This is a genomic window from Gemmobacter lutimaris (genome assembly GCF_003570715.1).
In the GTDB taxonomy this organism is placed as follows: domain Bacteria; phylum Pseudomonadota; class Alphaproteobacteria; order Rhodobacterales; family Rhodobacteraceae; genus Gemmobacter; species Gemmobacter lutimaris.
Genome location: NZ_QXXQ01000004.1, coordinates 281,817 through 336,669, shown reverse-complemented (window position 1 = coordinate 336,669; position 54,853 = coordinate 281,817). Strand labels below are relative to the sequence as shown.

The following is a 54,853-nucleotide window of genomic DNA, read 5'->3' as shown; positions in this document are numbered from 1 at the left end:
CATCACGCCCGACAGGAAATCGTTCACCCGCAGCGCCAGCGCAACCATGTCATCCAGATCCTGCTGGTTGGCCCAGCCGAAGGCGACGATATGTTCCTCGGCCACCATGGGCGAACCGAGCTTTTCGTCCTTGTAGTAATATTCGACGATCGGACGCGGCAGGGCGGTGCCTTCCGGGATGCCAAGGCGCTGCGAAATCTCGCCTGCCGCGAAATTGCGCACCACCACATCCACCGGTAGGATTTCCGCCATGCGGACCAGTTGCTCGCGCATGTTGAGGCGGCGCATGAAATGCGTGGGCACGCCGATGGCATTCAGCCCCGCCATGAAAAACTCGGACAGACGGTTGTTCAGGACGCCCTTGCCCTCCAGACCCTTGCCATCCGTTCCCTGGTTCGGCGCCTGTTCGGATTGCGCGGCATCGTCCTTGAAATACTGGATCAGGGTGCCCGGCTCCGGCCCTTCGTAAAGGATCTTCGCCTTGCCTTCGTAGACCTTCTTCCGACGTGCCATGAACTTTCCCGAATCGCGCTGGGGCGGAAGGTTCCGCACCCCCGCCCATCTGCGCGCGTCATAGTGGAAGTGCCGCGCCGCCGCAAGGTTTAGCGCCATCGCGCCACCTCCGCGCCTCTCGGCCCTTGCGGCAGGGGCCACGGGCGGGCATATGGAAAGCAACCGGAACCATTTTATTTCAGGGGGCCTTGCCATGACCACCTTCGACGACCGCGAACAGGCATTCGAAGCCAAATTCGCCCATGACGCCGACATGCAGTTCAGGGCCGAGGCCCGTCGTAACAAGCTGGCCGGTCTCTGGGCCGCCGAGCTTCTGGGCAAGTCGGGCGACGAGGCTGCCGAATATGCGATGACCGTGGTCGCCGCCGATTTCGAGGAAGCGGGTTCCGAGGATGTGGTGCGCAAGCTGGCGGCCGATCTGGGGGACCGTGCCAGCGCCGATGCGATCCGCGCCAAGCTGGCCGAGCTGCTGCCGGTCGCCAAGGCGCAACTGATGTCGGAACAGTAATTCCCTTACCGATTTCCCGGCTGCCCGGCCTTCGGGCAGCCTACCCTTGCGAGGCGACATGACCGACGCACTTTCCCGCCTACTGGCATCGCGCGACTGGCTGATGGCCGATGGCGCCACCGGAACCAACCTGTTCAACATGGGGCTTTCGTCCGGCGACGCGCCCGAATTGTGGAACACAGACCAGCCCGACAACATCCGCGCACTTTATCGCGGCGCGGTGGAGGCCGGGTCCGACATTTTCCTGACCAATACTTTCGGCGGCAATGCAAGCCGGTTGAAGCTGCACGGCGCGCAGGGCCGCGTGCGCGAGTTGAACCGCGTGGGCGCCGCGCTTGGACGTGAAATCGCCGATGCCTCGGGGCGCACCGTTGTCGTGGCAGGGTCGGTCGGGCCGACGGGTGAGATCATGGCGCCTATGGGCAGCCTGACGCATGAACTGGCGGTGGAAATCTTCCATGAACAGGCCGAGGGCCTGAAGGAAGGCGGTGCCGATGTGCTTTGGGTCGAAACCATCTCGGCCCCTGAGGAATACAAGGCGGCGGCCGAGGCGGCGGCCCGTGCCAATATGCCCTGGTGCGGCACCATGAGCTTTGACACGGCAGGCCGAACCATGATGGGCGTGACCTCGGCCGATCTGGCGACGCTGGTGGAAAAGCTGCCGAATCCGCCGATCGCCTTCGGTGCCAATTGCGGCGTGGGCGCCTCCGATCTGATGCGCACCGTTCTGGGTTTCTTCGCCCAGGGCACCGAACGCCCCGTCATCGCCAAAGGCAATGCCGGTATCCCGAAATACAAGGACGGCGCCATCGTCTATGACGGTACGCCCGAACTGATGGCCGAATATGCCGTGCTGGCCCGCGATGCCGGCGTGCGCATCATCGGCGGCTGCTGCGGCACCATGCCCGAACACCTGCGCGCCATGCGTGCCGCGCTGGAAAGCCGCCCCAAGGGCCCGCGCCCCACGCTGGACGACATCTCGTCGCGGCTGGGTGGCTTCTCCTCGGCATCGGATGGCACGGGCGAGGATGCGGGCAGCGCGCGCCGCGAACGGCGCGGACGGCGTGGCTGACCGGAACCGGCCAGACCGGGGCACGACCCTGTGGCAAAAGGCCGAGGGCGCGGCGGTTTTCCTCTGCGCCCTTTGGCTCTACTTCACAGGGCCACAGCCCCTGCCCATGGTCGCGCTGCTTCCGGTGTTCCTTGCACCCGACCTGAGCTTCTTCGCCTATCTGGCGGGGCCGCGCGTCGGGGCTTTCGGTTACAACCTCGTGCATCATTACGGCTGTGGCGCGCTTCTGCTGGCCTTGGGGGGCTGGTTTCAGATTGCCCTGCTGTCGGGACTTGGCCTGCTGTGGCTGGCGCATGTCGGCTTTGACCGGATGCTGGGCTACGGGCTGAAGGAAACGCGGGGCTTCGGCTTTACCCATCTTGGACGTATTGGCCAGAAGCGCCCGGCTCAGAACAATGTCAACTGATCCCCGGCACGCGGCGGCGGGCGGAACAGGTCGCGGCGCAGCGGCGGTTGCGGCACGGTCAGCCCCAATCTTGTGACCGCCTTGTCAAAGCGTTGCGCCACAAGGTCAGACCAGATCCCCTCTCCCCGCATCCGGCGCCCCCATTGCGCATCGTAAAGCTTGCCGCCGTGCAATTCGCGGATGCGCGCCAGCACCTTTTCGGCACGGCCCGGCACCCGGGCGCGCAACCAGTCCTCTACAAGCGGCGCCACTTCCAGCGGCAGGCGCAGCATGATCCAGCTGGCCGCAACTGCCCCGGCATCGCGGGCGGCTGACAGGATCGCCTCAAGCTCGGGGTCGGTCAGGCCGGGGATGACGGGCGCCACCATCACCCGCACCGGCACGCCCGCCGCGCTGAGCCGGCGGATCGCCTCCAGCCGACGCGCAGGCGCGGGCGCGCGCGGCTCCATCGCGCGGGCAAGCCGGGCGTCCAGCGTGGTGACAGTGATTCCGACCCGCGCCAGCCCAAGCGCCGCCATCGGCGCCAGCAGATCCAGATCACGTTCGACCAGCATGCCACGCGTGGTGATCGCCAGCGGGTGCTGCCAGTCATGCATCACCTGCACCACCTTGCGCGTGACCCGATACGCCTTTTCTACCGGCTGATAGGGGTCGGTATTGGTGCCAAGCGCCAGCGGAGCCACCTCATACCCCTTCCGCCCGATCTCGCGTTCCAGCACCGCGCCAATACCGGGGCGCGCGATCAGCCGGGTTTCGAAATCCAGCCCCGGCGACAGGTTCAGATAGGCATGGGTCGGGCGGGCGTAACAATAGATGCAACCGTGCTCGCAGCCGCGATAGGGATTCACGCTGCGGTCGAAAGGAAGGTCAGGCGATTTGTTCCAGGTTAGGGCCGAACGCGGGCGTTCCACCCGCACCTCGGTTTCCAGCAGCCGCTCCTCTTCGGCGATGTCCCAGCCGTCATGTTCCGCCACGCGGCGCTCCGGCTCGAACCGGCCGGATTCATTGGCCAGAGCCCCGCGCGCGCGCAGCCGCAGTTCCGGCCGGAGGGTGCTGTCTTTTTCCACCATCCGCGCATTAGAACATAAAGTGAACAAATCACAAGCCCCGGCATCGGGATTCTGCCCGCGATTCGGGTCTCTGTCGTCTTTGTTCGGCCCGATGTCGCAAAGCGAAAAGTCCCCGCGTCGCTTCCGTCGCATTGAAGCGATAACACTTTCCGCAGGAGCGCGCCGATGGCCGACGAAGACGATATCATCCTGTCCGAACTGAATGACGAAGAGCTTGTCCTTCAGATGCATGACGACCTCTATGACGGTCTGAAGGAAGAGATCGAAGAGGGCGTGAACATCCTGCTGGAACGCGGCTGGGCCCCCTATGACGTGCTGACCAAGGCGCTCGTCGCTGGCATGACCATTGTCGGCGCCGACTTCCGTGACGGCATCCTGTTCGTTCCCGAAGTGCTTCTGGCAGCCAACGCCATGAAGGCGGGTATGGCGATCCTCAAGCCGCTCTTGGCCGAAACCGGCGCGCCGCGCATGGGCAAGATGGTTATCGGCACCGTGAAGGGCGACATCCACGACATCGGCAAGAACCTTGTCGGCATGATGATGGAAGGCGCCGGGTTCGAGGTGCTGGATCTGGGCATCAACAACTCGGTCGAGAAATACCTTGAGGCGCTGGAAGCAGAACAGCCCGACATCCTCGGCATGTCGGCCCTGCTGACCACCACCATGCCCTACATGAAAGTCGTGATCGACACGATGAAAGAAAAGGGCATGCGCGAGGATTACATCGTTCTGGTCGGTGGCGCGCCGCTGAACGAGGAATTCGGCAAGGCCATCGGTGCCGACGCCTATTGCCGCGACGCGGCCGTGGCGGTGGAAACCGCAAAGACCATGGTTGCGCGCAAGCACAACACGCTCTGATCCCGCAGGAACTGCGGATCAAGGCCCCGGCGTGCGAACGTCCGGGGCCTTTGTCTTTCGGGGCCTCCGCCCCATATCTCTGTCAGAGCCCTGGAGCCCGCGATGACCGACACGCTGCCCGACGACAACACCCTGACCGAGGCCGGGCTTGCCCCCGAGGCCCGCACGGGCCGTGTGCTGCTGATCGCCTGTGGCGCACTGGCGCATGAGGTGCTTGCGGTGAAACGCGCGGGCGGCTGGGATCATCTGGACCTGCAATGCCTGCCCGCCAATCTGCATCTCTGGCCCGACCGCATCCCGGCGGCCGTTGAGGCCGCCGTGGCCGAGGCAAGGCACACCTATCAGCAGGTTTTCATCCTTTACGCCGATTGCGGCACCGGCGGGCTTTTGCAGCAGAAATGCCGCGATTTGCGCGTCGAGATGCTGGAAGGCCCGCATTGCTATTCCTTCTTCGAAGGCAATGACCGTTTCGCCGAAATCGCGGAAACCGAGATCACTGCCTTCTACCTGACCGATTTCCTTGTCCGGCAGTTCGATGCCTTCGTCTGGCGCCCGATGGGCTTCGACAAACACCCCGAGCTGATCCAGATGATGTTCGGCAACTACGACAAGCTGGTTTATCAGGCGCAGACCGATGATCCGGTTCTGGATGCCAAGGCGCAGGCGGCGGCGGAACGGCTGGGTCTGGCCTATGAACGGCGCTTCACCGGATACGGCGATCTGGCCGTGGAAATCGAGCGGATTGCCGCGCGCTGAGGTGGCGCCCCCTTCCCCTGCCGCAAGCCCGCGCCTAAGGTCGCCGCCATGAGTGACGCGCATTCCGAACTATCCGCCCTGATGGGGCCCCGCTACAGCCGCAGCGCCGCAGACCGCGACGCCCATGCGCAAAGCGAAACCCATGTCAGCGCCGGGCCGCCCGAGGGCGTGGCCTGGCCCGAAACCACCGAGGAGGTGGCGGCGATCCTGCGCATTTGCCACGCCCACCGCCTTCCCGTGGTGGGCTGGGGCGCGGGCACTTCGCTGGAGGGGCATGCGCTGGCGCTGCACGGCGGTATCAGCGTCGATTTCACCCGCATGACCCGCATCGTCGAATTGCGCCCCGAGGATATGCTGGTGCGCGTGCAACCCGGCATCACGCGCGAGGATCTGAACCGCGAACTCCGCGCGACGGGACTGTTCTTCCCGGTCGATCCCGGCGCCAATGCGACGCTGGGCGGCATGGCGGCCACCCGCGCCTCGGGCACGACGGCGGTGCGCTATGGCACGATGCGGCAGGCCGTGCTGGGGCTTGAGGCAGTCCTAGCCGATGGCACCGTCATCCGCACCGGCAGCGCCGCGCCGAAATCCAGCGCGGGTTATGATCTGACTGCGCTGCTGGTCGGGTCAGAGGGCACGCTGGCGCTGATCACCGAACTGACCCTGCGCCTGCATGGCCAGCCCGAGGCCGTCTCTGCCGCCGTCTGCGGCTTTGCCGATATGGCAGGCGCCGTCGATTGCGTGATCGAAACGATCCAGAGCGGCATTCCCATGGCGCGGATCGAGTTTCTGGATACCACCGCTGTCGCCGCCTGCAATGCCCATGCCGGGCAGGATCTGCCCGCGATGCCGCATCTGATGGTGGAATTTCACGGTTCTGCCGCAGGTGTCGCCGAACAGGCGCAACGCTTTGGCGAGATCGCGGCCAGCCAAGGCTCTGCCGGTTTCCGCTGGGCGGAAAAAACCGAAGATCGCAATGCTCTGTGGAAGATGCGGCACAATGCCTATCCGGCCTGCCTTGCCTCGCGCCCCGGCGCCACCGCCATTGTCACCGATGTCTGCGTGCCGATTTCACGTCTGGCCGAGGCCGTGGAGGACACCCGCGCCGACATCGCGGCCAGCGGCCTGCCCGGCCCGATCCTCGGCCATGTCGGCGACGGCAACTTCCACGCCATCCTGCTGATCGACCCGGCTTCGGCCGGGGAGCGCGCAACTGCCAAGGCGCTGGCCGCCCGCATGGCGGAACGCGCGCTGCGGCTGGGCGGCACGATCACCGGCGAACACGGGATCGGGATGGGCAAGCTTGATTACATGCCTGCCGAACACGGGCCTGCATGGGCGGTCATGGGTGCCGTGAAACGCGCGCTCGATCCGCTGAACCTGATGAACCCCGGAAAGCTGGTGCCGCCGCATGACCCCGTCTGAAACGACCACCGCCGATGATTTCACGCGCGCCTTCGCCCGCGCATGGACGGCACAGGATGCCAAGGCACTGGCCGATCTGATGGCCGAGGATGGCGATCTGGTCAGCCTGACCGGCCGCTGGGCCGAGGGCCGCAAGGACATCGCCGCGACCTTTGCCGCTGAATTTGCCGGAACGCTGGCCCGCGCCCGTCTGGTGACGGGGCGGGCAAAGCTGCGGCAACTGGGGCCGCAGGTCGCCGTTCTGCATCAACGCTTCGTTCTGTCCGGCCTGATCGACCCGCAGGGCGCTGATCTGGGCCGCGTCGGTGTCGTTCTTGTGGCGACACTGATGATCACCCCGCAAGGCTGGCGGGCCGCCGCGCTGCAATTCTGCGCGGCGGAAGGCTGATCAGTAGTAGTAAGCGAAATTGCGGCGGAACTTGCCCGCGTCGATTTCGTGCTGCCGATATTCCAGATCGTAGCGATCGCGCGCGCCTTCCAGATAGGCCATCTCCAGCTCCTCGGTGCTGGGGATACGGAAAGACCGCAGGAAGCGGGACATCTTGTTCATCATGGCAAAACCCTCTTGATGGTTCAGCCTCCCTGACCCCAAGATAGGTCAGCACACCTGACAGAACAATTGCAAACGGCGCCCTGCCGCCCTGCACTTGCTGCAACGCAGCATCACCCGTCGAGCAGCGCCATCGCCGCCGCCCGCGCGGCATCCGACACAGTATCGCCCGCCAGCATGCGGCCAATTTCCTCGACCCGCGCTTCGGCGCCCAAGGGGGTCACGGTTGAAAGCGTCATGTCCCCCTCGACCCGCTTTTCCACCCGCCAGTGATGTGCCCCCAAAGCCGCCACCTGCGGGCTGTGGGTGACGACCAGAACCTGCGCCCCATCGGCCAGCGCCTTCAGCCGCCGCCCCACCGCATCCGCGGTTGCGCCACCAACACCCCTGTCGATCTCATCAAAAATCAGCGTCATGCCGGGCGTATCGCCAGTCAGGCAGACCTTCAGCGCCAGCAAGAAGCGGCTGAGTTCGCCCCCGCTGGCGATCCGGTTCAGCGGGCCGGCGGGCGCACCGGGGTTGGTGGCGACGGTGAAAGCCACCGCATCCTGCCCCTCCGGCCCCGCTTCGCCCGGCGCCACCTCGGTCACAAAGACTGCGCGTTCCATCTTCAACGGCGCGAGTTCCGCCGCCATGGCGGCATCCAGCCGCCCCGCCGCTGCCTTGCGCACCTCGGTCAGCCGCGCGGCCTCGGCCCGATAGGCATTTTCTGCAAGCGTCACCTCGCGCGTCAGCCGCGCCACGGTTTCGGCTCCGCCATCCAGCGCCGCCAGACGATTGCGCAGGGTGATGGCATGGGTGCCCAGATCGTCGGGCAGCACGCCATGCTTGCGCGCCAGCGCCCGAATGGCGAACAGCCGTTCCTCGATCACCTCAAGCTCAGCCGGGTTGACGTTAAGCCCGGTCAGGCAGCGTTCCACGCCCTGTTGCGCCTCGGCCAACTCGTGCAGCGCCCGGTTCAATGCCGCCAAGGGTGCCTCCAGCGCGCCTTCGGCCTGATCGGCAGCCCCTTCCAGACGGCGCAGCGCATCGAACAACAGGCCCTCGGCGCCCTGATCGGACAGCGCGTCATGCGCGCGGGCAACATCGGCGCGGATCTTTTCAGCCGCCTGCATGGAACGGCGGCGCACATCCAGTGTGGCTTCCTCGCCCGGTTCCGGATCAAGCTTGTCCAGTTCCGCCACTGCGTGCCGCAGGAAATCTTCTTCCGCCTGTACAGCGGCAAGGGCCGCCTGCGCCTCTTCCAGCCGCTTGCGCGCGCGCCCCAGCGCGCCCCACGCCGCACGGGCAGGTGCCAGATCCAGGCCGACGAATGCATCCAGCATCTGCCGGTGCCCGCGGGGGTTCAGCAGGCCCCGGTCATCATGCTGGCCATGCAGTTCCACCAGCGTATCCGACAGCGCCCGCAGCACCTCGCCCGACACACGGCGGTCATTGACCCAGGCTGTCTTGCGGCCATCGGCATGGTTCACACGACGGAAGATCAACTCCTCCTCGACCTCGATGCCATATTCCTCCAGCACCGCATGGGCCGGATGGCCCGGCGCCAGATCGAAAACCGCCGTCACCTCGCCCTTTTCGGCACCTGCGCGCACCAGCTCGGCCCGGCCGCGCCAGCCCAGCACAAAACCCAGACTGTCCAGCAGGATCGACTTGCCCGCGCCGGTTTCGCCGGTCAGAACGTTCAGGCCCGGCTGGAACGCCAGCGCGAGCCTGTCAATGATAAGCATGTCGCGGATGTCGAGCGAGCGGAGCATCGTCAGTTCCAAAGAAAGGCCCGAACCGGAAGAGGGGTGGGCCCCCTCCCCTTACAGCCACTCGCCCCTGATCATCTGGCGATAGACCTTGGCCAGCCAGCTGTTACCCTTGACCTTCGGCTCCAGCCCCCGCTTGGTCAGCAGCTTGTAGCTGTCTTCATAGAACGGGCTGGACTGGTAGTTGTGACCCAGAATTGCACCGGCCGTCTGCGCCTCGTCATTCAGGCCCAGACCCAGATAGGCCTCGACCAGACGATGCAGCGCCTCGGCGGTGTGGGTGGTGGTCTGGAAATCCTGCACCACCACACGGAAACGGTTGATCGCGGCGGTATAATGGCGCTGCTTGAGGTAGTAGCGGCCGATTTCCATTTCCTTCGCCGCCAGATGGTCGAAGGCCAGATCGAATTTGAGCATTGCCGAACGGGCATATTCGCTGTCGGGATACTGTTCGATCACGTCGCGCAGCGCCTGAAGCGCCTGGAAGGTCAGGCCCTGATCGCGGCCAACCTCGTCGATCTGGTCGTAATAGCTGAGCGCCATGAGGTATTTGGCATAAGCCGCATCCTCGTCACCCGGATAGAAATCGAGGAACCGCTGCGCCGCCTGCCGCGCCTCTTCGTAGTCGCGGTTCTTGTGATAGGTGAAGGCCTGCATGATCAGCGCGCGGCGGGCCCAGTCGGAATAGGGGTAAAGCCGCTCCACCTCGGTGAAATAGTGGATCGCGCTTTTGGGGTTGCGTTCGCCTTCCAGCGTCAGCTCGCCCTTCTTGTAGATCTGCTCGGCGCTGAGCGTATCAAGCGGCACTTCCTTGCTGGCAGCACCACCGCCCCCGCCGCAACCGGCAAGCATACCTACCAGAAGCAGGCCGCCCAGAACAGCCGCGCCCGATTTTCCGCCCGTCATCTCTTGCACATCTGCCTCGTCACTTCCGGGCCTTGCGGGTAAAAGTCCCGCGCGGCTTGGTCCCTGACGGCGGCACCGCCAAGGCTGTTCGGCTTGTCCTAGCATGAAAAACGGGAGAGGCAAAACGCCTTTCTTGCCACCAGCCCGCGGCATCCACCCGGCGTCAGTGATGCACGGGCAGGTCGCCCGGATGCACACCCATACCGGGCAGTTTGCAACCCGTGACGGTGCCGCAATCCACCACCATCCACGCCGCAGGATCGGAAAACAGCGTGCGCAGCAGGCGGTTGGTCATCGCATGGCCGGCGCGAATGCCGGTGTAGCGGCCCAGAATCGGGCCACCGGCCAAAGCCAGATCGCCCAGCGCATCCAGCATCTTGTGGCGCACGGGCTCATCCGCATGGCGCAGCCCGCCAGGGCTGAGCACCTGACCGTTTTCAAACACCACGGCGTTTTCCAGCGTGCCGCCCAGTGCGAGCCCATTGGCGCGCATCCGGTCCACATCGGCCTGAAGGCAGAAGGTGCGGCTGTCACACAGTTCCCGAACGAAGGCGCCGTTGGCCATGTTCAGCGTCTTGGTCTGACGACCAATCGCAGCTTCGGCAAAGTCGATGCGAAAGTCGATTTCCAGCATGTCAGAGGGTTCAAGCCGCGCGACAGCCTCACCCTCGCGCACCTCGACCGACTTCAGCACGCGGATGGCGCGCACCGGCGCTGCTTGTTCGATCAGGCCGACCTCCAGAAAGCGTTCAACAAAGGGCACGGCGGACCCGTCAAGGATCGGCACTTCCGGCCCGTCAATCTCGATCACAGCATTGTGGATGGCACAGCCTGCCAGCGCGGCCATGATATGTTCGATGGTCGAAACGCTGCTTCCTGCTGCATTGGCGACCAGCGTGCAAAGCTTGGAGGGCACCACCGCATCCCAGCGCGCCGGAATATCGGCCTCGGCGGCGGGCAGGTCGGCGCGGCGGAACAGGATGCCCGAATCCGCCGGGGCCGGATGCACGATCATGCGCACCGGATGGCCGGAATGCAGGCCGAGCCCTTCGAAGACAGCGGCGGATTTCAACGTGTTCTGCACGTCAGCGGACCTTCGATTGTTCCCCTCGCGGTCCCTGCCATGACTGGCGCAAAACCGCTCAGTTTAGGTAATTCCGATGGGGTCAGACCTCAACTCACACATTGTGACGAGATGTAACACTGGATGAAACACAGCGGGACAATCCGCCGACACAGGTATAACAGCATGTTTTTACATACAAAAAGGCCCGCTTCCGCGGGCCCCTTCCGAAATAATGTGACCTGCTTTCCTTAGGTCAGTTCGCTTGCCGACGCAGGAAAGCCGGGATCTCGATCCGCTCCTGATCCGCCGAAAGTTCCTGCTCGTCGTCATAGGCCTGCACCTGCGGCTGCTGACGCGGCACAGGGCGTTCGGCCGCCGGTTCCGCCGCATGGCCCGCCATGCGGTTGATCAGCGAACCGATCCCGAAGCGCGGTTTTTCCTGCGCGCGGGCGGGCGCAGCCGGGGCTTGCGGCGCGGCAGCCGGGCGCTGGGCGGCGGGCGGGGCCTTGCTGACAGCGGCTTGCAGACGGGCCAGCGCCTCGGGCGAGGGTTGACCGGCAGCACGCGGGCGCGGGGCGACGAAATTGCCCGCATCGGCATCATGTGCCGAGAAGGTGCGAGCCTGCGGCGCCGGTTGTTGCGCGGCGGGCTGCGGACGATAGGCCGGGGGCGGCATGTCATCCACGGCCTCATCCTCATGCATCGGTTCGAAGCCCGCAGCGGGAGTGTCGAACAGCGCGGCCTGTTGCGGCTGCGGGGCCGGGGCAACCGGCGCGGCCGCCTGCTGCGCGGGCACCACCTGCACCGTCACGGCCGGGCGCGGCTCGGCTGCGCGCACTTCCACACGCGGCTCGGGCTTTTGCTCGGGCGCGGGGGCGAAGCTGGGCGCGGCACTGCCCATCGGGCGGCGCGTCGGGGTTTCGGCACGGTTCGAGGCCGAGGCGTCGATGCCGGTCGCCACGACCGACACGCGGATCGCGCCTTCCATTTCCGGGTCGAGGGTGGAACCGACGATGATATTGGCGTCGGGGTCCACCTTTTCACGGATGATGTTCGCGGCCTCGTCCAGTTCGAACAGGGTCAGATCATAGCCGCCGGTAATGTTGATCAGCACCCCCTTGGCGCCGTTCAGGCTGATTTCATCCAGCAACGGGTTGGCAATCGCCTTCTCGGCGGCCTGCACGGCGCGATCTTCGCCCGTGGCCTCACCCGTGCCCATCATCGCCTTGCCCATCTCGTCCATCACAGCGCGCACGTCCGCGAAGTCGAGGTTGATGAGACCCGGCCGCACCATCAGATCGGTCACGCCCTTTACGCCCTGATACAGCACGTCGTCCGCCATGGCGAAGGCTTCGGTAAAGGTGGTGCGTTCATTGGCCAGACGGAACAGGTTCTGGTTCGGAATGATGATCAACGTATCGACCACCTTCTGAAGCGCCTCGATCCCTTCTTCGGCCTGCTTCATCCGCTTGTTGCCCTCGAACTGGAAGGGCTTGGTCACGACGCCGACGGTCAGCACACCCAGCTCACGCGCGGCCTGCGCGATGATCGGCGCGGCGCCGGTGCCGGTGCCGCCGCCCATCCCGGCAGTGATGAAACACATATGGACCCCGGCAAGGTGATCGACGATCGCCTCGATGGTTTCTTCGGCGGCCGCGGCACCGACCGTGGGACGCGCCCCCGCGCCCAGACCTTCGGTCACGCGCGGCCCCATCTGGATGCGGGCCCCGGCGCGCGACTGTTGCAGCGCCTGCGCATCGGTATTGGCGACGACGAACTCCACACCCTCGAGGTTTTTCTCGATCATGTTATCGACGGCGTTGCCGCCTGCCCCGCCCACACCGAACACGGTGATGCGCGGCTTCAACTCTTCACTCTGGGAGGTCATCATCAGATTCAGTGCCATTGCAAATCCGCCTGCTTGTCTTGGGGCCGCCGTTTTCTCGTTCTCGATCAGGATTTTGCCTGTGCCTGTCCCGCACGCCGGAATCCTGAATTATCCGCAATTCTATCCACAGTGGCTTGCGCCGTCACCTGAAAAACACACAAAGCCCACAAAATATGGGGGATATGGCCCGCATTTCAGCGGGATTTCGCCGTGACCGCAACTTGTTGCGGGTTACCAGTTGTCGCGGAACCATTTGATGGCCCTCTTGAACGACCGCGCCGGATAGCGCTCGGCCGGAATGTCGAAATCCCACCATTCATCCTGCGGATGCGTGGCAAAGAGGCACAGCCCCACCGCGGACGAGAATGCCGGGCCGGTGACAGCCTGCGGCAACCCCTGGATTCGCAGCGGACGTCCGAGGCGGACGCGCTGCCCCAGGATGCGGGCGGCCAGCCCGTCCAGGCCGGGGATCTGGCTCGCGCCGCCGGTCAGCACGATCTGCTGGCTGGGCAGATGCTCGAACCCGGCCGCATCCAGCCGCACCCGCGCCTCTTCCAGAATTTCCTCGACGCGCGGACGGATGATACCGATCAGCTCGGTCCGGCTGACCTGACGGCGATCCTTTTCCCAGTCACCGCTGTCGCCGCCGATCTCGATCATCTCGCGGTCATCCATGCTGGTGGCATGCACGCCGCCGTGCTTGGTCTTGATCCGCTCGGCCACGGTCATCGGCACCTGAAGGCCCTTGGCGATGTCGGAAGTGATATGATCGCCGCCCATACGGACGGAATCCGCATATATCATGTGCTTCTTGATGAAAATGGACAGGCCGGTCGAGCCGCCCCCCATGTCGATGCAGGCCGCGCCCAGTTCCTGCTCGTCCTCGACGAGGCTGGAGATGCCCGAGACATAGGCCGACGATGCGATCCCCGCGACCTCAAGATCGCAGCGGTTGATGCAGTAGAACAGGTTCTGCACCACGCTTGCCTCGACCGACAGAAGATGCATGTCGCAGGCCAGACGGTTGCCGATCTGCCCGCGCGGATCGCCCATGCCGGTGCGATGGTCCAGCGCGAAATTCACAGGCTGGGCATGCAGCACCTCGCGCCCCTGCCCGATGTCGGGCATGTCGCAGGCGGCCAGCGCACGCGCCACGTCATGTTCGGTCACGACCGAGTCCGCAAGCTCGATGTCCCCGGCAAGGCCATAGCTGCGCGGCTCGGCCCCCGAGAAACAGGCAATGACGTGATCAACCCGCACATTGGCCATCTTCTGCGCCGCCTGCACCGCGGTGCGGATGGCGCGTTCTGTTTCGTTCATCGCGTGGATTTCGCCAAAGCGCACCCCGCGTGACCGGGTGGTCGCGGCGCCAATGATGCGGAACTGCGATTGCCCGGCCATGGACCCCACGCCATCGGTGTCGCGCCGCCGCTCCGGCCCGTCGAAGCGCAGGACCAGACAGGCGATCTTGCTTGACCCGATGTCAAGAATGGCGACGACGCCCCGCTGCATGGCGGCGCGGCGCATGTTCCGCATGGCACGTTGCGAATGATAGAGATCGGTCACAGGGCGTTCTCCACGGTCTCAAGCCCTTTGGCGCGGCGCAGGCTCCGCAGGGCGTCGGATGAAAGGCGAATGGTGGGGCGGGCCTGATTGCGCAGGTCCACGGCGATGATGTCACGGCCAAGCAGATCCTCGGCCTTGTCGAGCGCCAGAAGCCGTTCCAGCGCCCGCACCGGATTGTCGGCGGGCAGAAGGATGCGCTGGTCACGATCCAGCACCAGATCCCAGCGGCGCTCTCCGATCCGAACAAGACCGCGCAGGCGTGGCAGCACAGGTTTGGCAGCGGCCACGATGGCCAGCGCCTCGGAGGCGGCCTTGTCAGCCCCAAACCCGGTGACCACCGGCAGGTCAGGGCGGTCGGCCCGTTCCAGCACCTGCGCGACACGACGGCCGGTGGCATCAAGCAGGTCAAGCTCGGCTTCCTTGCGCCAGATCAGGGCGGGCTGGCGTTCGGTGATCCGCACCGACAACACCCCGCCCGACCCAACCTTGACTTCGGCCTGATCCACCGCGTCCAGGGTGCGGATGCGGGTCGCTGCCGCCTCAAGGTCGATGGAAAAGCGCGACACCGGCAGCTTCACATCCAGCATGTCACGGATGGCGGCATCGAGCGACGGCGAGGCGCCGGTAACCTGCAAGACCGACACGCGGAATTCCGGGCGGTTTTCGATGGCCTCACGCCATTCGCCGACCTGGGCGACGATGGCATTGCGCCGCGCCTCGGGGCCGAAGGCGATGGCGCCGACGGCTGCCACGCAAAGCACCGGCACCCCGACCCGCATCAAGACACGGAAAGCCGGTGTCAACCACAGGCGCTGCATCCGGTAGGCCATGCGTGTCGGCGCCGGATCGCGGCGCGGCGGTGGCGCGGTATGGGGCTGCGGCGCATAGCCCGGCTGCGCGGCGCGCGACATGGCAGGATAGCGGCGGTCGGCGGTCAGCGGTCGCATGACGCATCCTCCACAATCCAGCGGCAGAGCTCCGGGAAGCTGATGCCGTGGAAGGCCGCCTGCTCGGGCGCGAGCGAGGTGGGCGTCATCCCCGGCTGAGTATTGGTTTCCAGAAGGATCAGCCCGGCCAGCCCCCGACTTTCATCCCAACGGAAATCCGACCGGCTGAGCCCCCGACAGCCCAGCGCCCGATGCGCGCGCAGGGCATAATCCAGACAGGCCGCCTCGATCTCGGCAGGCACATTGGCCGGAATCTCGTGCCGTGACCCGCCCGCCTTGTATTTGGCGTCATAGTCATACCAGCCCGAGGTGATGATGTCGGTCACCGCCAGCGCCCGATCACCCATCACGGCACAGGTAAACTCTCGGCCCGGCACATAGGTTTCAACCATGACCCGCTCGGGCATATTGTCAGAAAGCTGTGGCGGGCCATTGGCGGCCTCATGCACCAGATAGACCCCGACCGAAGAGCCTTCGTTATAGGGCTTCACCACATAGGGCGGCTGCATGACATGGCGCGCGCGCACCTCGTCACGGTCGGCAAGCAGGCTTTCAGCCACAGGCAAACCGGCAGCGCGGAAGGTTTCCTTCGAGCGCTCCTTGTCCATCGCCAGCGCCGAGGCCAGCACACCGGAATGCGTGTAGGGGATGCGCAGCCATTCAAGCAGGCCCTGAACGCAGCCATCCTCACCCCAGCGGCCATGCAGGGCGTTGAACACGACATCAGGAGAAATTTCATGCAGGTGCGCGGCCAGATCGGGGCCGGCATCGACCTCGATCACCTCATATCCGGCTACCCGCAAAGCGTTGGCGCATTCACGCCCAGACGACAAGGAAACTTCCCGCTCTGCGGAAAGGCCACCCATCAACACCGCTACACGGGAGCACGTCCTGCCCGACTTGCCCGCCATTTACTGCCTCTTCAGGGTCTTCGCCCCGATATTCTTCGTTATTTTGCCGTCGGTTCGCCGACGCGCATGATTTCCCACTCTAGCGTGATCCCGCTGTTTTGGAAAACCCTTTTTCGCACTTCCTCGCCCAGATTTTCCAGATCGGCGGCTGTCGCCCCCCCGGCGTTGATCAGGAAGTTGGAATGCATCTCACTCATCTGCGCACCGCCGATGCGGGCGCCGCGCATCCCCGCATCGTCGATCACCTTCCAGGCTTTCAGCTCGTGCGTGTCATCCGCCGCGCCGGTAGAGCTGCGCCCCAGCGGGTTGCGAAAGGTGGAACCGGCGCTGCGGTCCTTGGTGGGCTGGCTCGCGTCGCGCTTGGCCAACTGATCCTCCATCCGCGCCGCCAGCGCGGCAGGATCGCCCGCAGGCGCGTAGAAGGTGGCGCCGATCACCACGGCGCCTTCCGGCAGATCGGATTGACGATAGCGCAGGTTCAGCGCGGCGGCGGGCAGGGTTTCAATCTGCCCCGACCGCGTGACAATGCGGATCTCCTCCAGAAAATCCGCGACGTAATGGCCGTAGCAGCCCGCGTTCATCCGCACTGCCCCGCCGATCGAACCGGGAATGGTGCGCAGGAAAGTCAGGTCGCACCCGGCCTCGGCGGCTTTCCGCGCAACATGGGCGTCCAGCGCGGCGGCCCCCGCCGTGACGCGCCCGCCCTCGACCGTGATAGCATTGAAACCGCGCCCGAGGCGGATCACCACCGCCCGGATACCGCCATCACGGACGATGAGGTTCGACCCCACCCCCATCGGGAACACCGGCACCTCGGGCGGCAAAGCGGCCAGAAATCCGGCCAGATCGGCCTCGTCGGCAGGCTGGAACAGCCAGTCGGCCGGGCCGCCGACGCGCAGCCAGGTCAGATCAGAAAGCGGACGGTCCGGCGTCAGCGCGCCGCGCGGGGTGGGAAGCGTGGTCATAGCTCTCTGGTAGCCGCCCGCCCTGCCCCGCGCAAGCCGTGGCTACAGGCTCATGCTGCCCACGCTGGCACCGCCGCAGACATAAAGCGTCTGGCCGGTGACGAAGCTCGCGCCCGGATCGCAGAAGAACAGGAAGGCGTTGCTGACATCCTCGACCGTGCCCAGCCGCCCGACCGGGATACGTTTCGCCAGTTCCGCCTCGCGTTCGCTGCCCTTGGGCACGATGCCCCAGAAGTTGTCGGTCTGGATCGGTCCGGGCGCCACCACATTGACGGTGATGCCATGCGGCGCCAGTTCCAGCGCCCAGGTCCGCGCCATGCCGATCATCCCCGCCTTGCTGGCGGAATAGGCGGTGCGGGTCGGCACGCCCAGCGCCGCGCGCGAGCCGTTGAACAGGATGCGCCCGAAGCGCCGCGCCTTCATCGCGGGCAGGGCCGCCTGCACCAGCGACAGCGCCGCGCCAAGGTGCAGCTGCGCAAGGCCGGTGATGTCGGCGGGCTGCGCATCCTCCACCAGCTTCGGCCAGACCAGCCCGGCGTTGTGGATGACATGTGTCACCTCATGCCGGGCGGCGATGGCGGCGGCGGCCTCGGTCACAGCCGCGCTGTCCAGCAGATCAACCGACATATTCTCCAGCCGGTCATGGCTGAATTCGGCCGGGCCGCGCGACAGGTTGATCACCCGGTAGCCGCGCGCCAGCAGACGCCCGGCCAGATCGGCGCCGATGCCCTTGCTTGCGCCGGTGATGACGGCGGTGAAATCCGCGCTCATGGCAGCAACTGGATATTGCCGAAGGCGGCATCGCAATTGAGGATGTCGACCCGTTTGTTGGCGATGCGCAACCGCCCGTCGATCAGCGCCAGATCATGCTGCGCGGTCAGCGCCAGAAGCATCTGTTCATCCAGCCGTGTCTCGACATAGTGCATCTGCGTCGTGGTGCGGATGCGCCCGGCCTCAAGGTCGATCTCGTCCACCCAGGGACGCTGCAACACATGATGACAGCGGCTTTTCGGTTTCTGGCTGAAGGTGCGCGCGCCGTTCAGACGCTCCACCCGGACCTTGAGCATGAAGATATCCTCATACATCAGCGAGGTCACATTCAGCGGATCGGTCTGCTTGTAGTCGAGTGGCATCCAGTAATGTCCGTCCTTCAGCCAAAGCGCCAGCCAGTCGTCATAGCGCCCCTCGTCCAGCATCCGCGCCTCGTCATAAAGGAAGTCGATGATGTCGTCCTTCGTCACGCTCATTCCGCGGCCTCCCGTGCCGGCATGTCATGGGTCATGAACTTCACCCAGGCATGGAACTGGTTGCGCATCTGCTTTTCCGTGGTGCCGTTCAGCACGCTTTCCTGTTCGAAATCCTCGTCCGGGTCGTAAAGGCGCTGGATGTTCACCCATTCCATGCCATCGGCCTGCAAGCCTTCCTGCGCACGCTCATACATCTCCAGATCGTCATGGCCGACGATCGAGGTGGGGGCGTTGATCATGCGGTTATACATGGCGGTGCGCGCGGTCAGTTCCTCGGGTGCATCGACCAGCCGGTAGATATAGCTTTCCACCAGCGTCTTGTCGGCGGCCAGCGGGATGAACACGCGCAGCTGCTGGATCGGGCCCTTGATCATGATGTTCGGGAAATAGACCGTGTTGTGCCGGTTCTCGCCCAGAATGGCGCGGGCCTTTTCCTCGCCATGGGTGACCGACAGCTTGTCCAGATAGCCCGGAATTTCGGTGTAGTTCGAATGGATCGAATGATGCACGCCGGTATGGCCATGGCCATTGGGCCAGGTGCGGATGCCCATGTTTTCAAAGAACTCGTAAGGCGAGGTGAAGGGGGCGATGATTTCCATCGCAGGGGGCAGCGGCGTGCCCTCGGGCATGTCGAGTTCCTTCCACAACCGCACCGCCGTCCCCGCCGAGCTTTCATGCGCGACCATCGGGTGACAGGTATCGGTCTGGTTCTCGACCAGCATCTTCCAGTTGCACTTGTGCATGTAGCGGAGCGGCGGCCCCGCCACCTCCAGCCGCTGTGCGGGCGAGCGGTCCACCATATTGTCGATGGAGGACAGCGAGCCGCCGAAGAACTCCTCGAAGGAAATCCCCTCCTCCGCCAGACGGCAGAAGATGAAGCCCCGGTAGTTCATCACCGCGCCCACGGATTTCATGCCATGGCCGGCGTCGGTCTGTTCGAACCCGGTGTTTTCGTAGCCCTTCTTCAGCGGGATCGCCAGAAGACAGCCATCGGTCTTGAACGACCAAGCGTGATAGGGGCAGCGGAAGAACTTGCCGGTATTGCCGGTGCGGTCGATCACCAGCTTGGTGCCCTTGTGCGGGCAGCGGTTGTAAAGAACGTAGATCTCGCCATCCGTATGCCGCACCTGAATGACCGGCTGATCGCCGACCATGGTCGTGAAGTAGTCGCCCTTGTTCGGGGTCTGGCTATCATGCCCCACGAAGATCCAGGCATTGGCAAAGAGATGCTTCATCTCCAGCCGGTAGACTTCGGGGTCGATATAGACGTCGCGATGCACCTGATGCCCCTGCACCAGAGCCGCGACCGCCGCCTTGTCGCCGGTATAACGTGTCATGGCTTCCTCCCTCAGAGATCGAGCACCAGCCGCGGCGATTTCGCCCGGCTGACGCAGATTTGCATGAGCTTCCCGGCCGCGCGCTCGGCCTCGGACAGCACCACGTCGCGGTGATCGGGTTCGCCCGAGATCACGCCGCACTGACAGATGCCGCAATCGCCGCGCTGGCAGTCGTAGACCAGATCGACGCCGCCTTCCTCCAGCACCTCGACGATGCTGCGGCCCGGCGGGATGGTGAAGGTCTGGCCGGTGGAGGCAAGCTCCACCTCGAAGGCGGTATCGTCCGCCTCGGCCTGCGGGGCGTCGAACAGTTCGAAATGCACGCGGGCAGCGGGGATGCCCGCCGCCTCGGCCTTCTGGCGCAGCGCGTCCAGCATCCCCCGCGGTCCGCAGGCATAGATGTGCCGGTCGCCCAACGCGGCAAGCAGCGCGTCCAGATCCAGCGCCGTCGCCGAATCGTCATCGCAATGCAGGCTGAAGGCAGGGCCGAAGGTTTCCGCCAGCGCCGACGCATAAGCCATCAGCCCGGCGCTGCGCCCGGCGTAATGGAACTCGAACGGTGTGCCCGCCGCCTTCAGCGCGGTGGCCATGGAAATCATTGGCGTGACGCCGATGCCCCCGGCCAGCAATACGGCAGATGCCCCGGCCACCAGAGGGAAATCGCATTTCGGCAGGCTGAGCATGACCTCGGCCCCCTCTGCCAGCCCGTGCATGAAGCGCGAACCGCCCTTGCCCTCGGGTTCCAGTTGCACCGCGATGCGATACTCCGTCGGGGCCTCCGGCACGGGGGACAGTGAGATCAGCGAATAGGCCCGGCTGTCACCATCGGGCAGCGAGACGCGGACATGGGCCCCCGGCTCCCACCCCGGCAGCGGACGCGCCGCGATGCCGGTCAGGCGAAACTCGCGGATGCGATCGGTGAGGGGCTGAATCCCCGTGATTCTGGCTTTGATGCTGTGCACGTTTCGTCCTCCCTGTCATAAAACATGAAATTTCATGTAAATTTCGTCAAGCCTTTTTTTGCCCCCTGCACCGCAGCGCCGATGCCCCGCGCATTGACAACCCCCCCTGCCCCTGCGTTCTCCTGTGCCACCGGAGGACACGATGACTGACAGCCCGCTTGCCCAGCCCCCTGCACCGGAAAACGGTGACACCTTCGTTTCGGGCTATCTGCTGTATCTGCTGGCCGCCGCCAGCGAGGCCGCCAGCGCGCAATTCCATGCGCGTGTGCGCGAAGAAGGTCTGCGCGTGCCCGAATGGCGGGTGCTGGCCTGCCTGCATGACCGCGACGGCGCCATGGTCACGCGACTGGCGCAGTTCGCGCTGATCGAGCAATCCCGGCTCACCAAGATCATCGCGCAGATGGAAGACCGCGGCATCGTCACCCGGCGGGGCGACCCCGAGGATCGCCGCCGCACGCGGGTTTATCTGACGCCCGAGGGTCGCGCGCTGGCCGAGGCTCTGGTGGCCGAAGCCCGGCGGCACGAGGCCGACCTGCTGAATATCCTTGCCGGAAGCGATGGCGCGCGAATCAAGCAGGCCCTGCGCGCCCTGATCGACCGCCTTGCCCCTGCCGAATCCCTTGATGCCTGACCCCGGCCCAATCCCATGGCCGGGCAAGAAAATGTCGCCAGCCCCGTCTGTCCGCGAAAAATCAGTTCACAAGTGACCGATTCTGTGGATACATGAAATTGCATATAATGGACCCGCCGGAGGAGGAGCCGTCGGGCCGCACAACAGGGAGACCACCGTGACCAGGATTGCACGCCTTCTTGCCAGCGCCGCCGTTGTCGTCTGCACAGCCGCCGCCGCCCATGCCGCCGAGACGCTGACCATCTCCAGCTGGCTGCCACCGACCCACCCGATCAACACCGGCATGCTTGAAGGGCTGGTGAAGATGATGGAAGAGGCCACCGATGGCCAGGTCACCGGCGAGATCAAGCTGGGCCTCGCGCCGCCGCCTGCCCAGATGGATCTGGTGATGGACGGCGCCGCCGACATGACCATCATCTTCCACGGCTACCAGCCGGGCCGCTTCATCGGCACCCAGCTTATTGAACTGCCGGGCTATCCGGGCAATGCCGAGGCTGCCTCGGTCGCTTACTGGCATGTGCAGAAGGCGTTCCTTGACAAGCTCGACGAACATCGCGGCGTCAAGCTTGTCGCGCTGACGACCCATGGTCCGGGCCAGATCCACTCCAGCAAGGAAATCAACACGCTGGCCGATCTGAGCGGGTTGAAAACCCGTCTTGGCGGTGGTGTGTCCGCCGAAGTCGGCGCCGAGCTGGGCCTCGTCGGCATTCAGGTGCCCGCGCCCAAGGTCTATGAAACGCTCGCCTCCGGCGCCGCCGATGCCGTTGCGATCAACATGGGCGAACGCACCAGCTTCAAGCTGAACGAAGTGGCGAAGAACGTCTATGAAATGCCCGGCGGCTTCTATCGCGGGTCGTTCGCGGTGCTGATGAGCCAGGAACGCTTCGACAGCCTGCCCGAGGATGTGCAGAAGGCGCTGGACGAAAAGGTGTTCGGTGAAACCGCCAGCCGCATGATGGGCGCCGTCTGGGATCAAAGCGACGCCGACGCCCGTGCCGCGACCGAAGCCGCGGCGGACAACAAGATCGTCACCGCCAGCGCGGAAGATCAGGCCGCCTTCGCCGAAATGGCCGCACGGGTGCGCGAAAAGGTTCTGGCGCAGATCAGCGCCGCAGGCATCGACGCACAGGCAGCCTACGATATGGTCATGACAGAGATGACCGCCGCCGCCGGCAACTGACGCGACCCAAGGGCGCGCCAGACCGGCGCGCCCCACGCCTGCGGGAGCCCTTGATGATACCCCTGATCCGCCTCATGCGGCGCCTTTCGGTGCTGCCCCTGATCCTTGCTTCGGTCACGCTTTTCGCGCTTATGGTGCTGACCTTCTGTGACGTGGTGCTGCGCTCCGCCTTCAGCGCGCCGATCGAGGCCGCCACCGAACTGACCCGCATCGCCATCGCCATCATCGTCTTTGCCTCGCTGCCCGTGCTTTCGGGGCGCGGCGGGCATATCGCGGTGGACCTGCTGGACCCGATCTTCGCCCGCCTGCATCTGGAGCGTCTGCGCGACGGCATTGTCACCACCCTGTCGGGCGTGATGTTGCTCTGGCCCGCATGGCGCATCGTCGATCTGGCCGAACGCGCCCGCAGCTATGGCGACGTGACCGAATACCTCGCCATTCCCGTTTCCACCGTCACATGGTTCATCGCCCTCATGACCTTCCTCACCGCTGCCGTGCTGATTGCGCGCGGCCTGATGATCTGGCTGGCCCCGCGCCTGCTGTGGGAGGGCGGGCATGACTGACTCTCTCATCGGTTTTGCCGCCGTTCTGGTGCTGGTGCTGCTGCGCATGCCCATCGCCTTTGCCATGGGGCTGGTCGGCCTTGTCGGCTATACGCTGGAAACCAGCTTTCGCGGCGCCATCTCAATGGCCGCGCGACTGGTGATCGACACCAGCCAGGATTATGGCCTTTCGGTCGTGCCGCTGTTCATCCTGATGGGGCTGTTCGTCAACAAGGGCGGCATCAGCCGCGAGCTTTATCAGGTGTCGAACGCCTTTCTGGGCCATTTCCGGGGTGGCCTTGCCATGGCGACCATCGTCGCCTGCGGCGGCTTTGCCGCGATCTGCGGCTCGTCGCTGGCCACGGCTGCCACCATGTCGAAGGTCGCCATGCCCGAGATGCGGAAATTCGGCTATGCTGACAGCCTGTCCACCGCCTCCATCGCCGCAGGCGGGACGCTGGGCATCCTGATCCCGCCCTCGGTCATCCTCGTGATCTACGGGCTGCTGACTGAAACCTCCATCGGGCAGTTGTTCATCGCAGGGATCATCCCCGGCGCGCTGGGCATCCTGTTCTATCTGGCCGCCGTCTATATCTCGGTCCTGCGCAACCCGGCTGCCGGTCCGGCAGGCCCGCGCGCGACCTGGGGCCAGCGACTGGCGGCGCTGCGCGGCGTCTGGTCGGTGTTGCTCTTGTTCGGGCTGGTGATCGGCGGGCTTTACGGCGCGCTGGATGTCTGGCCGATCCACCTGACCTTCTCGCCAACCGAAGCGGCAGGCATGGGCGCGATGGGCGCCTTCCTGATCGCGCTGGCGCGCGGCGGGCTGACCTTGGCTGACATCCGCGAGGTGCTGGAGGAAACCGCGCTGACCACCGCCTCGCTGTTTGCGGTGTTGATCGGGGCGTGGATCTTCTCGAACTTCGTCAATATCGCCGGGTTGCCCGAGGCGCTGGCCAATGGCGTGATCGAGATGGGACTTTCGCCCTGGCTGGTGATGGCCCTGATCGTGCTGATCTATGTGGCACTGGGCTGCGTGTTCGAAAGCCTGTCGATGCTTCTGCTGACGGTGCCGATCTTCTTTCCGCTGGTCACCGGCATGGGCTTCAACCCGGTGTGGTTCGGCATCATCGTGGTGGTGGTGACGGAAATCAGCCTGATCACCCCTCCGGTCGGGCTGAATGTGTTCATCCTGAAAGGTGTGGTCGGCAACGTCTCCACCGCGACGATCTTCCGCGGGGTGACGCCCTTCTGGATGATGGACATCCTGCGCCTGCTCTTGCTGCTGCTGATCCCGGGCCTGACGCTGTTCCTGCCCTCGCAGATGCTGCCGTGACCGGGCTGCCGCCCCTGCCCCATCGAACGGCGCGGCTTTCGCTGCGCCGTTTCGTCCCCGAGGATTTCGCGGCCTATGCCGATTGCCACCGCAGGGCCGAGGTCTACCGCCACCTCTACACCGCCCCGCCCGAGGGCGAGGCGCTGGCCCAGCAATTCGCCCGCGCCTGCGATCCGCGGTTCGAAGACGAGGGCGATGCCTTCCGGCTGGCCGTCTGCCGCCAGACGGACGGGGCTCTGCTGGGCGAGGTGGTGCTGAAATATGCCAGCCGCACCGCGCGTCAGGGTGAACTTGGCTATATCTTTCACCCGGATTACGCCGGACAGGGCTACGCGACCGAGGCCGCGCAGGCCATGCTGGCACTCGGCTTCGGTCCCTGCGGCCTGCACCGGATCTTTGCCCGCATCGCCAGCCGCAACGAAGCCTCCTGGCGCCTTGCCGACCGGCTGGGCCTGCGCCGCGAGGCGCATCTGGTGGAGAACGACTTCTTCGAAGGGGTCTGGGGCGACGAGTTCATCTATGCCCTGCTGGGGCGGGAGTGGCGCGACCGGGGCTGAGCGCTGCCCCGCACCGGGACAGCGCCTGAGGCTCAAAACTTGCTTATCGAATTGCCGCCATCCGCCAGCATTGCAGTGCCGGTCACAAAAGACGCCTTGTCAGACAGCAGGAACAGCGCCGCATTGGCGATTTCCGCAGGTTCCGCCATCCGCTTCAGCGCATGCAAACCCCGCACGACATCATGGAACCCGGCATCTTCCCCGGCCATGGAGGTCATGGTGCCACCGGGCAGCAGGGCGTTAACGCGGATCTTCTCGGCCCCGTGCTCTGCCGCCAGAACCTGCGTCATGCCGATCAGCCCGGCTTTCGCTGCCGCATAGGCCGCCATCCCCGGCAACCCGACCGTGTGTCCGACAAAGGACGAGGTAAAGACGAGGGAGCCGCCGCCACGCCGCCGCAGCGCCGGGATCTGCGCCCTGGCCGCATGAAAGCCGCTGGTCAGATTGACCGCGATCACCTTGTGCCAGTTTTCCTCCGTCATGTCGGGGACCGGCCCCAGCTCTCCGGTCATGCCGGCATTGTTGAACGCGCCGTCAAGCCCGCCGAACCGGGCTTCCGCCAGCGCCACCAGATCGGCGGCATAGGCACCGCTTTCGACATTCCCGGCCAGAAAAGCGGCCTTGCCGCCTTTCCCCGCAATCTCGGCCGCAAGATCGGCCAGCAGGTCGCCGCGCCGCGCGCCCAGAACCAGCCCTGCCCCTTCAGCAGCGAAAATCCGCGCCGCAGCCGCCCCGATACCGCTGCTTGCGCCGGTGACAATAATGGTCTTTCCTTCCAGTAGCATTCCCGTCTTCCTTTCCTGAAGCTTGGGAATGACTAGGAAAACGGCGGCTGCCAGCCGACCCGCTTCTTGCGCAAAGCCCGGCTGGAACGCTGACAGGAGCGCGGCTTCTGGTGCGGGTGGCGGGGCTCGAACCCGCACGGGATACCCCTGGCGATTTTAAGTCGCCTGTGTCTACCATTCCACCACACCCGCACTGGTCTTGGAAATGACATGCCGCCGCCGCGCGGTAAAGGGCGCATCCTGCCCCACGGCAGGCTTTCCGCCCTGTCCTGCTGCGATGCGGCAAGGGGTCGATTGACTTAGGCCGTTGCAATCGCCACAACTTGACGCCGGAGAGTTTGCGGGGAGAGACGCATGGACAAGACATATGCGAGTGCCGGGGCGGCGCTGGAAGGGTTGCTGTTCGACGGCATGACGATGGCGGCGGGGGGCTTCGGCCTCTGTGGCATCCCCGAACTGCTGATCGACGCGATCAAGGCGGCGGGGACCAAAGACATCACCATCGCCTCGAACAACTGTGGCGTGGATGATTTCGGTCTGGGCGTGCTGCTCAAGACCCGGCAGATCAAGAAGATGATCTCGTCCTATGTCGGCGAGAATGCCGAATTCATGCGCCAGTATCTGTCGGGCGAACTGGAGCTGGAATTCAACCCGCAAGGCACCCTGGCCGAACGGATGCGGGCGGGCGGCGCGGGTATCCCCGGCTTCTACACCGCCACCGGCGTCGGCACGGTGATCGCGGAAGGCAAGGATGTGAAGGTCTTCAACGGCCGCGAATACATCCTTGAAACCGGCATCGTGGCAGATGTGTCCATCGTGAAGGCGTGGAAGGCCGATCCCTCGGGCAACCTGATCTTCCGCAAGACCGCGCGCAATTTCAACGTGCCCGCCGCCACCTGCGGCAAGGTCTGCGTGGCGGAGGTCGAGGAAATCGTGCCGCTGGGCAGCCTTGACCCCGATCACATCCACCTGCCGGGCATCTATGTCCACCGCATCGTGCAGGGCCAGCACGAGAAGCGCATCGAACAGCGCACCACCCGCAAGAAGGAGCAAGCCTGATGCCCTGGGATCGCAATCAGATGGCGGCACGCGCCGCGCAGGAGCTTCAGGACGGCTGGTATGTGAACCTCGGCATCGGCATTCCGACGCTGGTGTCGAACTACATCCCCGAAGGCGTCAACGTCACGCTGCAATCGGAAAACGGCATGCTGGGCATGGGCCCCTTCCCCTATGAGGGCGAAGAGGATGCCGACCTGATCAACGCCGGCAAGCAGACCATCACCGAACTGCCGCAGACCGCCTATTTCGACAGCGCGACCTCGTTTGCCATGATCCGGGGCGGCAAGATCGCCATGGCGATCCTTGGCGCGATGGAAGTGGCGGAAAACGGCGATCTGGCGAACTGGATGATCCCCGGCAAGCTGGTGAAGGGGATGGGCGGCGCCATGGACCTCGTGGCAGGCGTCGGCCGCGTGGTGGTTGTGATGGACCATACCTCCAAGCATGGTGAATCGAAGGTGCTGAAAGCCTGCACCCTGCCCTTGACCGGCAAGGCGGTGGTGGATCGTATCATCACCAATCTGGGCGTTCTGGACGTGGTGCCGGGCGGCCTGAAGATCGTTGAACTGGCCGATGGCGTGACCGAGGCTGAAATGCGCGCCGCGACCGAGGCGACTCTGGTCGGTTGATCCGAAAGACAACACAGCCGCCCCGCAGAACGTGGGGCGGCAAACCAAGATGTGAGGATGGTATGAGCGATTTCGAGATTACACGCGAAACCTCGGGTTCGAAGGGTCGCTATGTCATCCGGCAGGGTGGTGAAGAGGCCGAACTGACCTATTCCATCACCTCGCCCCAGCTTGTCATCGCCGATCACACTGGCGTTCCCGACAGTTTTCGAGGCACCGGCGCCGGGCTGGCGCTGGTGCTGCGTCTGGTCGCGGATGCGCGGGCTGAAGGGTTCAAGGTCATGCCGCTTTGTCCCTTCGTGAATGCGCAGCGCAAGCGCCATCCCGAATGGGCGGATGTCTTCGCGGTCTAGCCGCCCGCCGCGATCACCTTGAACACGCAGGGGTCGGAAAACAGCTCCGGCGGGGTCAGGCACAGGCCCTGCGCCACCTGCCAGGCGGCCAGCACTTTCGGCACATAATCCCGCGTTTCGGCATAGGGCGGGATGCCGCCATTGGCCTCTACCGCGCCCTCACCCGCATTATAGGCCGCCAGCACCATCAGCGGATCGCGGTCGAACCGCTTCATCAGCCAGTCAAGATAGGCGACCCCGCCCTTGATGTTCTGCGCGGGCACCTTGGAATCTGTCACGCCAAAGCGTTCGGCCGTAGCGGGGATCAGTTGCATCAACCCCTGCGCCCCTGCGGAACTGACCGCATCCGGGCGTCCCGCGCTTTCGATCCCGATGACCGCCAGCGCCAGCGCAGGCGAAACCTCGGTGCCGATCGTGGCCTTCAGGATCTCGGTGCCATAGGCAGAAGCGATATTCTGCATCGCTTGCAACCGCGGCGCGGTGACGGCCTTGCCCCCCGGCCCCTGTGACAGCGCGGCCAGCGCCTGCGGGAAACGCCCCTTCATCGCCGCGCGATCCACCGGCACCTGATCCCAGAACCATGCGTAGGAAGAGGCGGGTTTCGCAACCGGATCGGCCAGTGGCGCCGCAGGCGGCGTGTCGGCTACCGATTGCGCCTCTTTCTTGCGGTCCACCTTGGGAGAGGCGGCCAGTCGGCGCGCCTGTTCCTCGGGGTCGATCTGCACGGTGATGCGCTTGCCGACCCCGGCAGCGGGCGCCTTGATTCGACGGAACGTGAAATCCTCGAATGCCGGAGGCGTCTGGGCACCCGCCGGATGCCAGTAAAAGGGCAGAATCGCCCCTGTCAGAATCGTCGCCAATACTGCCCGCCTCATGCGGCTGCCTGCCCGTTTTCCGGTTTCTAGCCCCCCTACTTTCGCAGAAACCCGTGAATCGCTCCAGCGAGGGCGGAATCCCCCCCACGGATCGTGGCAGTTTTGCCTCATTCCCGCCCAACTCTGCCCCGCAAGCCGGACCCAGCCGAAAGAAACGAAAAATATTCAAAAGATATTTTGAACAATTTCAATATCTTGAAAACTTTCTTCAGGTTTTATTCAGATTTCCCGAGTGGTCAAATTGCCTCCCAACTCCCGCCACCTTCAGGGGGCTATATACACCCATGCCGCAACGAAGCGGATCGGAACAGAGGCCGATCAGAAGCAAGGGCGGCGCGTAGTGAGCAACACCTGAACCAAGGGACCAAGACCATGAAACTGCTGAACATCTTCAAATCCTTCAAAAACGACGAATCGGGCGCCGTGACCGTTGACTGGGTCGTGCTGACCGCCGCCATCGTGGGCCTGGGCCTCGTCGTGATGGAAACCATCTCGCCCTCGCTCGACGCGACCGCGGCGAACATCGCCGACAAGCTGGACGAAGCCGCCGCTTACTGATCCGAGCGTCTTCGGACAGTTCGAGACTGCATGGGCTGCGGCTTGGTCACAAGCCGCAGCCTGTTTCATTGTGCGGCACAGCTGTTGTGCACGGTAACCCGATACGAGTATCGACATGGAAAAGATCACCCGTTTCCTGAGGGCCGAAGATGCGGCCATCACTGTTGACTGGATCGTGCTGGCAACGGCCGTCATCGTGATGACGATGGGCGTTTTCCTGATCGTAACCGAATTGCTTTACGAACAGGCTGCCGAAGGCATTGGTGACAAGGTGCTTGAGGCACAGAGCTAGGCGCCACGACAGCTACCCGCCCTTTGGGGCAAAGAATGGGAGACGAACGAGAATGCGCATGATTTTTGCCGGTGTTCTGGTGCTCGGGCTGGCTCTCGCCGGGTTCGCGGTCTATATGGCCCAGAACTTCATCGGACATACTCAGGCCCAGCTTGCGAAAGAACGCGAGATGCGGGCGAAAACCGGGCCTCTGGTCGAGGTCTATGTCGTCAACAAGCCCGTCAACTATGGCGATGCGCTGACACGCGACGATGTGCAACTGATCTACTGGCCGCAAAGCGCGTTGCCCGAAGGCATCTTCAAGGCCAGCGAACCGCTGTTCCCCGAAGGCGAGACCCGTCCCCGCTTCGTGCTGCGCCAGATGGAGAAATTCGAGCCCGTGCTGGCCGTCAAGATCACCGAACCGGGCGAGGTTGCGGGGCTGACCGGCATGCTGGCGCAGGGTGAACGCGCCTTTACCATCAAATTCGACGATGCGTCGGGCGCCTCGCGCTATCTGCAACCGGGTAACCGGGTCGATGTCTACTGGACCGGCTCCAGCAGCATGGGCGGCGAGGTGACCCAGATGATCGAAACATCGCTGGCAATCATCGCGGTGGACCGCCCGCCGGCCAAGAATGCGAAGGGCGCCAGCAGCGGAACCGATTTTGCCGCCCCCAAGGCAATGACCGTCGCCGCGACCCCGCAGCAGGTTGCGCGTCTGGCGCAGGGCCAGGCCACCGGCCAGCTTTCCGTGTCGCTGGTTGCCAAGACCGACGACAACACGCCGATCGCGGGCCCGATCGAGGTCAACAGCGATCAGCTTCTGGGCATCCAGAGAGAGGCCGCCGCCCCCGAGGTCGAGAAAAAGGTCTGCACGATCAAGACCCGCAAGGGCGCCGACGTGCTGGAAATTCCGATCCCTTGCACCAACTGAACCTGCAGGATACCCGCACGGCAGCACAAGAAATCGTGCTGCCGTCTGCGTTTAGGGCTATTCATGGTAGATTGTTGCAGGTTATCCACAGCAACATTGCCGCACAAGCGTTTGATTCTTGCAATAAAATGACGCTTGCGGCATCTTGAATGCGAATAAAGGGCGAAAAGACCCGGTTCCCGAGGCGTGATCCGAAAGGCAGGTCACATGCAATTGAGCAAGTTTATCGTGGCGGTGCTGGCAGGATTTTGCCTCGCCGCCGCCGGAGCGAGTACCGCAGAGGCCCAGAACCTGCGCGTCATGTCGGGCAGCGCCTCGGCACCGCTGAATGTCCCCATGAACCGCGCGGTGGTGGTGGAAAGCGACACCGCCTTTACGGATGTGTCGATCGCCAACCCCGGCATCGCCGACATTTCTACCCTGTCGGACAGATCCATCTATGTGCTGGGCAAGGCGCCCGGCCGCACAACGCTGACCATGCTGTCCGGCGACGGCAAGCTGATTTCCAACGTCGAGGTGCAGGTTGCCCCCGATGTGGCAGAATTCAAGGAACGCCTGCGCCAGATCCTGCCGGGCGAGAATATCGAGGTCCGCACCGCCAATGACGGCATTGTGCTGTCGGGCACCGTCTCCTCCACCGCCAAGCTCGACCGTGCGCTGGATCTGGCCGAACGCTATGCACCGGAACGGGTGTCGAACCTGATGTCGGTGGGCGGGGCACAGCAGGTGATGCTGAAGGTCCGCTTTGCCGAAATGCAGCGCTCGGTCGCCAAGAACCTGTCCTCGTCGCTGGCCATCGCGGGCGGGTCGAAGGTTGGTGTCTCGGGCAAGACCGGCACATGGCTGAACGACGGAAACTCGATCAACAGCAGTGACATCACTGTGCGCGAAAGCGCCAATTCGGGGCTGGCACTGGGCTTTTCCGCCGGCTCCCTGCAGTTCGCGGTGCTGCTGGAGGCGCTGGAATCCAAGGGTGTCGTGCGCACGCTGGCCGAGCCGAACCTGACCGCCCTTTCGGGGCAGGAAGCCAAGTTCCTTGCGGGCGGCGAATATCCCATTCCGGTGGTGTCGAAAGACGGTATCGCCGTGCAATACAAGCCCTTCGGTGTGGAGATGAACTTCACCCCCGTCGTGGTGGACGGCGACAACATCAACCTGACGATCAACGCCGCCGTGTCCTCGATCGACAGCACGGTGACGGTGGAAAACGAAGGCTTCAGCGTCAATGCGTTCCGGCGCCGCGAAACCTCGACCACGGTCGAGATGCGCGACGGTGAAAGCTTTGCCATCGCGGGGCTTTTGCAAGACGACTTCCGCGACCTGAACGGCCAGGTTCCGTGGCTGGGCGACATCCCGATCATCGGCGCGCTGTTCCGCAGCGCCGAATATCAGCGCCAGCAATCGGAACTGGTAATTATCGTCACCCCGCATCTGGTGACGCCGACCCGCGGCGAGGCGCTGGCCTTGCCGACAGACCGGGTCCGCATTCCGACCGAGAAGGAACTGTTCCTGTTCGGCAAGGTTGCAGGCGCCAAGGGCCCGGCTGGCGAAGTGGCACGGCAGGACTTCAACAGCCCCTACGGCTATGTGATGGAGTAAGCGATGCGGGGGCACATGCGGATCATTCTTTCGGCAGCATCGCTGCTTGCACTGGCAGCCTGCGGCGACATGAACAAGGAACTGGGCGCCGAGGTCGATAGCGGCCATTTCGGTGAAGCCACGATGAACAACTCGCTGATCCAGTCGGGCGCCGCCGACTACCGGATCCAGCTGGGGCAGCGCTTCGCCCGCGAAGTGCCTTCGACCATCACCTTCCCGTTCAACTCGGCTGCACTGACACCCGAGGCGCGTGGCATTCTGGACCATCAGGCCAACTGGATGAGCCAGTTCCCCGAACTGCGCTTCTCGGTCTACGGTCATACCGATCTGGTCGGCTCGAACGCCTATAACAAGGCGCTTGGCAAGAAACGCGCGCAGGCGGTGGTGGCCTATCTGGGCAGCCGCGGCATTGCGCGCGCGCGGCTCGAAGCGCTGGTTTCCTACGGCGAAACCCGTCCCGTGGTGATGACGCAAAGCCCGGAGGAACAGAACCGCCGCACCGTGACCGAGGTGGCGGGCTTCATCCAGAAGGGCAAACCCGTGCCGATCAACGGCAAATATGCCGCCGTGATCATGCGCGAATATATCGAACTGGGCAAACGCCGGCACCCGCCGAATACCGAGGTGCAACCAATCCTGGTGCCGGGCGGCACCGGCGGCGGCGGCTGATCCCGGCAAGACGACAGATCACAGGCCCTTCGGGGCCTGTTTTCATTTCCGGCCCCTGCCCGCCTCTGGCCAGTTTCGCCCGGCCAAATGCCCCGGATTGACGGCTTTTCGGCCAAAATGTCGCCAATATTGACCCGCAGTTTCAGGGCAATCGAACCAATGGCGTGGTCCATTCCACGCCCCGGTGACGACAAGGGGATTCGGATAGGGCATTGCCCCTCCCTGTCGGCATTGGCCAAGGAAGGATAGAGGCAATGACGAGTGTGGCAAATCTTCAGCCCGATCCTGCGCCCGTGCTGGCGTGCACGATCTCGCGCGATGTTCAGAATTTCGAACTGCTCATCGACGATATGGAGCAGGAGCTTGGTGAGAACTGGGGTGACCTGTCCTTCGAGGACGCCGCGATTTTCCTTGAACAGCCCGATGCGGCGACGCTGCAATTCGTTGCCGTGGCGGTGGATGACAAGGACGAGGCCGATCTGACGCGGATCACCGAGATCATCCGCACCGCCAAGGGCCGAGGAATCCGCGTGGTGCTGATCGCCGATCAGGTCAGCCCCGTCGCCCTGCATCAGCTTCTGCGTCTCGGGGCCGATGACTTCGTGCCCTATCCGCTGCCGGAAGGCGCATTGCACGAAGCGATCGAGCGCATCCGGCAGCCCGCCCCTTCCCCGACCCCTGCCGCCGCCGCGCAACCGGCCGAGCCGGAAGAACCGCACCAGACCCCCAGCTTCAAGGCCAAGGGCGACCGCGATGCGGTGCTGCTGCCGGTGCATGGTCTGGCAGGCGGCACCGGCGCCTCGACCTTCGCCGCAAACCTTGCCTGGGAACTTGCCACCATCGACAAGCAGAACCCGCCGCGTGTCTGCCTGCTGGATCTGGATCTGCAATTCGGCGCCGTGGCGACCTATCTGGATCTGCCGCGCCGCGAGGCGGTGTTCGAGATCCTTCAGGACACCGAACATGCCGACAGCGATTCCTTCCTTCAGGCCATGATCACCTTCAACGACCGCCTGCATGTGTTCACCGCCCCGGCGGACATGCTGCCGCTCGACATCATCGGACCGGATGATGTGGCGCGGCTGCTGGACATGGCGATGGCGAATTTCGATTTCGTGATCGTCGATATGCCCAAGACCATCGTGGCCTGGACCGAAACGGTCCTGTCGCGCGCCCATGTCTATTTCGGGCTGATGGAACTGGACCTGCGTTCTGCCCAAAACGTGCTGCGTCTGACCCGTGCCCTGAAGGCCGAGGGACTGCCGCATGAAAAGCTGCGTTTCGCGCTGAACCGTGCACCGAAATTCACGGACCTGACCGCGAAAAGCCGGGTCAAGCGGATGGCTGAAAGTCTGGACATCACCATCGAGGTGCAACTGCCTGACGGTGGCGCGCAGGTGACGCAATCCAATGATCATGGTCTGCCGCTTTCGGAAACCGCCGCGAAAAACCCGCTGCGCAAGGAAATCGGCAAGCTGGCGAAGCAGCTTTTCGAGGTGAACAAGGCCGCCGAGGCAAGCCGGGGGTAACGACCCGGCGCGTGGAGTAACGAGATGTTTTCAAGGTTCAAGAAGCCCGAGGGCGGCACGCCCAAAGCTGCCACCATGGCGCCGGTCGGCGCGGCGAATGCCGCGCCCAAATCCGTTGCGCAGCCTGCCAAACCGGCAACGCCCGGTCTGGCCCCGGCGCGAAACGCCCCCCGCGCGCCCGCCGAGGCGGCTGCGGCCGACAAGGAACGCAAGCGCAAGGACCGGCTTCAGGAACTGAAGGTGGAACTGCACAAGCGGCTTCTGGAAAACCTGAACCTCGCGGCGCTGGAAAAGGCGACGGAATCGAACCTCAAAGCCGAGATCGCCGCGATTTCCGCCGAAGCCTTGGACGAAATGGCGGTGGCGCTGAACGCGCAGGACCGTGCCACGCTGAACCAGGAACTTTACGACGAGGTGATGGGCCTTGGTCCGCTGGAGCCGCTGCTGAAGGATGAAACCGTCAGCGATATTCTGGTCAACGGGCCGCAACGCATCTTCGTGGAACGTGGTGGCAAGCTGACGCTGACCGACATCACCTTCAAGGACGAACGTCACCTGCTGCGCATCATCGACAAGATCGTGAGCGCGGTGGGCCGCCGCGTCGATGAATCGAACCCTTATTGCGACGCGCGCCTCGCCGATGGCTCGCGTTTCAACTGCATGGTGCCGCCGGTGGCGGTGGATGGCTCGCTGGTCTCGATCCGTAAATTCAAGAAGGAAAAGCTGGGCATCAATGACCTGGTGAAATTCGGCGCCTTCACCGAGGAGATGGCGCTTTATCTGGAAGCGGCCGTTTCGACCCGGTTGAACGTCATCGTCTCGGGCGGCACGGGCTCGGGGAAAACCACGACGCTGAACGCGCTGTCCTCGTTCATCGACAATACCGAGCGCGTGCTGACCATCGAGGATACTGCGGAACTTCAGCTTCAGCAGATCCACGTCGGCCGCATGGAAAGCCGCCCCGCCAACGTCGAGGGCAAGGGCGCGGTGACGCAGCGCGACTGTCTGCGCAACGCGCTGCGGATGCGCCCCGACCGCATCATCGTGGGCGAAACCCGCGGCGAGGAGGTCATCGACATGTTGCAGGCGATGAACACCGGCCACGACGGGTCCATGACCACGATCCACGCCAACAACCCGCGCGACGGCATCAGCCGTCTGGAAAACATGGTCGCCATGGCCGGGATCGAAATGCCGCTGAAAGCGGTGCGCAGCCAGATCGCCAGCGCCGTCAACCTGATCGTGCAGGCCAGCCGCCTGCAAGACGGCTCGCGCCGGATGATCTCGATCACCGAGATCACCGGGATGGAGGGAGAGGTGATCTCGATGCAGGAAATCTTCCGCTACGAACGTCTGGGCATGGCCCCGGATGGCAAGATCATCGGCCGGTTCAATGCGACCGGCGTGCGCTCGCATTACTCCGAGCGTTTCAAGCAATGGGGCTTCAACCTGCCCCCGTCGATCTACGAACCGATTGCCTGAGGTGCATCCATGACGATCAATCCCGCCGTCATCGTCTACGCCCTGATCTTCATCGCCGTGCTTGCACTGGTCGAGGGCCTGTATCTGACCGTCTTCGGCAAGTCGATCAGCCTCAACAGCCGCATGTCGCGCCGCCTTGCGCTGATGGAGAAGAACCAGAACCGTGAAGAAGTGCTGGCTCAGCTCCGCAAGGAGATGAGCCAGCATATGCGCGCGCGGTCGATCCCGATCTATTCGATCCTGGCGTCGAAAGCGCAGAAGGCCAATATCGCCTTTTCGCCGATCCAGCTCATCGGGGTCATGGCGGGGCTGTCGGTTTTTGCCTATCTGGGTCTGACCGTGGGCACCCCTGCCGAAGGCCCGGTGCGGGTGCTGATCGCCATCGTCATGGGGGTTGGTGGCGTCTACATGTGGGTCAACAAGAAGGCCAAGAAGCGCGTGGCGCTGATGGAAGAACAGCTTCCCGACGCGGTGGAGCTGATGGTGCGATCCCTGCGCGTGGGCCATCCCTTCGCCTCGGCCATGGGGATCGTAGCCAAGGAAGTGCCCGATCCGCTGGGCACCGAATTCGGCCTGATCGGCGACGAGGCCGCCTATGGCCGCGACGTGGCCGAAAGCCTGAAAGCCTTCGCCGAACGGATGGACAATCAGGATCTGCGCTTCCTTGCGGTGGCGGTGACGATCCAGCAGCAATCGGGCGGCAACCTCGCCGAGATTCTGGAAGGCCTGTCAAAGGTCATCCGCTCGCGCTTCAAGCTGTTCCGCAGGGTCAAGGCCATCACGGCCGAAGCGAAATGGTCGGGGATGTTTCTGTCGTCCTTCCCGATCCTCGCGCTGGTGATGATCCTGATGCTGAAACCCGATTATTTCGACGAGGTTCAGGAAACTTCGGCCTTTGTGCCGGCGGCGCTGGCGGTCGGCGTCTTTCTGATCCTGAACATCATCTACATGAAAATCATGGTCAATATCAAAGTCTGAGGCCCGGTCATGTTCGACAATCTGAAGGCCATGCTGGTCGATGCCTTCGGGCCCCTGGGCCCGGTGATCGTGCTGCTGGCGCTGGGTATCCTGCTGGCTGCCGCCACGCTGCCCACACTGATGAAAAAGCGCGCCGACCCGCTGGACAAGCTGCGTGAGCAACGCACGACACGCGCCGCCGAAACCAAGGTCGAGGACCTGCGGCAGCGCGGTGCAGCCGACAAGCTTGAGAAATACGCAGCCTTCCTCGAACCGCAGGACGCCGACACCATGTCGGCCTCGCGGCTGAAGATGATGCGCGCGGGCTACCGGCAAAAGAATGCGGTGCGCATGTTCCACTTCGCGCAATTCGCGCTGGGGATCGGCGGTCTGGTGCTGGGCTTTGCCTATACAATGATGTTGAAGAACCAGAACGGCGATCTGCCGACGCAGAAGCTGATCCTGTTCACAATCGTTCCGGCAGCAGCAGGCTATTACCTGCCGCAATACTGGGTGCAGCGCCGGTTGCAGACCCGCCAGCAGGAAATCGTGCAGGGTTTTGCCGATGCGCTGGACCTGATGCTGGTTTGCGTCGAGGCGGGGCAATCGCTGGATCAGTGCATCAACCGCGTCGCCAAGGAAACGCGCGCGGGCTACCCCGCGCTGTCGGAAGAATTCGAGATCGTCAGCCAGGAGGTCAAGGCCGGCAAGGAACGGGTGCAGGTGCTGAAGGACATGGCCGAACGGGTCGGCGTGCCGGATGTGGCCTCGTTCGTCACCACGCTGGTGCAATCGGCCACCTTCGGCACCTCGATCGCCGAGGCGCTGCGGGTCTATTCGGCCGAAATGCGTGACAAGCGCGTGATGCGGGCCGAAGAAAAGGCAAACGTCTTGCCGACCAAGCTGACACTGGGCACAATGCTGTTCACCCTGCCGCCCCTGATGATCATCCTGATCGGCCCTTCGATCTATGGCATCGCAACGCAGCTTGGCGGGGGTTGAGACCGGACCCGAATGAAACCCGCGCTTCTTATGTGTCTTTTCGTGCTGGCCGCCTGTCAACCGGGCGGCCAGACTGCTTTGAACCCTGCCCTGAATGCCCCCCCAGCCGCCGATGGTAGCGAAAAGGGCGTGGACGGGTTACTGGTTGGCCACCGGCTGATGGCCGCCAACGAGCCGGAACTGGCGCTGAAAGCCTATCTGCGCGCCGCCGCCGAAGACGGGATGAGCGTCGATGTCCTGTCTGCGCTGGGATCGGCCAACCTTTCGCTCGGGCGACTGGGTCAGGCAGAACAACTTCTGCGCCGCGCGGTGGAGCTTGATCCCTCTTTCGTGCCCGCCCAGAACAATCTTGGTGTCGTGCTTATGGAACGCGGCAAGGTGCCCGAGGCCCGCGTGGTGTTCCAGCAGGCTTTCGCGCAGGACAGTGGCAAGACGGACTCGATCCGCGACAATCTGAAACGCGCGATAGCCATGTCCGAGAATTCCATCTATTCTGAGCAGAACGAGAAAGAAGAACCGCACCGCTTCAATCTGGTGCGGCGGGGTCAGGGCGAATTTGTCCTGCTGTCGTCGCTCTAGCCCGCGGGGCGGACCCGAGCAGTAAAAAGGACGCGAAATGCGCCACCCTGTCTTCGTTGCGCTGTGCCTTGGCGGCATGGCTGTGCTTGCAGCCTGCGGACGCGGCACCTCGGATGCCGAGGTCCAGAAGGCGTTGAAGGATGTGAACGTCATTGACGAAAGCAACCTCAGCGACATCATGCTGACGGTGGGCGATCCGAACGAGGCGGTGACCTATTTCACCAATACCCTGCAACAGAATCCCGACCGGCCCGACCTGAAACGCGGTCTGGCCAAATCGCTGGTGCGCGCCAACCGCCCGGCCGAGGCGGCGAAGGTCTGGGCGTCGCTGGTCAATTCCGGTCAGGGCACCAATGACGACCGCGTGGGCTATGCCGATGCGCTGATCCGGGCGAATGACTGGTCTCAGGCTGAGGCACAGTTGAACCTCATCCCGCCGACCCACGAAACTTATGAGCGCTACCGGCTGGAAGCGATGGTCGCCGACAGCAAGAAGCAATGGAAGAAGGCCGACAGTTTCTATGAAATCGCGGCCGGGCTGACCACCAAACCCGCCAGCGTGCTGAACAACTGGGGCTTTTCCAAGCTGACCCGCGGCGAATATGCCGGGGCGGAAAAGCTGTTCCTTGAGGCGCTGACCCACGATCCGACCATGTTCACCGCCAAGAACAACCTTGTCCTGGCGCGCGGCGCCCAGCGCAAATACGACCTCCCGGTGGTCGAGATGACGCAGAAGGAACGGGCGGAACTTCTGTATACGCTCGGCCTCGCGGCCGTGAAGCAGGGCGATGTGAAGGTCGGGCGCAACCTGTTGCAGGATGCGGTCGAAACCCATCCGCAGTATTTCGAGGCCGCCGCGCGCAGCCTTGCCGCGCTGGAGGGCTGAGCCCATGATGATCGACCCGACAGCCGCGCTGTGGTTCCTGCCGTTCTGCCTGCCCATCGCCGTCTGGGTGGCATGGTCGGACATGAAATACATGAAGATCCCCAACAAGGCCGTCATGGTGATGGCTGCTGTCTGGGCGGTGGTGGGGCTGCTGGCCTTCCCGCTGAACACCTACCTTTGGGGTTGGGCGGTGCTGGGCATCGTGCTGGTGGCGGGTTTCATTGCAAATGCCGTCGGGCTGGTGGGCGCAGGCGATGCGAAATTCGCCGCCGCCATGGCCCCGGTCTTTGCCACGGGCGATCCGCGGCTGATCTTCGCCCTGTTCGCGGCCTGCCTGCTGGGCGCTTTCGCCACCCATCGCATCGCGCGGCTGATCGGCCCGCTGCGCCGCGCCCTGCCCGATTGGGAAAGCTGGAACCGCAAGGATTTTCCCATGGGCCTCGCCCTCGCAGGGACGCTGATTTTCTACCTTCTCGCCCCATTTCTGGCCAAATGATCGGCTTTCCTCGGTGAAACCCGCGCCGGTCACCGGCGCTCATTCGCCATGCCGAGGATAGCCATGAACGTGCAGGTCGCGCCCAATGTGATCGCCCCCCCCGCGCCCAGAACACTGGCCGAAACCGGGCTGTCCGTCGTGATGATGCGGGACATCCTGCTGAAGACGATGTTCCGAATGAATGCCAATCTGGTGTCGGAACTCGCCCGCATCGTCTGCCTGCCAATCCCGGCGACGCAGGAGCTCATTGACCTCGCCCGCAGCCAGCGCCTGCTGGAAGCGACCGGCACCCTGCACGCCACCAGCGGCAACGAAATGGGCTATCAGCTGACCGACGGTGGCAAGGCCCGTGCGCTGGATGCGCTGGCGCAGTCCGAATATTATGGCGCGATGCCGGTTCCGCTGGAGAACTACTCCCAGCAGGTCAAGCGCCAGTCGGTGCGCAACATGAAACTGACCCGCGACCAGCTGATGAGCGGCATGGGCCATCTGATCCTGCCGGAAAACCTGATCGGCAACCTTGGCCCCGCCGTCGGATCGGGTCGGTCGATCCTGATGTATGGGCCGCCCGGCAACGGCAAATCCTCAATCTCCAACGGTATCCGCGACGCACTGGGCGACAAGATCTATATCCCCCGCGCAGTGGAATATTCCGGTCAGGTTATCACCGTCTATGACCCGATCGTCCATTCCGCCGCCGAAGAGGCGGTGGACGATCCGAACAGCCTGCGCCGCACCTCCAACCGCTTCGACCAGCGCTATGTCTATTGCCAGCGTCCCTCGGTCATCACGGGCGGCGAATTGACGCTCGACATGCTCGACCTCACCTATAACCCGGTCGCCCGCACCTATCAGGCGCCGCTTCAGATGAAATCGAATGGCGGCATCTTCATCGTCGATGACCTTGGCCGCCAGTCGGAACCACCCCAGAAGCTCGTCAACCGCTGGATCGTGCCGCTGGAAGAAAGCCGCGACATCCTGCAACTGCAATCGGGCGAAAAGTTCACCGTGCCTTTCGATACGCTGGTGATCTTTTCCACCAACTTTCACCCGAACGAGATCTTCGACGGTGCCGCCCTGCGCCGGATTTTCTTCAAGATCAAGATCGACGGCCCGAACCAGGAAAACTTCCTGAAGATCTTTGCCATGGTCGCCCGCAAGAAGAAGATGCCGCTGGACGAAAAGGCGCTGATCCACCTTCTGAAGGTGAAATACCCGACCATCGAGATGAATTTCGCCAATTACCAGCCGGTGTTCCTGATCGACCAGATGATCGCGATCTGCGAGTTCGAGGGCATCCCCTACCAGATGACCCCCGACCTGATCGACCGCGCCTGGGCGAACATGTTCGTGCGCGACGAAAAGATCGCCAAGTAACCCTGCGAATGCGCAGTGGTGGGCTTGTTCGAGTATTTGGACAAGAAGCAAGAGGCAAAGGCACAAGGGGGCGGAGAACGGCTCTCTCCCCTTGTGCTTGCTTCTTGCAAAAATACTCAAATTCCGACTGTGCCGCGCGCGCAGCCTGTGGTCAGGTGAACCGCAGCACCCCGGATTCAGTCACGATGATATCCAGCCGCTGATCGGTCGGCTCGATCGGCACTTCGGGCAGTTCCTGTGCGTCGAAGGCAAAGCCGATGGCCAGTGTCGGGCGTTTGGCGCGCAGCCCCTCCAGCGTGCGGTCGTAGAAGCCGCCGCCATAGCCCAGACGATAGCCGCGCCGGTCCCAGCCGACCAGCGGCACGATCAGCACCTCGGGTTCGATCCAGTCACCCGTCGCGGGGATCATCGCGCCAAACTCGCCCGGCACCAGCGCGCAGCCCGGATACCAGGCGCGGAAGCGCAACGGCTGTCCCTTGCCCATAATGACCGGAACGCCAACCGGGCCAGTATGGGCGGCCATCGCCGGGGCGGGGTCGATCTCGGTCCGCATCGCCATATAGCCCGCCAGTGGTTTCCCGGCATGGGACGCCAACACATCGGCCAAAAGCTCAGCCGCGCCACCCTGCCCTGCGGCATGGGCCAGTTTGCGCGCGGCGAAGGCCGCCGCCCGTGCCTCAGTCTTGATTTCGGTGATCGTCACAGCAGCACCAGGGTTGCGAGGCCGAGGAAGGCGAAGAAGCCGATCACATCGGTCATCGTGGTCACGAATGTTCCCGATGATAGAGCCGGATCAAGCCCCAGACGGTGCAGCAAAAGCGGCACGATGACGCCCGCGAGCGCCGCGACCAGCAGATTGACGATCAGCGCCGCCCCGATCACCGCGCCCAACAGGGGCGTCCCAAACAAAGCCCAGGCCACTCCGCCCATGATCAGCGCAAAGACCACGCCATTGATCAGGCCCACCCCCGCCTCACGTCGGACCACCCGCAGCGCGTTTGATCCGGTCAGGTCGCGCGTCGCCAGTGCCCGCACCGCCACGGTCAGAGATTGAGTCCCCGCATTGCCGCCCATCGAGGCGACGATCGGCATCAGCGCCGCCAGCGCCACCAGCGCCGAAATCGTGCCCTCGAACAGCGAGATCACCCCGGCGGCGATATTGGCAGTGACAAGATTGACCAGCAGCCACGGGATGCGGCTTTTCACCGTATCCAGCACCCCGTCCGAGATCGAGCTTTCATCGCCCACACCTGCGAGGCGCAGCATGTCTTCCTCGTGTTCCTCATCCAGCACGTTCATCGCGTCGTCGATGGTGATGACGCCGACCAGACGGTCGTTTTCGTCCACCACCGGGCAGGAAATCAGGTGATACTGGTTGAAGATATAAGCGACTTCGGCTTCTTCCTCGGTGGCCTCGATGGTGCGGAAACTGTCTTCGGCAATGTCGCGCAGCCGCACGTCGCGCCGCGAGGCCAGCATGCGGCCCAGCGTGACATAGCCCAACGGGTTCATCCGCGGGTTCACCAGAATGACGTGGTAGAACTGGTCAGGCAGCCATTCGGCGCTGCGCAAATGGTCGATGGTTTCGCCCACCGTCCAGTGTTCTGGCGCCACCACCACCTCGCGCTGCATCAGGCGGCCGGCGGAATACTCCGGGTAGGCCATCGCCTGTTCGACTGCCACACGGTCGGAAGCGGCCAGCGCGCTGAGGATGATGGCTTGCTGCGGCTCCTCCAGATCCTCAAGGATGTCAACGACATCGTCGGTTTCCAGCTCACGGACCGCCTCGGCCAGAACCTCTTTCGGCAGCGCCTCGATCACCTCTTCGCGGATCGATTCGTCCAGTTCCGAGAGGATGTCGCCGTCGATCTCGGGCGAATAGAGATGCAGAAAATCGCGCCGGGCCGAGGGGCCGATCTGTTCCAGTAGGTCGGCGATGTCGGCAGCGTGCAGCGGATCGACCAGATCGCGCAGGCGTGCGGCATCTTCGGCTTCCACCGCCTCAAGAATCGCCGAGACGCGCCGGGTGTCCAGCTCTTCCTCGTCCTCCACCGGGGTCGCCTCGTTTTCCGCCATCATGCCTCCACGTCGATTGCCGTGACCTTATGATAAGCTGTTTCAAAGAAACAGGGTGGTGGCGGAAATTTACCTGCGGGCGGAAAGACTTTAGGCTGATCCGGCTGAACAGGAGGCCCGAGATGACCGAACTGCTGCTGGGACAGGTGCTGAGCTTTGCCGCCGATCCGTTCGAGGCGGGGCCAGAGGCCGCGCGGCTGGACGAGGCACTGGTGATCGAAGCCGGGCGCATCGCTGCCGTGGGTGCTGCGGATGCACTGCGCCGCAACTGGCCGCAAGCGCGCGTCACCGATTACGGGCGCGACCTGATTTCGGCCGGGTTCATCGACGCCCATGCGCATTACCCGCAGACCGCCATCATCGCCAGCTGGGGCAAGCGGCTGATCGACTGGCTGAACAGCTATACTTTCCCCGAGGAGATGCGCTTTGCCGATCCTGCCTATGCGGCCGAAGTCGCGGCCCGGTATCTTGATCTGACGCTGGCCAATGGCACGACCTCGGTCTGTTCCTATTGCTCCATCCATCCGGCTTCCGTCGATGCGCTGATGTCAGAGGCTCAGGCGCGCGGCCAGCGGATCTGGGCGGGCAAGACCTGCATGGATCGCAACGCCCCCGAAGGCCTGCGCGATACCGCACAATCGGCGCATGATGACAGTGCAGCCCTCTTGGCGAAATGGCACGGGGTGGACCGGCTGTCCTATGTCATCACGCCGCGCTTTTCACCCACCTCGACCCCCGAACAGCTTGAGGCGCTGGGGGGGCTCTGGGCCGCCAACCCGTCCTGCCTGATGCAGACGCATCTCAGCGAGCAACTGGACGAAATCGACTGGGTAAAGGGGCTTTACCCCAATGCCCGCGACTACCTTGATACCTACGAGGCGCATGGCCTGCTGGGCCGGGGCGGGCTTTACGGCCATGCCATCCATCTGGAGCCGCGCGAGAAAGCCCGGCTGGCCGAGGTGGATGCGAGCCTGATCCATTGCCCGACCTCGAACACCTTCATCGGCTCGGGCCTGTTCGACATGGGCGGGCTGAAGGCGGCGGGTCACCGCATCGGCCTTGCCACCGATACCGGCGGCGGGTCGTCCTTTTCCATGCTGCGCACCATGGCGGCGGCCTACGAGATCGGGCAGTTGCGCGGCCGCGCCCTGCATCCGGCGGAACTCTGGTGGCTCGCCACCCAAGGTTCCGCCCGGAGCCTGCTGGCCGATGACCGCATCGGCAATATCGCGCCGGGGATGGAGGCGGATCTCGTGGTGATCGACCTCGGCTCCACCCCCGCCATCGCGCAGGCCACAACCCGTGCCGAAACGATCTGGCAGGCGCTGTTCCCCACCATCATGCTGGGCGATGATCGTGCCATCCGTGCCGTCTGGATTGGCGGCACGCCGCGTGGCTGAGCTTTCATCTGTTCCCAATTATCCTCGGGGGTGAGCCCCGCAGGGGCGAAGGGGCAGACAGCCCCCTGCCTTCATTCTTCCAGCAAGCCCCAGCCATCCGGGGTGAAATCGAATTCCAGCGCGATTTCGGTGGCCAGCTTCTCAAACTTCCAGATCGTCTCGGCGTCAATCTTCACCGGGCCGACCAGCGCGTCCAGCAACTCGTCCTCGTCATCGCGGTTCGTGCGGAACCCCTTGGCCTCCAAGGCTTTCTGCACGCCGTCCCAGTTCGCGTCCACATCCTCGGGATAGAACTGATAGGTGATGACCGCCTCGGCCGGCGCATCCGCCGCGAAAGCCTCGAAGCTTTCAAAGGTTTCGGCCTTCTGGGATTTGTAATCGTGGCGCATGGAACCCTCCGCTTTTCCCGGTGATGCCTCAGGGCGCGGCGACCCGCAAGCGGCTTCGCTCACAGCCCGGCCAGACGCCGCGCCAAGCGGTTCTGCCGCTCAATGGCCAGCGGCAGGTCCAGCGTCGCCATCTGGCCCTCGCGCACCACCTGCCGCCCCTCGACGAACAGGTCGCGCACCCGCGTCGGACCGCAGAGCATCAGCGCCGCCACCGGGTCCCATGCCCCTGCCGCCTCGATCCCGCGCATGTCCCAGATCGCCAGATCGGCGCGTTTGCCGGGTTCAAGCGAGCCGCAATCGCCGCGCCCCAGCACCTTTGCGCCGCCCAGCGTGGCAATCTCCAGCGCCTCGCGCGCGCCCATCGCATCGGCCCCGTGTGCAACCCGCTGCAACAACAGCGCCTGCCGCGCCTCGGCCACCAGATTGCCCGCATCATTCGAGGCAGAGCCATCGACGCCCAGCCCCACCTTGACGCCCGCATCCCGCATCGCCCGCACCGGCGCGATGCCGCTGCCCAGACGGCAGTTGGAACAGGGACAATGCGCGACGCCGGTCGCGCTGCGGGCAAACAGCCCGATCTCGGCCCCGTCCAGCTTCACACAATGCGCGTGCCAGACATCCGGGCCGGTCCAGCCCAGATCCTCGGCATATTGGCCGGGGCGGCAACCGAATTGTGCAAGGCTATAGGCGATATCCTCGTCATTCTCGGCCAGATGGGTGTGCAGCATCACGCCTTTGTCGCGCGCCAGCAGCGCCGCCTCGCGCATCAGATCGCGGCTGACCGAGAACGGCGAACAGGGCGCCAGCCCCACCCGCACCATCGCGCCGTCGCGTGGATCGTGGAAAGCATCGACGACGCGGATGCTGTCTTCCAGAATTGCGGCCTCGCGTTCCACCAGACTGTCCGGCGGCAGGCCGCCCGCACTTTCGCCGATGCTCATGGCGCCGCGCGTGGGATGAAAGCGCAGCCCCACCTCGCGCGCGGCGGCAATCGTGTCATCCAGCCGCGCGCCGTTGGGGTAAAGATACAGGTGATCCGAGGTCAGCGTGCAACCTGAAAGCGCCAGTTCCGCCAGCCCGATCTGGGCAGAGACGAACATCTCCTCCGGCCCGAAGCGCGCCCAGATCGGGTACAGCGTCTTCAGCCAGCCGAACAGCAGCGCATCTTGCCCGCCCGGCACCACCCGTGTCAGCGTCTGGTAAAGGTGGTGATGCGTGTTCACCAGACCGGGCGTCACCACACAACCGCGCGCCTCGACCACGGTGCCCGAGGTGGTCAGCCCCTGCCCAACAGCGATGATCGCGCCGTCACGCATCAGCAGATCGCCCCCGGCAATCTCGCGGCGGCTGCCGTCCATGGTCACAAGGACATCGGCATTGCGAACAAGAATTTCAGACATGGTGGCGCCCCCTTCAGCGCCCCTTCGGTAAAACCCCGGACGCGCGACAGAAGGGGGGAAGGACTCGCCACGTCACACCAAGCCTAACCCGGATCGGCCTGCCGGGGCAAGCCGCCGTCAGCCGTTCAGCAGCGCCAGCGCCGCCGCATGCACCTCCGGGCAGGAGGCCGCCAGCAAGCGCCCGCCTGTGTCGGCCCGCGCGCCGGTCCAACTGGTCACGACACCGCCAGCGGCCTCAATCACCGCGATCGGGGCCTGCACATCATAGGCCTGCAAGCCCGCTTCGACCACAAGGTCGATATGCCCGGCTGCCAGCAGGGCGTAGGCATAGCAATCCGCACCATAGCGCGTCAGACGGCAGCGCGCCGCAAGCCGGTGGAACGCCGCGCCTTCCTCGGCGCTGCCCACCTCGGGGAAGGTTGACATCACGATACACTGATCCAGCGACCGTGCCCCGCGCGCTGCAAGCGTGCGGGGCCCCAGCGGGCCCTGCATCCGCGCCAGACCAAGGCCGCCTTCAAAGCGTTCCCCGATATAGGGCTGGTCGATCATGCCATAAAGCGGCCGCATCCCCTCGTCCGCCACGGCAATCAGCACACCCCATGTCGGCATGCCCGCCAGAAAGGCACGGGTGCCATCAATAGGGTCCAGAACCCAGGTCAACCCGCTGCTGCCCGCCTGACGGCCCATCTCCTCGCCCAGAATGGCATCCTGCGGCCGCCGATGCGCCAGAACCGCGCGCATTGCCCCTTCGGCCGCCCGGTCTGCCACCGTAACCGGATCAAATCGCACGGTTTCCTTGCTGTCCGCCGTCAGCCCCAGACTACGGAAATGCGGCAGGATGGCATGGCGCGCGGCCTCGGCCATTTCATGCGCGACCGAAATCAGTTCGGCCGAAAGATCGGGGGACATATCGGTCATCGTCGCTCTCCTGCCGTGGCTGCCAAGGCGCTATCGCGCAGCCCCCGCCCGGTCAAGCCGCTGCAACACAAAACGCCCCGCAAGCGGGGCGTCCGTCTTGATCAGCGATCAGGGTGCAGTCAGGCAGCGTCGCTCAGCACGCGGGCCAGATCGAAGAGCCGACGGCGCTGTGCCTCGGGGATCGCGTAATAGGAGCGCACCAGTTCAAGCGCCTCCTTGTCGGCCAGGATATCGCCTTCGACCGGGGTCGGCGACTCGCGCGCCTCGTCGATACCTTCGAAGAAGAAGCTGATGTTCACGCCCAGCGTTTCGGCAATGTCCCACAAACGCGAGGCGCTGACACGGTTCATGCCGGTTTCATATTTCTGGATTTGCTGGAACTTGATGCCAACCCGCTCTGCCAGTTGTTGTTGCGTCATACCGACCATCCACCGGCGGTGACGGATGCGCTTACCAACATGCGCGTCCACGGGATGCTTCATCTTCATACTCCCCTAGCAATTACAAACCCGCGTTTTCCGGGTGCACCCTTCGCGGTATGATTGCAGACCTTACGCGAAGATATGAAATTTTTCTACCACGGTTATGATCACAAATCTCGTCTTTTGTATATGAATTGCTATACGTTTGGATAGGTTTCCTGCGAATTTCCGGCCTGTTTTGACTGGCGAAACAGCCTTGGGCCACAGGCACGCAAGATTATTGCGCGACAGACACCTCAAGACCCTCCGCCACCTTGGAAGAAGGAATCATCCGCGCTAGGGTCCGGTCGCAACAGGCACAGCACAGGAACAGACCGATGCGCGCATGGCGCCTTCACGAAACCGGCAGCCCGCCGCAACTCGAAACCCTCTCGCGTCCCGTGCCGGGCCCGGACGAGGTGCTGATCCGCACGTCGGCTTGCGGGCTGAATTTCGCCGATCTCCTGACGATCGAGGGCCGCTATCAGGAAAAGCCCGCCCTGCCCTGCACATTGGGCATGGAAATCGCGGGCGAGGTGGCAGAGGCCGGCAGCAATGTGACCGGCTTCACCCCCGGCGACCGCGTGGCGGCTTTCTGCGGCCTTGGCGGGCTGGCGGAGTATACGCTCACTCCCGCCAGCCGCTGCCTTCGTCTACCCGACGGGATGGATGCCGTGACCGGCGCCGCATTCCAGATCGCCTATGGCACCTCGCATCTGGCGCTGGACCACAAGGCACGTCTCCAGCCCGGTGAAACCCTGTTCGTCACCGGCGCGGCGGGGGGTGTCGGCCTGACGGCGGTGGAAATCGGCAAGCGCATGGGCGCGCGGGTCATCGCCTCTGCCAGAGGCACGGCAAAATGCGACGTAGCGGCGCAGGCAGGCGCCGATGTGGTGATCGACAGCGATGCGCCGGGCCTGCGCGACCGGCTGAAGGATCTGGGCGGTGTGGATGTGGTCTATGACAGCGTTGGCGGCCCCGCCTTCATGGAGGCCCTGCGCGCCACCCGCCCCGAAGGGCGCCTGCTGGCCATCGGCTTTGCCGGGGGCGAGGTGCCGCAGGTGCCCGCCAACCTGTTGCTGGTGAAGAACCTCAGTGTCATGGGTCTTTACTGGGGCGGCTACCTGCGCTTCCGCCCCGAGGTGCTGACAACGAGCCTCGCCACGCTGGCGGGCTGGATCGCGGCCGGAGAGTTGCATCCCCATGTCAGCCAGTGCTTCCCGATGGAACAACTGCCCGAGGCGCTGGCCAGCCTGCGCGAGCGCAAATCCACCGGAAAGATCGTGGTCACCATGGGCTGATGCCTCAGGGGTCTTTGCCCCCCGAGGATAGCGGCACCAAGGGAAAACGGGCCTGCTTTTATCTTGGTAAAAATATCCTCGGGGGTGAATTGCCGCAGGCAAGAGGGGGCGGAAAGCCCCCTGCGCGGTCAGATTTCTGTGGCCACCGCAAAGACCTGATCGATCATTGCCTGCGTCCCGCGCGAGAATTCCAGCGGACAGGCGTAGGGCACGCCTTCTTGCAGACTGCGGCCGAAAGCCTCCACCTGCAGCACATACTGGTTTACGGCAGGGAAGCGCCAGCATTCGCTGCTGTTGCCGCTGCGGTGCAATTCCACCTGCGCTTCGCCGAACAGCCCGGCATTGAAAGGCGCGGTGACGCGGATCAGGCCGGTTTCACCCTGAAACACCACTTCCTGCCGGGGAAACAGCCGCATCGAGGTGATGGAGGACCAGGTGAAGCGGCCTGTCGGCCCCTCCATTTCTCCCACCACCTGCGCCCATGTATCGACGCCGTTTTCCAGCTTTACCCGTGCGCTCAGCGCAACAGGCTCTGCCCCAGTGGCAAAGCGGGTCGAGCCGAACGTATAGACGCCGATGTCACGCAAGCCGCCACCGCCGGTTTCCGGGCGGTTGCGGATATTGCCGGGATCGGCGCGGTTGTCATAACTGAAGGCGGTATCGACATGGTCGATCCGGCCGATGGCCCCTTCGGCGATCAGGGCACGGACCTTCTGCCATTGCGGGTGATGAACGATCATATAGGCCTCGGCGACCAAGAGCCCTGACGCATCGCGCGCTGCGATCAGCCGGTCGAACTCGCCCGCCCGCATCGCCATCGGCTTTTCGGTCAGCACATGTTTGCCCGCCGCGATGGCGCGCAGGGTCCACTCCAGATGCAGGTGATTGGGCAGCGGGATATAAACCGCATCAATGCCCGGATCGGCCAGCAGCGCCTCATAGCTGTCATGCAGGCGCAAGCCCGGCGCGAAAGCGGCAAAAGGTGCGGCCCGGTCGGCCGAGCTGCTGGCCAGCGCCACCAGTTCCGCATTGCGGGCGGCGTGGATCGCCGGCCCCATATGTTCGCGCGCGAATTTCGCCGCGCCCAGAATGCCCCAGCGGGTGATCGCCATTGCCCTGCCCTTTCGATGTTTTCGCTAACATCATAAAGGCAGGGCCGCCGCGGGACAACGCCCGCGACAGGATCAGCGGCGGCGCAGGCGCAGATAGGTCATCAGGCCAAGCGGCGGCAGGCCGTCTTCCTCGACAAGGTCCAGACGCGGATCGCCCAGCACGCGGGCACGGGCGAAATCGCTGTGCCAGCCCAGCAGGTCCGACAGCGGCGCGAACAGCCGCTCGAACCGCGCCATGGCGCCCTTGCCTTCTGCCGCGAAATGGTTGGTGATCAGCACATGGCCGCCGGGACGGCAGACGCGCGCCATCTCGGCCAGAACACGTTCCGGTTCCGGCACGACCGACATGATGTGCATGGCGCAGACCGTATCGAAGCTGGCATCCGGGAAATCCAGTTCGCGTGCATCCATCTGGCGCAGGCTGCGCACCTGGGTCAGGTGCTGTTCGGCCACTTTCGACCGCGCCTTGGCCAGCATCGCCTCCGAAAAATCCACCCCCGTCACCGCCAGATGCGGCGCATAGAACGGCAGGGCAAGGCCGGTGCCCACCCCCACCTCCAGCACCTCGCCGCCGACGGCATTGGCAAAGCCGGTGGCGCGGCGGCGACCCGCATTGGTCATGGCGCCGAAGGTGCGGTCATAGACCGGCGCCCAGCGGGCATAGGATTTTGCGATGGCTTCAAGCTCCATCCGTCGGCTCCTCCAGCGGTTCGGGGTCGGACGGGCGGCGGAACAGGCTGACCACCACCACGGCGATATAGACGAGATCCAGTGCCACCAGCGTCGCCCAAGGGTAGGCCAGCAGGGCTGCCAGCAGACCGGCGAACCCCACGACGACATAGCGCACATATTGCGCCTCGAAGGTGACTTTCTTGAAGGAGGGCGTCGGGAAGCGCCCGATCATCGCCGCGCCGACCAAGGCCATGTAGACCGCCACCACCCCGCCCGGCAGGCTTTGTCCGGTGCCACCGAAAGAAAAGGCCGCAAACATCGGCAGGAAGGCCAGCATGGCACCGGCAGGTGAAGGCACGCCTTGGAAGCCGGATTTCTCGGCCGCCTTGTCAATCGCGCGATTGCCAAGGTTGAAGCGCGCCAACCGCAGAAGGCAGGATACCACATAGATCAGCACCGCGATCCAGCCTGCCGATTTCATGTCCTGAAGCGCCCAGAGCCAGAGGATCAGCCCCGGCGCCACGCCGAAATTCACGAAATCGCACAGACTGTCGAGTTCGGCACCGATCTGGCTTTCACTGCGCAGCAATCGCGCCACGCGCCCGTCAAGCCCATCCAGCACCGCCGCCAGCAGGATCAGCAGCAAGGCGGTGCGATACCAGCCCTCGATCGCGAAGCGGATGGCCGTGACCCCGGCACAAAGTGCCCCGACGGTCAGCATGTTGGGCAAAAGCCCGGCAATGGACAGGCGGCGCGGGCTGGCCATGGCCTACACCATCTTCGCAAGGCGCTGCGGCAGGTCGCGGCCCAGTTCCGCAATCACCGTTTCGCCCGCAACGCAGGTCTGGCCCAGTGTCACCAGAGGCACCACGCCCTCCGGCAGATAGGTATCGACCCGGCTGCCAAAGCGGATCAGCCCGAAACGCTCTCCGGTCTTCAGGCCCTGCCCCTCGCTGACGAAGGGCACGATGCGGCGGGCAACCAGCCCGGCGATCTGCACCACCGCGATGCGGCGGCCATCGGCCAGTTCAAGGCACAGCGAATTGCGCTCGTTATCTTCGCTGGCCTTGTCGAGCGAGGCATTGAGAAATTTGCCGGGCCGATAGGCCATCTTCACCAGACGGCCCGCGACCGGGGCACGGTTCACATGGCAGTTGAACACCGACATGAAGACCGAGACACGCAGCATCGGCGCATCGCCCATGCCCAGTTCCGGCGGCGGCACGGCGCGTTCGATCAGCGAGACCATGCCATCGGCGGGCGAGACCATCAGCCCCTCGCCCTGCGGCACGGCGCGTTTGGGGTCGCGGAAGAAATAGTAGCACCAGACAGTCAGGCCCGTGCCGATCCAGCCAAGCGGTTCCCAGATCCAGAACAGCACCAGCGTCACCACGGCAAAGGCCGCGACGAATTTATAGCCCTCCGGGTGCATCGGCTTGAGGAAGGTCTTGAGCATTTCCGAGGGCATCGACATGGGTTCCGGTCCTTGATCGTTTGCGCCTAGGTAATGACAGCAGCCCCTGCACGCAACGCCCGGCCTTCGCGTGGGAAGAACAGAGTCGCCTTGCGACGCTTTGAATGGCAAAAGCGACGCGATGTAAAGCCCCCGCAACATCGCCCCGGCCGAATCCGGCGGCGCAACGCCCGAACCGGGCAGATGCGCCGCCCTGCCCCGTCAGCGCCGGGACAGTTGCACCACCGCCCCGATCACACCGACAAGGCCCAGTCCGCAGAACAGATATTGCAACGCCCGCAATGCGGGGCTGGCACCGTCAGACCCGAACAGGATCATCGCGCCGGAAATGGCGACGGCGATCAGGCCGATCATAAGTGTCTGTTTCGGATTGTTCATCGCAAGAATATTCCCTGAAAAAAGCGCACCCACCAGCGCCGCGGAAATCTTGCCATCACTATTTAATCCGGTCCAGCGGGATCAGATGCTGGCCGAGATGATGAAGGGCGGCCCGAAGGCCGCCCCTGCCGCGCCCGTCAGGCGTCGATCAGCATGCCCTTGCCACGGGCCAGTTCCTTCATGCGCGTCTGCAACTTTTCAAAGGCGCGCACCTCGATCTGGCGAATCCGCTCGCGGCTGACGCCATAGCTTTCAGACAGGTCTTCCAGCGTCACCGGCTCGTCTGACAGGCGGCGCTGGACGAGGATGTCCTTCTCACGGTCGTTCAGGACAGCCATCGCCTGCGTCAGAAGCTCCCGCCGCGCATCCAGTTCGTCACGTTCCTCATAGGCGCCGGCCTGATCGCTGTCCTCGTCCTCCAGCCAGTCCTGCCATTGCGTCGTGCCGTCGCCATCCGAACCGACGGTGGCATTCAGCGAAGCGTCCGAACCCGACAGGCGGCGGTTCATGGCGATGACCTCGTCCTCGGTCACCGACAGATCCTTGGCGATCTGGGCCACATTTTCGGGACGCAGATCGCCTTCCTCCAGCGCGCCCAGCTTGGCCTTGGCCTTGCGCAGGTTGAAGAACAGCTTCTTCTGCGCCGAGGTGGTGCCCAGTTTCACAAGGCTCCACGACCGCAGGATATACTCCTGAATGGCCGCGCGGATCCACCACATCGCATAGGTGGCAAGGCGGAAGCCCTTTTCAGGGTCGAACCGTTTGACCGCCTGCATCAGGCCCACATTCGCCTCGGAAATCACCTCGGCCTGCGGCAGGCCATAGCCGCGATAGCCCATGGCGATCTTGGCGGCGAGCCGCAGATGGCTGGTGACCAGCCGGTGCGCCGAGGCCGGATCCTGACGGTCCACCCAGGCTTTGGCCAGCATGTATTCCTCTTCAGGTTCCAGCAGCGGGAACTTGCGGATTTCCTGAAGATAGCGGTTCAGCCCCTGTTCGGGACTGGGTGCGGGAAGATTGGTATAGGTGCTCATTGTCTGACCCCCTTGGCCCCTGCGGAATGTGATCCCCCGCACGGGGCTGCAAAATCCAGGCAGCACATGGCCCTGTCGCAGGGCGATGCTGCTCTTTTTACGTCAGATGCGCATGATCCGTCGCAATTGCGAGTTTTGTGACACATCTTCACACAACTGTGTCGCGCGAAACCCGTTCCGTGAACACTCAGCGGATCGAACCCCGCCGCAGGTAGATGAAGCTCTGGCTGCCATCCACCGGCCCGGCCCCGACAAGGATTTCCCGGTCAGACAGCGGCTCGACAAAGGAATAGAAGGCCGCATCGCCGCCGAAGGGGCGCTTCTGTTCCGCGAAGTTGCGGGCATTGCGGTCGCCCAGCCAGACATTGATGCGATGCCGGGTGTTCACCGATACTACCACGCGGCCGTCGGCCAGAACCGTGGCATAGGGTGCGCCGCCGAATTCCTTGTCATTCATCCGCCAGGCATTTGACGGGGAATCGGGATAAACCCTGTCATCCTGAAAGCCGTCGTAATCGGCGCTGGTCCACGGCCCGGAAAACGCCTTGCCCGTCCACCCCCAGTCGCCAGGATCGCTGGCCACCACATAGGGTGACACCGCCTTGTCGATCTCCTCGGCCACGAAGGCGATGCGCGGACCGGGCAGGATGAAGGGCGTGGGCATGCCACCGCCGCTTTTGTTCGATTGCGTCACGCCCCGCGGTTCCACGAAGTTGCGGTGCACGATGCGGCCGGTGAACCGCTCGGGGTTCGGGTCCGTCCATGTCCAGCCATTGTCATAAGACACGATCCACGCGACGGCACGGCCATAATCCTCGGACCGGCTGGCATGTTCCGCCGCCACATAGGTCGGCACTGCGCGCTGGGTGTAGAACAGATAGATGTCGCGGTTACCGTCGCCATTGGCATCTGCGGGCACCTGAATCGGCCGCCCCTCCCAGTTGGCCCCCTGAAACACCTGCTGTGGCGCGCCCCAGCTTTGCCCCCCGTCCAAGGAATAGCGCACATCCATGTAATAGTCCTTGGCGAGGTTGGACCCGCGCAGGCGCCGCTGCATCGACATCATCAACCGGCCATCGGCCAGTTCGATCACGTTGCAGCTTGCATAGTTCCAGGTCTTGTTGGCGTCGTTCACCTTGACCGCCGTGCCCCAGCTATGGCCGTTGTCGGTGGAGCGATACATCCAGAAATCGCCGCCCATCTCGGCGGTCTGGTAGAACAGCAGCAGATCCCCGGCATGGG

The 54,853-nt window shown here is 64.2% G+C and carries 60 protein-coding genes and 1 tRNA gene (2 of these 61 only partly in view); 30 read left to right on the top strand and 31 right to left on the bottom strand.

The features are described 5' to 3' along the window. Positions 1 to 513, bottom strand: the 5' portion of a protein-coding gene (locus tag D2N39_RS10045; RefSeq protein WP_119134698.1) for a phosphoribosylaminoimidazolesuccinocarboxamide synthase. The gene continues 264 nt to the left of window position 1, outside the view; only the first 513 of its 777 coding nucleotides appear in the window; its start codon is at positions 511 to 513; its stop codon lies off the left edge, out of view. Between the two features lie 193 nt (positions 514 to 706). Between D2N39_RS10045 and D2N39_RS10040 the strand changes: the two genes are divergently transcribed. Genes D2N39_RS10040 through D2N39_RS10030 form a run of 3 tightly spaced genes read left to right on the top strand, consistent with a single transcriptional unit; the run spans position 707 to position 2,499 of the window. Further along, positions 707 to 1,021: a DUF1476 domain-containing protein gene (locus D2N39_RS10040; RefSeq protein ID WP_119134697.1), complete on the top strand. Its 315-nt coding sequence runs from the start codon at positions 707 to 709 to the stop codon at positions 1,019 to 1,021. A 58-nt stretch (positions 1,022 to 1,079) separates the two neighbouring features. Next, positions 1,080 to 2,093, top strand: a complete 1,014-nt coding sequence (bmt, locus tag D2N39_RS10035; RefSeq protein ID WP_119134635.1) for a betaine--homocysteine S-methyltransferase — start codon at positions 1,080 to 1,082, stop codon at positions 2,091 to 2,093. Then, a complete protein-coding gene (locus tag D2N39_RS10030; protein WP_233557105.1) occupies positions 2,086 to 2,499 on the top strand; it encodes a DUF4260 domain-containing protein in 414 nt (137 codons plus the stop codon). The genes bmt and D2N39_RS10030 overlap by 8 nt, the downstream gene beginning before the upstream one ends. Here D2N39_RS10030 and D2N39_RS10025 read toward each other — a convergent pair. Next, positions 2,481 to 3,569: a PA0069 family radical SAM protein gene (locus D2N39_RS10025; RefSeq protein ID WP_119134633.1), complete on the bottom strand. Its 1,089-nt coding sequence runs from the start codon at positions 3,567 to 3,569 to the stop codon at positions 2,481 to 2,483. The two genes, D2N39_RS10030 and D2N39_RS10025, sit on opposite strands and share 19 nt — an antisense overlap. Before the next feature lie 165 nt (positions 3,570 to 3,734). Here D2N39_RS10025 and D2N39_RS10020 point away from each other — a divergent pair, with 165 nt between their 5' ends. The 4 genes from D2N39_RS10020 (at position 3,735) to D2N39_RS10005 (ending at position 6,996) form a co-directional block, all read left to right on the top strand. After that, entirely contained in the window at positions 3,735 to 4,427 is a 693-nt protein-coding gene (locus D2N39_RS10020) for a corrinoid protein (protein WP_054301802.1), read from the top strand. Between the two features lie 102 nt (positions 4,428 to 4,529). After that, the gene (locus D2N39_RS10015) at positions 4,530 to 5,183 is read left to right on the top strand and encodes a DUF1638 domain-containing protein (protein WP_119134632.1); all 654 of its coding nucleotides are present in this window, start codon (positions 4,530 to 4,532) and stop codon (positions 5,181 to 5,183) included. 48 nt (positions 5,184 to 5,231) lie between these two features. Next, complete coding sequence (locus tag D2N39_RS10010) at positions 5,232 to 6,608, top strand: FAD-binding oxidoreductase (RefSeq protein WP_119134631.1); 1,377 nt, start codon at positions 5,232 to 5,234, stop codon at positions 6,606 to 6,608. Beyond that, entirely contained in the window at positions 6,595 to 6,996 is a 402-nt protein-coding gene (locus D2N39_RS10005; RefSeq protein ID WP_119134630.1) for an SgcJ/EcaC family oxidoreductase, read from the top strand. Before D2N39_RS10010 ends, D2N39_RS10005 begins: the two co-directional genes overlap by 14 nt. Here the strand turns inward: D2N39_RS10005 and D2N39_RS10000 are convergent, their stop codons facing one another. From D2N39_RS10000 to D2N39_RS09940, 13 genes are all read right to left on the bottom strand, one after another. After that, entirely contained in the window at positions 6,997 to 7,161 is a 165-nt protein-coding gene (locus tag D2N39_RS10000) for a DUF3563 family protein (RefSeq protein ID WP_082400751.1), read from the bottom strand. Between the two features lie 110 nt (positions 7,162 to 7,271). Next, positions 7,272 to 8,915: a DNA repair protein RecN gene (gene recN / locus D2N39_RS09995; RefSeq protein WP_119134696.1), complete on the bottom strand. Its 1,644-nt coding sequence runs from the start codon at positions 8,913 to 8,915 to the stop codon at positions 7,272 to 7,274. 51 nt (positions 8,916 to 8,966) lie between these two features. Beyond that, positions 8,967 to 9,818 (bottom strand): outer membrane protein assembly factor BamD, encoded by an 852-nt coding sequence (locus tag D2N39_RS09990; protein WP_119134629.1) that lies wholly within the window; start codon positions 9,816 to 9,818, stop codon positions 8,967 to 8,969. Between the two features lie 163 nt (positions 9,819 to 9,981). After that, positions 9,982 to 10,902, bottom strand: coding sequence for a UDP-3-O-acyl-N-acetylglucosamine deacetylase (lpxC, locus tag D2N39_RS09985; protein WP_119134628.1), 921 nt, complete (start codon positions 10,900 to 10,902; stop codon positions 9,982 to 9,984). A 235-nt stretch (positions 10,903 to 11,137) separates the two neighbouring features. Next, positions 11,138 to 12,790, bottom strand: a complete 1,653-nt coding sequence (gene ftsZ, locus D2N39_RS09980; RefSeq protein ID WP_119134627.1) for a cell division protein FtsZ — start codon at positions 12,788 to 12,790, stop codon at positions 11,138 to 11,140. A gap of 213 nt (positions 12,791 to 13,003) precedes the next feature. Then, positions 13,004 to 14,338, bottom strand: coding sequence for a cell division protein FtsA (ftsA, locus tag D2N39_RS09975; protein WP_119134626.1), 1,335 nt, complete (start codon positions 14,336 to 14,338; stop codon positions 13,004 to 13,006). Next, on the bottom strand, positions 14,335 to 15,285 hold the full coding sequence (locus D2N39_RS09970) for a cell division protein FtsQ/DivIB (RefSeq protein WP_119134625.1): 951 nt from the start codon (positions 15,283 to 15,285) through the stop codon (positions 14,335 to 14,337). The genes ftsA and D2N39_RS09970 overlap by 4 nt, the downstream gene beginning before the upstream one ends. Further along, a complete protein-coding gene (locus D2N39_RS09965) occupies positions 15,273 to 16,196 on the bottom strand; it encodes a D-alanine--D-alanine ligase (protein WP_119134624.1) in 924 nt (307 codons plus the stop codon). Before D2N39_RS09965 ends, D2N39_RS09970 begins: the two co-directional genes overlap by 13 nt. Before the next feature lie 38 nt (positions 16,197 to 16,234). Beyond that, positions 16,235 to 17,161, bottom strand: a complete 927-nt coding sequence (gene murB / locus D2N39_RS09960) for a UDP-N-acetylmuramate dehydrogenase (RefSeq protein ID WP_119134623.1) — start codon at positions 17,159 to 17,161, stop codon at positions 16,235 to 16,237. A gap of 42 nt (positions 17,162 to 17,203) precedes the next feature. Beyond that, the gene (locus D2N39_RS09955) at positions 17,204 to 17,932 is read right to left on the bottom strand and encodes an SDR family oxidoreductase (RefSeq protein WP_119134622.1); all 729 of its coding nucleotides are present in this window, start codon (positions 17,930 to 17,932) and stop codon (positions 17,204 to 17,206) included. Then, complete coding sequence (locus D2N39_RS09950; protein WP_119134621.1) at positions 17,929 to 18,408, bottom strand: aromatic-ring-hydroxylating dioxygenase subunit beta; 480 nt, start codon at positions 18,406 to 18,408, stop codon at positions 17,929 to 17,931. The genes D2N39_RS09955 and D2N39_RS09950 overlap by 4 nt, the downstream gene beginning before the upstream one ends. After that, positions 18,405 to 19,745, bottom strand: a complete 1,341-nt coding sequence (locus D2N39_RS09945) for an aromatic ring-hydroxylating dioxygenase subunit alpha (RefSeq protein WP_119134620.1) — start codon at positions 19,743 to 19,745, stop codon at positions 18,405 to 18,407. The genes D2N39_RS09950 and D2N39_RS09945 overlap by 4 nt, the downstream gene beginning before the upstream one ends. An 11-nt stretch (positions 19,746 to 19,756) precedes the next feature. After that, positions 19,757 to 20,707: a PDR/VanB family oxidoreductase gene (locus D2N39_RS09940; RefSeq protein WP_119134619.1), complete on the bottom strand. Its 951-nt coding sequence runs from the start codon at positions 20,705 to 20,707 to the stop codon at positions 19,757 to 19,759. Between the two features lie 142 nt (positions 20,708 to 20,849). Here D2N39_RS09940 and D2N39_RS09935 point away from each other — a divergent pair, with 142 nt between their 5' ends. The 5 genes from D2N39_RS09935 (at position 20,850) to D2N39_RS09915 (ending at position 24,950) form a co-directional block, all read left to right on the top strand. Further along, positions 20,850 to 21,338: a MarR family winged helix-turn-helix transcriptional regulator gene (locus tag D2N39_RS09935; protein WP_119134618.1), complete on the top strand. Its 489-nt coding sequence runs from the start codon at positions 20,850 to 20,852 to the stop codon at positions 21,336 to 21,338. Between the two features lie 157 nt (positions 21,339 to 21,495). Further along, positions 21,496 to 22,518, top strand: a complete 1,023-nt coding sequence (locus tag D2N39_RS09930; RefSeq protein ID WP_119134617.1) for a TRAP transporter substrate-binding protein — start codon at positions 21,496 to 21,498, stop codon at positions 22,516 to 22,518. A 53-nt stretch (positions 22,519 to 22,571) separates the two neighbouring features. Next, positions 22,572 to 23,081: a TRAP transporter small permease gene (locus tag D2N39_RS09925; RefSeq protein WP_119134616.1), complete on the top strand. Its 510-nt coding sequence runs from the start codon at positions 22,572 to 22,574 to the stop codon at positions 23,079 to 23,081. After that, positions 23,074 to 24,393 carry a TRAP transporter large permease gene (locus D2N39_RS09920; protein WP_119134615.1) on the top strand — a complete coding sequence of 440 codons (1,320 nt, stop codon included), beginning with the start codon at positions 23,074 to 23,076 and terminating at the stop codon, positions 24,391 to 24,393. The genes D2N39_RS09925 and D2N39_RS09920 overlap by 8 nt, the downstream gene beginning before the upstream one ends. Continuing rightward, on the top strand, positions 24,390 to 24,950 hold the full coding sequence (locus D2N39_RS09915) for a GNAT family N-acetyltransferase (protein ID WP_119134614.1): 561 nt from the start codon (positions 24,390 to 24,392) through the stop codon (positions 24,948 to 24,950). The genes D2N39_RS09920 and D2N39_RS09915 overlap by 4 nt, the downstream gene beginning before the upstream one ends. A 32-nt stretch (positions 24,951 to 24,982) precedes the next feature. Here the strand turns inward: D2N39_RS09915 and D2N39_RS09910 are convergent, their stop codons facing one another. Together D2N39_RS09910 and D2N39_RS09905 are read right to left on the bottom strand one after the other, a co-directional pair. Continuing rightward, entirely contained in the window at positions 24,983 to 25,735 is a 753-nt protein-coding gene (locus tag D2N39_RS09910) for an SDR family oxidoreductase (protein ID WP_119134613.1), read from the bottom strand. 108 nt (positions 25,736 to 25,843) lie between these two features. Next, positions 25,844 to 25,927 (bottom strand) — tRNA-Leu (locus D2N39_RS09905). A 162-nt stretch (positions 25,928 to 26,089) separates the two neighbouring features. Between D2N39_RS09905 and D2N39_RS09900 the strand changes: the two genes are divergently transcribed. The 3 genes from D2N39_RS09900 to D2N39_RS09890 all read left to right on the top strand — a co-directional run bounded on the left by D2N39_RS09900 (position 26,090) and on the right by D2N39_RS09890 (position 27,776). After that, complete coding sequence (locus tag D2N39_RS09900; protein WP_119134612.1) at positions 26,090 to 26,794, top strand: CoA transferase subunit A; 705 nt, start codon at positions 26,090 to 26,092, stop codon at positions 26,792 to 26,794. After that, positions 26,794 to 27,423: a 3-oxoacid CoA-transferase subunit B gene (locus D2N39_RS09895; protein WP_119134611.1), complete on the top strand. Its 630-nt coding sequence runs from the start codon at positions 26,794 to 26,796 to the stop codon at positions 27,421 to 27,423. The genes D2N39_RS09900 and D2N39_RS09895 overlap by 1 nt, the downstream gene beginning before the upstream one ends. Positions 27,424 to 27,485: 62 nt before the next feature. After that, entirely contained in the window at positions 27,486 to 27,776 is a 291-nt protein-coding gene (locus D2N39_RS09890) for a GNAT family N-acetyltransferase (protein WP_119134610.1), read from the top strand. Here D2N39_RS09890 and D2N39_RS09885 read toward each other — a convergent pair. Further along, a complete protein-coding gene (locus D2N39_RS09885) occupies positions 27,773 to 28,651 on the bottom strand; it encodes a lytic transglycosylase domain-containing protein (protein WP_119134609.1) in 879 nt (292 codons plus the stop codon). The two genes, D2N39_RS09890 and D2N39_RS09885, sit on opposite strands and share 4 nt — an antisense overlap. 372 nt (positions 28,652 to 29,023) lie before the next feature. On the opposite strand from D2N39_RS09885, the gene D2N39_RS09880 reads away from it, so the two are divergent. From D2N39_RS09880 to D2N39_RS09825, 13 genes are all read left to right on the top strand, one after another. Next, on the top strand, positions 29,024 to 29,209 hold the full coding sequence (locus D2N39_RS09880; protein WP_119134608.1) for a Flp family type IVb pilin: 186 nt from the start codon (positions 29,024 to 29,026) through the stop codon (positions 29,207 to 29,209). Positions 29,210 to 29,324: 115 nt separating this feature from the next. After that, positions 29,325 to 29,501 carry a hypothetical protein gene (locus D2N39_RS22860; protein WP_158589802.1) on the top strand — a complete coding sequence of 59 codons (177 nt, stop codon included), beginning with the start codon at positions 29,325 to 29,327 and terminating at the stop codon, positions 29,499 to 29,501. Positions 29,502 to 29,553: 52 nt separating this feature from the next. Further along, positions 29,554 to 30,417: a Flp pilus assembly protein CpaB gene (gene cpaB / locus D2N39_RS09875; RefSeq protein WP_119134607.1), complete on the top strand. Its 864-nt coding sequence runs from the start codon at positions 29,554 to 29,556 to the stop codon at positions 30,415 to 30,417. 207 nt (positions 30,418 to 30,624) lie between these two features. Next, positions 30,625 to 32,016, top strand: coding sequence for a type II and III secretion system protein family protein (locus D2N39_RS09870; RefSeq protein WP_119134606.1), 1,392 nt, complete (start codon positions 30,625 to 30,627; stop codon positions 32,014 to 32,016). Positions 32,017 to 32,031: 15 nt separating this feature from the next. Further along, complete coding sequence (locus D2N39_RS09865; RefSeq protein WP_233557104.1) at positions 32,032 to 32,685, top strand: OmpA family protein; 654 nt, start codon at positions 32,032 to 32,034, stop codon at positions 32,683 to 32,685. A gap of 254 nt (positions 32,686 to 32,939) precedes the next feature. Further along, complete coding sequence (locus tag D2N39_RS09860) at positions 32,940 to 34,214, top strand: AAA family ATPase (protein WP_119134604.1); 1,275 nt, start codon at positions 32,940 to 32,942, stop codon at positions 34,212 to 34,214. Positions 34,215 to 34,238: 24 nt separating this feature from the next. Next, positions 34,239 to 35,696 carry a CpaF family protein gene (locus D2N39_RS09855; RefSeq protein ID WP_119134603.1) on the top strand — a complete coding sequence of 486 codons (1,458 nt, stop codon included), beginning with the start codon at positions 34,239 to 34,241 and terminating at the stop codon, positions 35,694 to 35,696. A gap of 9 nt (positions 35,697 to 35,705) precedes the next feature. Continuing rightward, positions 35,706 to 36,674: a type II secretion system F family protein gene (locus D2N39_RS09850; RefSeq protein ID WP_119134602.1), complete on the top strand. Its 969-nt coding sequence runs from the start codon at positions 35,706 to 35,708 to the stop codon at positions 36,672 to 36,674. Positions 36,675 to 36,683: 9 nt separating this feature from the next. Beyond that, positions 36,684 to 37,655 (top strand): type II secretion system F family protein, encoded by a 972-nt coding sequence (locus D2N39_RS09845; protein WP_119134601.1) that lies wholly within the window; start codon positions 36,684 to 36,686, stop codon positions 37,653 to 37,655. Between the two features lie 12 nt (positions 37,656 to 37,667). Beyond that, positions 37,668 to 38,234 carry a tetratricopeptide repeat protein gene (locus D2N39_RS09840; protein WP_119134600.1) on the top strand — a complete coding sequence of 189 codons (567 nt, stop codon included), beginning with the start codon at positions 37,668 to 37,670 and terminating at the stop codon, positions 38,232 to 38,234. Between the two features lie 37 nt (positions 38,235 to 38,271). Further along, entirely contained in the window at positions 38,272 to 39,120 is an 849-nt protein-coding gene (locus tag D2N39_RS09835; protein WP_119134599.1) for a tetratricopeptide repeat protein, read from the top strand. A gap of 4 nt (positions 39,121 to 39,124) precedes the next feature. After that, complete coding sequence (locus D2N39_RS09830) at positions 39,125 to 39,616, top strand: A24 family peptidase (RefSeq protein ID WP_119134598.1); 492 nt, start codon at positions 39,125 to 39,127, stop codon at positions 39,614 to 39,616. Positions 39,617 to 39,679: 63 nt separating this feature from the next. Next, positions 39,680 to 40,993: a P-loop NTPase family protein gene (locus D2N39_RS09825; protein ID WP_119134597.1), complete on the top strand. Its 1,314-nt coding sequence runs from the start codon at positions 39,680 to 39,682 to the stop codon at positions 40,991 to 40,993. Between the two features lie 151 nt (positions 40,994 to 41,144). Here D2N39_RS09825 and D2N39_RS09820 read toward each other — a convergent pair whose 3' ends face one another. Both D2N39_RS09820 and mgtE read right to left on the bottom strand, forming a co-directional pair. After that, the gene (locus D2N39_RS09820; protein WP_119134596.1) at positions 41,145 to 41,696 is read right to left on the bottom strand and encodes a 5-formyltetrahydrofolate cyclo-ligase; all 552 of its coding nucleotides are present in this window, start codon (positions 41,694 to 41,696) and stop codon (positions 41,145 to 41,147) included. Beyond that, on the bottom strand, positions 41,693 to 43,069 hold the full coding sequence (gene mgtE, locus D2N39_RS09815; RefSeq protein ID WP_119134695.1) for a magnesium transporter: 1,377 nt from the start codon (positions 43,067 to 43,069) through the stop codon (positions 41,693 to 41,695). The genes D2N39_RS09820 and mgtE overlap by 4 nt, the downstream gene beginning before the upstream one ends. 122 nt (positions 43,070 to 43,191) lie before the next feature. Here mgtE and guaD point away from each other — a divergent pair, with 122 nt between their 5' ends. Continuing rightward, positions 43,192 to 44,469, top strand: coding sequence for a guanine deaminase (guaD, locus tag D2N39_RS09810; RefSeq protein WP_119134595.1), 1,278 nt, complete (start codon positions 43,192 to 43,194; stop codon positions 44,467 to 44,469). A 71-nt stretch (positions 44,470 to 44,540) separates the two neighbouring features. Here guaD and D2N39_RS09805 read toward each other — a convergent pair whose 3' ends face one another. The 4 genes from D2N39_RS09805 to D2N39_RS09790 form a co-directional block, all read right to left on the bottom strand. Beyond that, positions 44,541 to 44,858, bottom strand: a complete 318-nt coding sequence (locus tag D2N39_RS09805; RefSeq protein WP_119134594.1) for a ribonuclease E inhibitor RraB — start codon at positions 44,856 to 44,858, stop codon at positions 44,541 to 44,543. Positions 44,859 to 44,917: 59 nt separating this feature from the next. Continuing rightward, on the bottom strand, positions 44,918 to 46,258 hold the full coding sequence (locus tag D2N39_RS09800; RefSeq protein WP_119134593.1) for an 8-oxoguanine deaminase: 1,341 nt from the start codon (positions 46,256 to 46,258) through the stop codon (positions 44,918 to 44,920). Positions 46,259 to 46,375: 117 nt separating this feature from the next. Beyond that, positions 46,376 to 47,179: an inositol monophosphatase family protein gene (locus D2N39_RS09795; RefSeq protein WP_119134592.1), complete on the bottom strand. Its 804-nt coding sequence runs from the start codon at positions 47,177 to 47,179 to the stop codon at positions 46,376 to 46,378. A gap of 119 nt (positions 47,180 to 47,298) precedes the next feature. Then, a complete protein-coding gene (locus D2N39_RS09790) occupies positions 47,299 to 47,661 on the bottom strand; it encodes a helix-turn-helix domain-containing protein (protein WP_119134694.1) in 363 nt (120 codons plus the stop codon). A 317-nt stretch (positions 47,662 to 47,978) separates the two neighbouring features. Here D2N39_RS09790 and D2N39_RS09785 point away from each other — a divergent pair, with 317 nt between their 5' ends. Then, complete coding sequence (locus D2N39_RS09785; protein WP_119134591.1) at positions 47,979 to 48,941, top strand: NADPH:quinone oxidoreductase family protein; 963 nt, start codon at positions 47,979 to 47,981, stop codon at positions 48,939 to 48,941. Between the two features lie 128 nt (positions 48,942 to 49,069). Here D2N39_RS09785 and D2N39_RS09780 read toward each other — a convergent pair whose 3' ends face one another. The 7 genes from D2N39_RS09780 to D2N39_RS09750 form a co-directional block, all read right to left on the bottom strand. After that, positions 49,070 to 50,053, bottom strand: a complete 984-nt coding sequence (locus tag D2N39_RS09780; protein ID WP_119134590.1) for a Gfo/Idh/MocA family protein — start codon at positions 50,051 to 50,053, stop codon at positions 49,070 to 49,072. A 72-nt stretch (positions 50,054 to 50,125) separates the two neighbouring features. Continuing rightward, on the bottom strand, positions 50,126 to 50,743 hold the full coding sequence (locus tag D2N39_RS09775) for a class I SAM-dependent methyltransferase (RefSeq protein ID WP_119134589.1): 618 nt from the start codon (positions 50,741 to 50,743) through the stop codon (positions 50,126 to 50,128). Continuing rightward, positions 50,733 to 51,491 (bottom strand): CDP-alcohol phosphatidyltransferase family protein, encoded by a 759-nt coding sequence (locus D2N39_RS09770; RefSeq protein ID WP_119134588.1) that lies wholly within the window; start codon positions 51,489 to 51,491, stop codon positions 50,733 to 50,735. The genes D2N39_RS09775 and D2N39_RS09770 overlap by 11 nt, the downstream gene beginning before the upstream one ends. Before the next feature lie 3 nt (positions 51,492 to 51,494). After that, positions 51,495 to 52,193 carry a phosphatidylserine decarboxylase gene (locus tag D2N39_RS09765; protein WP_119134693.1) on the bottom strand — a complete coding sequence of 233 codons (699 nt, stop codon included), beginning with the start codon at positions 52,191 to 52,193 and terminating at the stop codon, positions 51,495 to 51,497. Positions 52,194 to 52,400: 207 nt separating this feature from the next. After that, positions 52,401 to 52,577 (bottom strand): hypothetical protein, encoded by a 177-nt coding sequence (locus D2N39_RS22855; protein ID WP_158589801.1) that lies wholly within the window; start codon positions 52,575 to 52,577, stop codon positions 52,401 to 52,403. Positions 52,578 to 52,714: 137 nt separating this feature from the next. Continuing rightward, positions 52,715 to 53,611, bottom strand: coding sequence for an RNA polymerase sigma factor RpoH (rpoH, locus tag D2N39_RS09755; RefSeq protein ID WP_119134586.1), 897 nt, complete (start codon positions 53,609 to 53,611; stop codon positions 52,715 to 52,717). A gap of 187 nt (positions 53,612 to 53,798) precedes the next feature. Next, on the bottom strand, positions 53,799 to 54,853 hold the 3' portion of the coding sequence (locus D2N39_RS09750) for a sialidase family protein (protein ID WP_119134585.1). It continues 181 nt past the right edge of the window; only the last 1,055 of its 1,236 coding nucleotides appear in the window; its start codon lies off the right edge, out of view; its stop codon occupies positions 53,799 to 53,801.

Coding starts and splice junctions, on each gene's coding strand:
- D2N39_RS10040 (WP_119134697.1), top strand. CDS start 707: ATGACCACCTTCGACGACCGCGAACAGGCATTCGAAGCCAAATTCGCC.
- bmt (WP_119134635.1), top strand. CDS start 1,080: ATGACCGACGCACTTTCCCGCCTACTGGCATCGCGCGACTGGCTGATG.
- D2N39_RS10025 (WP_119134633.1), bottom strand. CDS start 3,569: ATGGTGGAAAAAGACAGCACCCTCCGGCCGGAACTGCGGCTGCGCGCG.
- D2N39_RS10020 (WP_054301802.1), top strand. CDS start 3,735: ATGGCCGACGAAGACGATATCATCCTGTCCGAACTGAATGACGAAGAG.
- D2N39_RS10015 (WP_119134632.1), top strand. CDS start 4,530: ATGACCGACACGCTGCCCGACGACAACACCCTGACCGAGGCCGGGCTT.
- D2N39_RS10010 (WP_119134631.1), top strand. CDS start 5,232: ATGAGTGACGCGCATTCCGAACTATCCGCCCTGATGGGGCCCCGCTAC.
- D2N39_RS10005 (WP_119134630.1), top strand. CDS start 6,595: ATGACCCCGTCTGAAACGACCACCGCCGATGATTTCACGCGCGCCTTC.
- D2N39_RS10000 (WP_082400751.1), bottom strand. CDS start 7,161: ATGATGAACAAGATGTCCCGCTTCCTGCGGTCTTTCCGTATCCCCAGC.
- recN (WP_119134696.1), bottom strand. CDS start 8,915: ATGCTCCGCTCGCTCGACATCCGCGACATGCTTATCATTGACAGGCTC.
- D2N39_RS09990 (WP_119134629.1), bottom strand. CDS start 9,818: ATGACGGGCGGAAAATCGGGCGCGGCTGTTCTGGGCGGCCTGCTTCTG.
- ftsZ (WP_119134627.1), bottom strand. CDS start 12,790: ATGGCACTGAATCTGATGATGACCTCCCAGAGTGAAGAGTTGAAGCCG.
- D2N39_RS09970 (WP_119134625.1), bottom strand. CDS start 15,285: ATGCGACCGCTGACCGCCGACCGCCGCTATCCTGCCATGTCGCGCGCC.
- D2N39_RS09965 (WP_119134624.1), bottom strand. CDS start 16,196: ATGGCGGGCAAGTCGGGCAGGACGTGCTCCCGTGTAGCGGTGTTGATG.
- murB (WP_119134623.1), bottom strand. CDS start 17,161: ATGACCACGCTTCCCACCCCGCGCGGCGCGCTGACGCCGGACCGTCCG.
- D2N39_RS09955 (WP_119134622.1), bottom strand. CDS start 17,932: ATGAGCGCGGATTTCACCGCCGTCATCACCGGCGCAAGCAAGGGCATC.
- D2N39_RS09950 (WP_119134621.1), bottom strand. CDS start 18,408: ATGAGCGTGACGAAGGACGACATCATCGACTTCCTTTATGACGAGGCG.
- D2N39_RS09945 (WP_119134620.1), bottom strand. CDS start 19,745: ATGACACGTTATACCGGCGACAAGGCGGCGGTCGCGGCTCTGGTGCAG.
- D2N39_RS09935 (WP_119134618.1), top strand. CDS start 20,850: ATGACTGACAGCCCGCTTGCCCAGCCCCCTGCACCGGAAAACGGTGAC.
- D2N39_RS09925 (WP_119134616.1), top strand. CDS start 22,572: ATGATACCCCTGATCCGCCTCATGCGGCGCCTTTCGGTGCTGCCCCTG.
- D2N39_RS09920 (WP_119134615.1), top strand. CDS start 23,074: ATGACTGACTCTCTCATCGGTTTTGCCGCCGTTCTGGTGCTGGTGCTG.
- D2N39_RS09910 (WP_119134613.1), bottom strand. CDS start 25,735: ATGCTACTGGAAGGAAAGACCATTATTGTCACCGGCGCAAGCAGCGGT.
- D2N39_RS09900 (WP_119134612.1), top strand. CDS start 26,090: ATGGACAAGACATATGCGAGTGCCGGGGCGGCGCTGGAAGGGTTGCTG.
- D2N39_RS09895 (WP_119134611.1), top strand. CDS start 26,794: ATGCCCTGGGATCGCAATCAGATGGCGGCACGCGCCGCGCAGGAGCTT.
- D2N39_RS09890 (WP_119134610.1), top strand. CDS start 27,486: ATGAGCGATTTCGAGATTACACGCGAAACCTCGGGTTCGAAGGGTCGC.
- D2N39_RS09885 (WP_119134609.1), bottom strand. CDS start 28,651: ATGAGGCGGGCAGTATTGGCGACGATTCTGACAGGGGCGATTCTGCCC.
- D2N39_RS09880 (WP_119134608.1), top strand. CDS start 29,024: ATGAAACTGCTGAACATCTTCAAATCCTTCAAAAACGACGAATCGGGC.
- D2N39_RS22860 (WP_158589802.1), top strand. CDS start 29,325: ATGGAAAAGATCACCCGTTTCCTGAGGGCCGAAGATGCGGCCATCACT.
- cpaB (WP_119134607.1), top strand. CDS start 29,554: ATGCGCATGATTTTTGCCGGTGTTCTGGTGCTCGGGCTGGCTCTCGCC.
- D2N39_RS09870 (WP_119134606.1), top strand. CDS start 30,625: ATGCAATTGAGCAAGTTTATCGTGGCGGTGCTGGCAGGATTTTGCCTC.
- D2N39_RS09865 (WP_233557104.1), top strand. CDS start 32,032: ATGCGGATCATTCTTTCGGCAGCATCGCTGCTTGCACTGGCAGCCTGC.
- D2N39_RS09860 (WP_119134604.1), top strand. CDS start 32,940: ATGACGAGTGTGGCAAATCTTCAGCCCGATCCTGCGCCCGTGCTGGCG.
- D2N39_RS09855 (WP_119134603.1), top strand. CDS start 34,239: ATGTTTTCAAGGTTCAAGAAGCCCGAGGGCGGCACGCCCAAAGCTGCC.
- D2N39_RS09850 (WP_119134602.1), top strand. CDS start 35,706: ATGACGATCAATCCCGCCGTCATCGTCTACGCCCTGATCTTCATCGCC.
- D2N39_RS09845 (WP_119134601.1), top strand. CDS start 36,684: ATGTTCGACAATCTGAAGGCCATGCTGGTCGATGCCTTCGGGCCCCTG.
- D2N39_RS09840 (WP_119134600.1), top strand. CDS start 37,668: ATGAAACCCGCGCTTCTTATGTGTCTTTTCGTGCTGGCCGCCTGTCAA.
- D2N39_RS09835 (WP_119134599.1), top strand. CDS start 38,272: ATGCGCCACCCTGTCTTCGTTGCGCTGTGCCTTGGCGGCATGGCTGTG.
- D2N39_RS09830 (WP_119134598.1), top strand. CDS start 39,125: ATGATGATCGACCCGACAGCCGCGCTGTGGTTCCTGCCGTTCTGCCTG.
- D2N39_RS09825 (WP_119134597.1), top strand. CDS start 39,680: ATGAACGTGCAGGTCGCGCCCAATGTGATCGCCCCCCCCGCGCCCAGA.
- mgtE (WP_119134695.1), bottom strand. CDS start 43,069: ATGGCGGAAAACGAGGCGACCCCGGTGGAGGACGAGGAAGAGCTGGAC.
- guaD (WP_119134595.1), top strand. CDS start 43,192: ATGACCGAACTGCTGCTGGGACAGGTGCTGAGCTTTGCCGCCGATCCG.
- D2N39_RS09805 (WP_119134594.1), bottom strand. CDS start 44,858: ATGCGCCACGATTACAAATCCCAGAAGGCCGAAACCTTTGAAAGCTTC.
- D2N39_RS09800 (WP_119134593.1), bottom strand. CDS start 46,258: ATGTCTGAAATTCTTGTTCGCAATGCCGATGTCCTTGTGACCATGGAC.
- D2N39_RS09795 (WP_119134592.1), bottom strand. CDS start 47,179: ATGACCGATATGTCCCCCGATCTTTCGGCCGAACTGATTTCGGTCGCG.
- D2N39_RS09790 (WP_119134694.1), bottom strand. CDS start 47,661: ATGAAGCATCCCGTGGACGCGCATGTTGGTAAGCGCATCCGTCACCGC.
- D2N39_RS09785 (WP_119134591.1), top strand. CDS start 47,979: ATGCGCGCATGGCGCCTTCACGAAACCGGCAGCCCGCCGCAACTCGAA.
- D2N39_RS09780 (WP_119134590.1), bottom strand. CDS start 50,053: ATGGCGATCACCCGCTGGGGCATTCTGGGCGCGGCGAAATTCGCGCGC.
- D2N39_RS09775 (WP_119134589.1), bottom strand. CDS start 50,743: ATGGAGCTTGAAGCCATCGCAAAATCCTATGCCCGCTGGGCGCCGGTC.
- D2N39_RS09770 (WP_119134588.1), bottom strand. CDS start 51,491: ATGGCCAGCCCGCGCCGCCTGTCCATTGCCGGGCTTTTGCCCAACATG.
- D2N39_RS09765 (WP_119134693.1), bottom strand. CDS start 52,193: ATGCCCTCGGAAATGCTCAAGACCTTCCTCAAGCCGATGCACCCGGAG.
- D2N39_RS22855 (WP_158589801.1), bottom strand. CDS start 52,577: ATGAACAATCCGAAACAGACACTTATGATCGGCCTGATCGCCGTCGCC.
- rpoH (WP_119134586.1), bottom strand. CDS start 53,611: ATGAGCACCTATACCAATCTTCCCGCACCCAGTCCCGAACAGGGGCTG.